General features: G+C 63.5%; 63 protein-coding genes, 1 tRNA gene and 2 pseudogenes (1 of these 66 cut by a window edge). 43 read left to right on the top strand and 23 right to left on the bottom strand.

Translation table 11 applies throughout. The features are described 5' to 3' along the window. Positions 1-607, bottom strand: the 5' end (the start) of a protein-coding gene (locus tag IH615_RS01420; protein WP_291359211.1) for a 3-phosphoshikimate 1-carboxyvinyltransferase. It extends 761 nt beyond the left edge of the window; only the first 607 of its 1,368 coding nucleotides appear in the window; it begins with the start codon at positions 605-607; its stop codon lies off the left edge, out of view. Between the two features lie 164 nt (positions 608-771). Here IH615_RS01420 and IH615_RS01415 point away from each other — a divergent pair, with 164 nt between their 5' ends. Both IH615_RS01415 and IH615_RS01410 read left to right on the top strand, forming a co-directional pair. Next, positions 772-1,173, top strand: a complete 402-nt coding sequence (locus IH615_RS01415) for a TIGR02300 family protein (RefSeq protein WP_291359210.1) — start codon at positions 772-774, stop codon at positions 1,171-1,173. A 141-nt stretch (positions 1,174-1,314) separates the two neighbouring features. Then, positions 1,315-1,390: transfer RNA gene (locus tag IH615_RS01410), tRNA-Ala, on the top strand. A gap of 50 nt (positions 1,391-1,440) precedes the next feature. On the opposite strand, the gene IH615_RS01405 is transcribed toward IH615_RS01410, so the two are convergent. Then, the gene (locus tag IH615_RS01405; RefSeq protein ID WP_291359209.1) at positions 1,441-2,187 is read right to left on the bottom strand and encodes a hypothetical protein; all 747 of its coding nucleotides are present in this window, start codon (positions 2,185-2,187) and stop codon (positions 1,441-1,443) included. A 1-nt stretch (position 2,188) separates the two neighbouring features. Between IH615_RS01405 and IH615_RS01400 the strand changes: the two genes are divergently transcribed. Both IH615_RS01400 and IH615_RS01395 read left to right on the top strand, forming a co-directional pair. After that, positions 2,189-2,728 carry a hypothetical protein gene (locus tag IH615_RS01400; protein WP_291359207.1) on the top strand — a complete coding sequence of 180 codons (540 nt, stop codon included), beginning with the start codon at positions 2,189-2,191 and terminating at the stop codon, positions 2,726-2,728. Between the two features lie 78 nt (positions 2,729-2,806). Further along, complete coding sequence (locus IH615_RS01395; RefSeq protein WP_291359206.1) at positions 2,807-3,952, top strand: crosslink repair DNA glycosylase YcaQ family protein; 1,146 nt, start codon at positions 2,807-2,809, stop codon at positions 3,950-3,952. A 6-nt stretch (positions 3,953-3,958) separates the two neighbouring features. Here IH615_RS01395 and IH615_RS01390 read toward each other — a convergent pair whose 3' ends face one another. Beyond that, the gene (locus tag IH615_RS01390) at positions 3,959-4,723 is read right to left on the bottom strand and encodes an SDR family oxidoreductase (RefSeq protein WP_291359204.1); all 765 of its coding nucleotides are present in this window, start codon (positions 4,721-4,723) and stop codon (positions 3,959-3,961) included. Positions 4,724-4,879: 156 nt separating this feature from the next. Here IH615_RS01390 and pncB point away from each other — a divergent pair, with 156 nt between their 5' ends. Together pncB and IH615_RS01380 are read left to right on the top strand one after the other, a co-directional pair. Then, positions 4,880-6,187, top strand: coding sequence for a nicotinate phosphoribosyltransferase (pncB, locus tag IH615_RS01385; RefSeq protein WP_291359203.1), 1,308 nt, complete (start codon positions 4,880-4,882; stop codon positions 6,185-6,187). A 127-nt stretch (positions 6,188-6,314) separates the two neighbouring features. Continuing rightward, entirely contained in the window at positions 6,315-6,569 is a 255-nt protein-coding gene (locus tag IH615_RS01380) for a hypothetical protein (RefSeq protein WP_291359202.1), read from the top strand. Positions 6,570-6,593: 24 nt separating this feature from the next. On the opposite strand, the gene IH615_RS01375 is transcribed toward IH615_RS01380, so the two are convergent. From IH615_RS01375 to tsaB, 4 genes are all read right to left on the bottom strand, one after another. Continuing rightward, entirely contained in the window at positions 6,594-7,397 is an 804-nt protein-coding gene (locus tag IH615_RS01375) for a lysophospholipid acyltransferase family protein (protein WP_291359200.1), read from the bottom strand. Further along, a complete protein-coding gene (locus IH615_RS01370; protein ID WP_291359306.1) occupies positions 7,394-7,783 on the bottom strand; it encodes a Fur family transcriptional regulator in 390 nt (129 codons plus the stop codon). Before IH615_RS01370 ends, IH615_RS01375 begins: the two co-directional genes overlap by 4 nt. 88 nt (positions 7,784-7,871) lie before the next feature. Then, entirely contained in the window at positions 7,872-8,351 is a 480-nt protein-coding gene (rimI, locus tag IH615_RS01365; RefSeq protein WP_291359198.1) for a ribosomal protein S18-alanine N-acetyltransferase, read from the bottom strand. After that, a complete protein-coding gene (gene tsaB, locus IH615_RS01360; RefSeq protein WP_291359197.1) occupies positions 8,348-8,950 on the bottom strand; it encodes a tRNA (adenosine(37)-N6)-threonylcarbamoyltransferase complex dimerization subunit type 1 TsaB in 603 nt (200 codons plus the stop codon). Before tsaB ends, rimI begins: the two co-directional genes overlap by 4 nt. A 160-nt stretch (positions 8,951-9,110) precedes the next feature. Here tsaB and lnt point away from each other — a divergent pair, with 160 nt between their 5' ends. The 8 genes from lnt (at position 9,111) to IH615_RS01320 (ending at position 16,519) form a co-directional block, all read left to right on the top strand. Then, positions 9,111-10,721: an apolipoprotein N-acyltransferase gene (lnt, locus tag IH615_RS01355; protein WP_291359196.1), complete on the top strand. Its 1,611-nt coding sequence runs from the start codon at positions 9,111-9,113 to the stop codon at positions 10,719-10,721. Between the two features lie 63 nt (positions 10,722-10,784). Further along, positions 10,785-11,399 carry a ribonuclease D gene (locus tag IH615_RS01350; protein WP_291359194.1) on the top strand — a complete coding sequence of 205 codons (615 nt, stop codon included), beginning with the start codon at positions 10,785-10,787 and terminating at the stop codon, positions 11,397-11,399. A gap of 13 nt (positions 11,400-11,412) precedes the next feature. Next, positions 11,413-12,066, top strand: a complete 654-nt coding sequence (locus tag IH615_RS01345; protein ID WP_291359193.1) for a hypothetical protein — start codon at positions 11,413-11,415, stop codon at positions 12,064-12,066. Beyond that, positions 12,063-12,518: an LptA/OstA family protein gene (locus IH615_RS01340; RefSeq protein WP_291359192.1), complete on the top strand. Its 456-nt coding sequence runs from the start codon at positions 12,063-12,065 to the stop codon at positions 12,516-12,518. The genes IH615_RS01345 and IH615_RS01340 overlap by 4 nt, the downstream gene beginning before the upstream one ends. After that, positions 12,515-13,273: an LPS export ABC transporter ATP-binding protein gene (gene lptB, locus IH615_RS01335; protein WP_291359191.1), complete on the top strand. Its 759-nt coding sequence runs from the start codon at positions 12,515-12,517 to the stop codon at positions 13,271-13,273. The genes IH615_RS01340 and lptB overlap by 4 nt, the downstream gene beginning before the upstream one ends. A gap of 242 nt (positions 13,274-13,515) precedes the next feature. Next, positions 13,516-15,024, top strand: coding sequence for an RNA polymerase factor sigma-54 (gene rpoN / locus IH615_RS01330; protein WP_291359189.1), 1,509 nt, complete (start codon positions 13,516-13,518; stop codon positions 15,022-15,024). A gap of 403 nt (positions 15,025-15,427) precedes the next feature. Next, on the top strand, positions 15,428-16,003 hold the full coding sequence (locus IH615_RS01325; protein ID WP_291359188.1) for an HPF/RaiA family ribosome-associated protein: 576 nt from the start codon (positions 15,428-15,430) through the stop codon (positions 16,001-16,003). A 48-nt stretch (positions 16,004-16,051) separates the two neighbouring features. Further along, positions 16,052-16,519 (top strand): PTS sugar transporter subunit IIA, encoded by a 468-nt coding sequence (locus IH615_RS01320; protein ID WP_291359187.1) that lies wholly within the window; start codon positions 16,052-16,054, stop codon positions 16,517-16,519. 153 nt (positions 16,520-16,672) lie between these two features. Here IH615_RS01320 and IH615_RS01315 read toward each other — a convergent pair whose 3' ends face one another. Both IH615_RS01315 and IH615_RS01310 read right to left on the bottom strand, forming a co-directional pair. Further along, entirely contained in the window at positions 16,673-16,960 is a 288-nt protein-coding gene (locus IH615_RS01315; protein WP_291359185.1) for a DUF1150 family protein, read from the bottom strand. Between the two features lie 15 nt (positions 16,961-16,975). Further along, positions 16,976-17,395, bottom strand: coding sequence for an Hsp20 family protein (locus tag IH615_RS01310; protein ID WP_291359184.1), 420 nt, complete (start codon positions 17,393-17,395; stop codon positions 16,976-16,978). A gap of 123 nt (positions 17,396-17,518) precedes the next feature. Here IH615_RS01310 and IH615_RS01305 point away from each other — a divergent pair, with 123 nt between their 5' ends. Continuing rightward, complete coding sequence (locus IH615_RS01305) at positions 17,519-18,406, top strand: glycosyltransferase family A protein (protein ID WP_291359183.1); 888 nt, start codon at positions 17,519-17,521, stop codon at positions 18,404-18,406. Here IH615_RS01305 and IH615_RS01300 read toward each other — a convergent pair. Beyond that, positions 18,403-18,711 (bottom strand): hypothetical protein, encoded by a 309-nt coding sequence (locus IH615_RS01300; protein ID WP_291359181.1) that lies wholly within the window; start codon positions 18,709-18,711, stop codon positions 18,403-18,405. The two genes, IH615_RS01305 and IH615_RS01300, sit on opposite strands and share 4 nt — an antisense overlap. A gap of 314 nt (positions 18,712-19,025) precedes the next feature. On the opposite strand from IH615_RS01300, the gene rpmI reads away from it, so the two are divergent. From rpmI to pheT, 5 genes are all read left to right on the top strand, one after another. Then, positions 19,026-19,226 (top strand): 50S ribosomal protein L35, encoded by a 201-nt coding sequence (gene rpmI, locus IH615_RS01295; protein ID WP_035099236.1) that lies wholly within the window; start codon positions 19,026-19,028, stop codon positions 19,224-19,226. 20 nt (positions 19,227-19,246) lie between these two features. Then, a complete protein-coding gene (rplT, locus tag IH615_RS01290; protein WP_236894770.1) occupies positions 19,247-19,648 on the top strand; it encodes a 50S ribosomal protein L20 in 402 nt (133 codons plus the stop codon). Positions 19,649-19,759: 111 nt separating this feature from the next. Further along, the gene (gene pheS / locus IH615_RS01285; RefSeq protein WP_291359176.1) at positions 19,760-20,890 is read left to right on the top strand and encodes a phenylalanine--tRNA ligase subunit alpha; all 1,131 of its coding nucleotides are present in this window, start codon (positions 19,760-19,762) and stop codon (positions 20,888-20,890) included. Between the two features lie 3 nt (positions 20,891-20,893). Beyond that, entirely contained in the window at positions 20,894-21,937 is a 1,044-nt protein-coding gene (locus tag IH615_RS22215; protein ID WP_366484660.1) for an ASCH domain-containing protein, read from the top strand. Between the two features lie 11 nt (positions 21,938-21,948). Further along, complete coding sequence (gene pheT, locus IH615_RS01270; protein WP_291359175.1) at positions 21,949-24,366, top strand: phenylalanine--tRNA ligase subunit beta; 2,418 nt, start codon at positions 21,949-21,951, stop codon at positions 24,364-24,366. Between the two features lie 18 nt (positions 24,367-24,384). On the opposite strand, the gene murB is transcribed toward pheT, so the two are convergent. Continuing rightward, positions 24,385-25,389, bottom strand: a complete 1,005-nt coding sequence (gene murB / locus IH615_RS01265; RefSeq protein WP_291359174.1) for a UDP-N-acetylmuramate dehydrogenase — start codon at positions 25,387-25,389, stop codon at positions 24,385-24,387. A gap of 190 nt (positions 25,390-25,579) precedes the next feature. Between murB and IH615_RS01260 the strand changes: the two genes are divergently transcribed. From IH615_RS01260 to IH615_RS01240, 5 genes are all read left to right on the top strand, one after another. Further along, positions 25,580-26,470 carry a metal ABC transporter substrate-binding protein gene (locus IH615_RS01260; protein ID WP_291359172.1) on the top strand — a complete coding sequence of 297 codons (891 nt, stop codon included), beginning with the start codon at positions 25,580-25,582 and terminating at the stop codon, positions 26,468-26,470. Further along, positions 26,467-27,348: a manganese/iron ABC transporter ATP-binding protein gene (locus IH615_RS01255; RefSeq protein WP_291359170.1), complete on the top strand. Its 882-nt coding sequence runs from the start codon at positions 26,467-26,469 to the stop codon at positions 27,346-27,348. The genes IH615_RS01260 and IH615_RS01255 overlap by 4 nt, the downstream gene beginning before the upstream one ends. Beyond that, on the top strand, positions 27,345-28,199 hold the full coding sequence (locus tag IH615_RS01250; protein WP_291359169.1) for a metal ABC transporter permease: 855 nt from the start codon (positions 27,345-27,347) through the stop codon (positions 28,197-28,199). Before IH615_RS01255 ends, IH615_RS01250 begins: the two co-directional genes overlap by 4 nt. Then, positions 28,196-29,035 carry a metal ABC transporter permease gene (locus tag IH615_RS01245; RefSeq protein ID WP_291359167.1) on the top strand — a complete coding sequence of 280 codons (840 nt, stop codon included), beginning with the start codon at positions 28,196-28,198 and terminating at the stop codon, positions 29,033-29,035. Before IH615_RS01250 ends, IH615_RS01245 begins: the two co-directional genes overlap by 4 nt. 84 nt (positions 29,036-29,119) lie before the next feature. Continuing rightward, positions 29,120-30,049 (top strand): LysR family transcriptional regulator, encoded by a 930-nt coding sequence (locus tag IH615_RS01240; RefSeq protein ID WP_291359166.1) that lies wholly within the window; start codon positions 29,120-29,122, stop codon positions 30,047-30,049. A 23-nt stretch (positions 30,050-30,072) separates the two neighbouring features. Here the strand turns inward: IH615_RS01240 and IH615_RS01235 are convergent, their stop codons facing one another. Next, complete coding sequence (locus IH615_RS01235; protein WP_291359165.1) at positions 30,073-30,645, bottom strand: TetR/AcrR family transcriptional regulator; 573 nt, start codon at positions 30,643-30,645, stop codon at positions 30,073-30,075. A 110-nt stretch (positions 30,646-30,755) separates the two neighbouring features. Here IH615_RS01235 and IH615_RS01230 point away from each other — a divergent pair, with 110 nt between their 5' ends. Next, positions 30,756-31,181 (top strand): hypothetical protein, encoded by a 426-nt coding sequence (locus tag IH615_RS01230; RefSeq protein WP_291359164.1) that lies wholly within the window; start codon positions 30,756-30,758, stop codon positions 31,179-31,181. A 21-nt stretch (positions 31,182-31,202) separates the two neighbouring features. Here IH615_RS01230 and mbfA read toward each other — a convergent pair whose 3' ends face one another. The 3 genes from mbfA to IH615_RS01215 all read right to left on the bottom strand — a co-directional run bounded on the left by mbfA (position 31,203) and on the right by IH615_RS01215 (position 33,714). Then, a complete protein-coding gene (mbfA, locus tag IH615_RS01225) occupies positions 31,203-32,183 on the bottom strand; it encodes an iron exporter MbfA (RefSeq protein WP_291359163.1) in 981 nt (326 codons plus the stop codon). A gap of 195 nt (positions 32,184-32,378) precedes the next feature. Then, positions 32,379-33,269 (bottom strand): NAD(P)/FAD-dependent oxidoreductase, encoded by an 891-nt coding sequence (locus tag IH615_RS01220; RefSeq protein ID WP_291359162.1) that lies wholly within the window; start codon positions 33,267-33,269, stop codon positions 32,379-32,381. Continuing rightward, complete coding sequence (locus tag IH615_RS01215) at positions 33,262-33,714, bottom strand: Rrf2 family transcriptional regulator (RefSeq protein WP_291359161.1); 453 nt, start codon at positions 33,712-33,714, stop codon at positions 33,262-33,264. Before IH615_RS01215 ends, IH615_RS01220 begins: the two co-directional genes overlap by 8 nt. A gap of 114 nt (positions 33,715-33,828) precedes the next feature. On the opposite strand from IH615_RS01215, the gene IH615_RS01210 reads away from it, so the two are divergent. Further along, positions 33,829-34,431 (top strand): hypothetical protein, encoded by a 603-nt coding sequence (locus IH615_RS01210; protein WP_291359160.1) that lies wholly within the window; start codon positions 33,829-33,831, stop codon positions 34,429-34,431. Positions 34,432-34,574: 143 nt separating this feature from the next. Here the strand turns inward: IH615_RS01210 and IH615_RS01205 are convergent, their stop codons facing one another. Both IH615_RS01205 and IH615_RS01200 read right to left on the bottom strand, forming a co-directional pair. Next, the gene (locus IH615_RS01205; protein WP_291359158.1) at positions 34,575-35,699 is read right to left on the bottom strand and encodes a Gfo/Idh/MocA family oxidoreductase; all 1,125 of its coding nucleotides are present in this window, start codon (positions 35,697-35,699) and stop codon (positions 34,575-34,577) included. Positions 35,700-35,782: 83 nt separating this feature from the next. Next, positions 35,783-36,196, bottom strand: a complete 414-nt coding sequence (locus tag IH615_RS01200; protein WP_316357897.1) for a VOC family protein — start codon at positions 36,194-36,196, stop codon at positions 35,783-35,785. Between the two features lie 78 nt (positions 36,197-36,274). Here IH615_RS01200 and IH615_RS01195 point away from each other — a divergent pair, with 78 nt between their 5' ends. After that, on the top strand, positions 36,275-36,859 hold the full coding sequence (locus IH615_RS01195) for a TetR/AcrR family transcriptional regulator (protein ID WP_291359157.1): 585 nt from the start codon (positions 36,275-36,277) through the stop codon (positions 36,857-36,859). Here the strand turns inward: IH615_RS01195 and IH615_RS01190 are convergent. Continuing rightward, entirely contained in the window at positions 36,828-37,901 is a 1,074-nt protein-coding gene (locus IH615_RS01190) for a DUF2793 domain-containing protein (protein WP_291359156.1), read from the bottom strand. The two genes, IH615_RS01195 and IH615_RS01190, sit on opposite strands and share 32 nt — an antisense overlap. 236 nt (positions 37,902-38,137) lie before the next feature. Between IH615_RS01190 and IH615_RS01185 the strand changes: the two genes are divergently transcribed. The 12 genes and pseudogenes from IH615_RS01185 to IH615_RS01135 all read left to right on the top strand — a co-directional run bounded on the left by IH615_RS01185 (position 38,138) and on the right by IH615_RS01135 (position 44,517). Beyond that, on the top strand, positions 38,138-38,338 hold the full coding sequence (locus IH615_RS01185) for a hypothetical protein (protein WP_291359154.1): 201 nt from the start codon (positions 38,138-38,140) through the stop codon (positions 38,336-38,338). A gap of 7 nt (positions 38,339-38,345) precedes the next feature. Further along, positions 38,346-38,831 (top strand): glutathione peroxidase, encoded by a 486-nt coding sequence (locus IH615_RS01180; protein WP_291359153.1) that lies wholly within the window; start codon positions 38,346-38,348, stop codon positions 38,829-38,831. A 137-nt stretch (positions 38,832-38,968) separates the two neighbouring features. Then, complete coding sequence (locus IH615_RS01175) at positions 38,969-39,616, top strand: DUF1236 domain-containing protein (protein WP_291359152.1); 648 nt, start codon at positions 38,969-38,971, stop codon at positions 39,614-39,616. A 155-nt stretch (positions 39,617-39,771) separates the two neighbouring features. Beyond that, the gene (locus IH615_RS01170) at positions 39,772-40,236 is read left to right on the top strand and encodes a cyclic nucleotide-binding domain-containing protein (RefSeq protein ID WP_291359151.1); all 465 of its coding nucleotides are present in this window, start codon (positions 39,772-39,774) and stop codon (positions 40,234-40,236) included. 3 nt (positions 40,237-40,239) lie between these two features. Beyond that, entirely contained in the window at positions 40,240-40,539 is a 300-nt protein-coding gene (locus IH615_RS01165) for a SelT/SelW/SelH family protein (RefSeq protein WP_291359149.1), read from the top strand. Positions 40,540-40,624: 85 nt separating this feature from the next. After that, positions 40,625-40,807, top strand: a pseudogene (locus IH615_RS22210) (DUF1508 domain-containing protein); the annotation flags it as partial. Beyond that, on the top strand, positions 40,784-40,996 hold the full coding sequence (locus IH615_RS22205; protein WP_366484665.1) for a YegP family protein: 213 nt from the start codon (positions 40,784-40,786) through the stop codon (positions 40,994-40,996). The pseudogene IH615_RS22210 and the gene IH615_RS22205, both read left to right, overlap by 24 nt. Positions 40,997-41,064: 68 nt before the next feature. After that, positions 41,065-41,868, top strand: coding sequence for a transporter substrate-binding domain-containing protein (locus IH615_RS01155; RefSeq protein WP_291359146.1), 804 nt, complete (start codon positions 41,065-41,067; stop codon positions 41,866-41,868). Between the two features lie 42 nt (positions 41,869-41,910). Beyond that, positions 41,911-42,711, top strand: a complete 801-nt coding sequence (locus IH615_RS01150) for an amino acid ABC transporter permease (RefSeq protein ID WP_291359145.1) — start codon at positions 41,911-41,913, stop codon at positions 42,709-42,711. Between the two features lie 216 nt (positions 42,712-42,927). Continuing rightward, positions 42,928-43,428, top strand: coding sequence for a CreA family protein (locus IH615_RS01145; protein ID WP_291359144.1), 501 nt, complete (start codon positions 42,928-42,930; stop codon positions 43,426-43,428). Positions 43,429-43,532: 104 nt separating this feature from the next. Continuing rightward, positions 43,533-43,724 carry a hypothetical protein gene (locus IH615_RS01140; protein WP_291359143.1) on the top strand — a complete coding sequence of 64 codons (192 nt, stop codon included), beginning with the start codon at positions 43,533-43,535 and terminating at the stop codon, positions 43,722-43,724. 157 nt (positions 43,725-43,881) lie between these two features. Continuing rightward, complete coding sequence (locus IH615_RS01135) at positions 43,882-44,517, top strand: peroxiredoxin (protein ID WP_291359141.1); 636 nt, start codon at positions 43,882-43,884, stop codon at positions 44,515-44,517. Positions 44,518-44,609: 92 nt separating this feature from the next. Here IH615_RS01135 and IH615_RS01130 read toward each other — a convergent pair whose 3' ends face one another. Continuing rightward, complete coding sequence (locus IH615_RS01130; protein ID WP_291359139.1) at positions 44,610-45,647, bottom strand: aldo/keto reductase; 1,038 nt, start codon at positions 45,645-45,647, stop codon at positions 44,610-44,612. Positions 45,648-45,709: 62 nt separating this feature from the next. Between IH615_RS01130 and IH615_RS01125 the strand changes: the two genes are divergently transcribed. The 3 genes from IH615_RS01125 (at position 45,710) to IH615_RS01115 (ending at position 48,951) form a co-directional block, all read left to right on the top strand. Further along, on the top strand, positions 45,710-46,750 hold the full coding sequence (locus IH615_RS01125) for a rhodanese-related sulfurtransferase (RefSeq protein ID WP_291359138.1): 1,041 nt from the start codon (positions 45,710-45,712) through the stop codon (positions 46,748-46,750). Between the two features lie 215 nt (positions 46,751-46,965). After that, the gene (locus tag IH615_RS01120) at positions 46,966-47,391 is read left to right on the top strand and encodes an OsmC family protein (RefSeq protein WP_291359135.1); all 426 of its coding nucleotides are present in this window, start codon (positions 46,966-46,968) and stop codon (positions 47,389-47,391) included. An 873-nt stretch (positions 47,392-48,264) separates the two neighbouring features. Next, on the top strand, positions 48,265-48,951 hold the full coding sequence (locus IH615_RS01115) for a reverse transcriptase domain-containing protein (RefSeq protein WP_291359133.1): 687 nt from the start codon (positions 48,265-48,267) through the stop codon (positions 48,949-48,951). A 10-nt stretch (positions 48,952-48,961) separates the two neighbouring features. On the opposite strand, the gene IH615_RS01110 is transcribed toward IH615_RS01115, so the two are convergent. From IH615_RS01110 to lepA, 4 genes and pseudogenes are all read right to left on the bottom strand, one after another. Then, positions 48,962-51,064 (bottom strand): hypothetical protein, encoded by a 2,103-nt coding sequence (locus IH615_RS01110; protein ID WP_291359131.1) that lies wholly within the window; start codon positions 51,062-51,064, stop codon positions 48,962-48,964. Positions 51,065-51,131: 67 nt separating this feature from the next. After that, positions 51,132-51,350, bottom strand: a pseudogene (locus IH615_RS01105) (elongation factor 4); the annotation flags it as partial. Further along, positions 51,350-51,667 carry a hypothetical protein gene (locus tag IH615_RS01100; protein WP_291359129.1) on the bottom strand — a complete coding sequence of 106 codons (318 nt, stop codon included), beginning with the start codon at positions 51,665-51,667 and terminating at the stop codon, positions 51,350-51,352. The gene IH615_RS01100 and the pseudogene IH615_RS01105, both read right to left, overlap by 1 nt. A 37-nt stretch (positions 51,668-51,704) precedes the next feature. Continuing rightward, positions 51,705-53,510: a translation elongation factor 4 gene (gene lepA / locus IH615_RS01095; protein WP_291359128.1), complete on the bottom strand. Its 1,806-nt coding sequence runs from the start codon at positions 53,508-53,510 to the stop codon at positions 51,705-51,707. Positions 53,511-53,710: the final 200 nt, after the last annotated feature.

Here is a 53,710-nt window from a genome sequence, read left to right as displayed (position 1 = left end):
CCATCGGTTCGACGATCGTGGTGGTTCCTTCGATCTGGGTGCCAGCCAGCAGCAGCGCCGACTTGATCGCCTCGGACGGCGCGGCCATCACATGAGTCAGCGGCAAGGGCAGGCGCGGGCCCTTGAGCGTCAGCGGCAGGCCACCATCCGGCGCCGCGCTCACCGTGGCGCCGATCCGTGCCAGCGCCTCGCGCAGCGCCGGCAGCCAATGGCCTATCGACGCAGATGTGCCGGTGAAGCGCGTTGCGAAGGGATAGGGCGCCACAAGCCCTATCAGCAGCGGCGCGCCGGCGCCCGCTTGCCCCAGTTCCAGCGGCCCTTGTGGCTCCAGCAGTCCACCCACGCCCAGCCCATGCACATGCCAGGCCCCGTCGCGCTGCTCGATGCGGATCCCGAGCTGGCGCAAAGCCGCCGCGGTCGCCAGTACGTCCCCGGTCTCGCTCAGGCCCTCGATGCTGCTGTGCCCGACGGCCAGTGCCGCCAGGATCAGCGCCCGATGGGAAATGGCCGTGTCGCCCGGCGTGGTGAATCGCCCCGTCAACGGGCTGGCGCCGTGACTGGCAAGCGGCGCGCTGGTGGCTGGAATCGGGGGGGCGATCTCGGTCATGGGCGAGCCGGCTTTAGCACGGCCTGGCGCGGCAAGGCCACCACCCCCGGCAGCCGGGAACCCGCTCTCCACATTTTCGGTTTGACAGGGGCCGGGTTTGCCCATAACCGGACTGACCAAACCGGGGCCTGGCGCCCTGCAAAACCTTACGACGAGGAACATCGATGGCCAGTTCCGAACGCGGCACAAAACGCACCGATCCCGAAACGGGCAAGAAGTTCTACGACCTCAACCTCGACCCGATCGTCTCCCCCTATACCGGCAAGAGCTATCCGCGCTCCTATTTCGAAGCCGTCCTGACCGGCAAGGCGGCTGTCGCTGCCCGCGCCAAGGTGGACGAGGACGAAGAGGAGATCGAAGAAGAAGTCGAGGACGTCGCGGCGCCCGAGATCGTTTCGCTCGAAGACGCTGATGCCGAGGAAGCCGGCGACGAGGAAATCCCCGAGACCGACGATGTCGAGGTCGATGAAGAGCTCGGCGACGACGACGCGGACGTCTTCCTCGAAGAGGACGAAGACGAAGACGACGAACTCGGATTCGACGTTGGCGGCGACGAAGATCGTTGATTTGAAACAAGATTTTGGCCGGCTGACCCTGTCAGCCGGTTGAACAAAAAAGTGTCATTTAGGCACTTGCGCGGGCAGGGATCATCCAATAGGTTCCGCCTCGCTTCGGACGGGTTAGCCCTTCCCTAGACCCAATGGAATGGGGCCATAGCTCAGCTGGGAGAGCGCTTGCATGGCATGCAAGAGGTCAGCGGTTCGATCCCGCTTGGCTCCACCATTTCACCGGCCAAATCGGTTTTCTTGTGGCAGGCGCCCATCGCCGCGCCGCTACGCCGTCACATTGACGGTGACGTTCCGCCCGTCCATCGGCGCAATGGCTGTCCAGAGCTTGAGCATTTCGGCGCGGTCGATGACGATGCAGCCATCCGACCAGGTGGCATCGCGACCCTCGTGGATGAAGATTGTCCGGTTTCCGGTGCCGGGCACCACGGCCTGCGGCAGGTAGATGGCCGGGCGCTTTTCGCCGGTCACCGTGTCGGTCTTGCTGTCCATGCGGGTCTTTGAGCAACCGGCATAGTTGGCGGCGCCAATCCTGACCTCCGGGTCCCACCAGCAGGTCGTGTCCACCGATACGCTGCCGCTGGTGAATTTGAGCCGCCCACTGTCCGGGCCGTTTCGGTCTACCGAGATCGTGTAGCTGCTGGCCGGCAGCGGTGTCGTCACCGATGCCAGCGACGCGCCCGACGTCACCGGTCCGCCGGCATTGCCCTTGCCGGCGGGCGACACGCGCTTGTTGATCGAGCGGACGCCACCGACCAGGGTCTCGACGATTTCGTGCATGAACACGGCGCCGCCCGCCAGCAGGGCGCCCGAGATCAGGACATCGACGCCGTTCCACAGCGTGGCCGCCAGCCAGCCGTCGCTGGCAAAGGCAATGAACGAATCCATCACGCGGACCCCGAGCAGCGCCGAGAGAATGCCGACCACGAGCGCCACGAAGGTTGCGGTCTGCGTCGCCGACGGCTGTGCCGTGAAGACGTCACCCAGACCGGCCATGCCCGCATGGGGCAACACAGTGCGGCTCCATCTGCGCTTCGTGGGCTCGACGGACTATCTCGCCCGCTTTACCGGCCTTGGTCTCGCGCTCGACTACTGGCAGCTCGACGCCGACGGCGTCAGGCAGCAGGCCCAGCTCGACCTCGGCCTTACCCCGCTCGACAAAGCCGTCGGCGCCGAGATCGAGATCAGCGCCAAAAGGGCGAGCGTCGTGGTGATGGGAGCCGACGGCACACGCCGACCGATGGCCGGCGGCGCCCTGACGCCGCTGGACGATCCCGGCTTCATGCTGCGCATCAGCTCGGCAACCGGTCCCGGGGAATTCTGGAGCGACGTCTCGATGCTGCATTCCCGCTCATCCCACAACCCCGACAAGCCGGCGCCGATTGATGGTTCCGCGCCAGTTCCGCCAGTGGCGTTCGACTTCGATTGGCTGTTCTCCGAAGCCGCCGCCGACCCGGCAGCGGCGGTGAAACCGGCCGCACTGGCCCGGATGACCGAGGCACAGGCGAGGATCGTCTCCATCTCGCCTGTCATCCGCATCGAGGGCACGGCCTGAACCGCGCGGGCTGCTGCCATCAATTGACGCTGCGATAGGGCAGAGGTCTTCTGGTCTTGTCAGAGATTCGGAAGTCCCGTGCCCAAAGCCCCGCTCACCCTCAGTCAGAATCGCGCCCGCCACCTGTGGATAGCGGCGCAACGCCTCGATACGGCAGCGCCGTTCGGCGCCGGCCCGGCCGCGACGCTGTCGGCCATCAGCCACCTGGGCTATGTGCAGATCGACACCATCAACGTCGTCGAGCGCTGCCACCACCACATCCTGTGGTCGCGCATTCCCGGCTATCGACGCAGCGACCTGGCGCAGAACCAGTCATCAGACAAATCGATCTTCGAATACTGGACGCACGCGCTGAGCTATGTGCCGGTCGCCGACCTGCCCTATTTCGTGCCGACGATGAAACGCCATCGGGAAGAGCCCAATCGCTGGTTCGGCTCGGTGACGCCGGACGAAGTCAAAAAGATGCTGCAGCGCCTGCGCAAGGAAGGTCCGCTCTCCATCCGCGACATCGACGATGATGACCTGGTCGACAAGACCCATCTGTGGGCCAGCCGCAAGCCGAGCAAGCGGGTACTCGAGATCATGTTCTACCAGGGGCTGGTGGCCGTCGGCACGCGCCAGGGCATGCTCAAGACCTACGACCTGATGGCGCGCCATTTCGGCTGGACCGGCCAGCCCAGAGCCGCCACCGAGCGCCAGGTCACTGCCTACAAGCTTGATCGCGCCCTGCGCAGCCAGGGCGTGGTGAGCCTTGATTCGATCTGTCATCTCGATGCGCCGAGCAAGAAGGCGGTCAAGGAACTGATCGATAGCCGGGTCCGCCGCAAGCTGCTGGTGCCGGTCACCATCGAAGGCGCCGAAAAAGTCGCGCACTGGGCCGAAGCTGCGACACTCGAAAGCGCGGCGAGCGAGCCGCCGACGCTGGTTCACATCCTCTCGCCCTTCGATCCACTGATCATCCAGCGCAAGCGGCTCAAGCTCCTGTTCGGCTACGACCACATCTTCGAAGCCTATGTGCCGGCAGCCAAACGCCAGCTGGGCTATTTCGCTCTGCCGATCCTGATAGGCGACCGCATTGTCGCCGCCTTCGATCTCAAGACCGACCGAACGGCGAAAAAGCTGCTGATCCAGCAGGAGACCTGGCTCGAGGATGTCGGCGCCGAGGGCAGGGCGGCCATAGACCAAGCCCTGGGGCGCTTCGAGGCCTTCCAATTGGGCGACTGACGGCTGCTATTGCGCCGTCCAGCCGCCATCCACCATCAGCACCGCGCCATTGACCATGCCGCCGGCCGGCGAGGCGAGATAGATCACCGCCCCCGCTACGTCGGCAATCGTGCCCACGCGACCGATCGGCAGGCGATCCAGCACGCTTTTGAGATAGGCCGGCTGATCGAGCCGCTCGGCCGTGCCCGGCGTATATATGAAAGTCGGCGCCACGGCATTGGCGGTGACGCCGCGATGGCCCCATTCCAGCGCCAGCACGCGGGTGTATTGGTCGACCCCGCCCTTGGTGGCGCAATAGACGGCATGGTCGCGGATACCAACGCTGCCGGCCTGCGAGCTGATATTGACGATGCGGCCCGCACCCTGTTCGAGCATGATCCGCCCGGCCGCCTGCGCCACAAAGAAGCTGCCCTTGAGGTTGACGGCCATCATGCTGTCCCAGTCGGCCTCAGTCACCGCCTCGGCCGGATGATTGTCGCCCAGCCCGGCATTGTTGACCAGGATATCGACCGAGCCGTAATGCGTCCTTATCGCCGCAAAGGTCTCGCCGATCGAGTTCACATCGCGCACATCGAGTGCAAAGGCCGCTGCCTGCCCGCCCTCGGCCTCGATTTCGCTGACCAGCTGGCCGAGCCGCACCTGGTCGCGCGAGGCGACCGCCACCCGCGCACCGGCGGCCGCCACCGCCTTGGCCAGGCCATAACCGATGCCCATGCTGGCGCCGGTGACCACGGCAACCTTGCCGGAAAGGCGGAAATCGGGATGGCTCATGGCGCCCTCGCAGTTCGCTCTGGTACGCACAGACTAATGCGGACCGGCTCGACCCAAAAGGGCCATGCGCGAGGGTCGCCGAACGGCTTGGGCCATCGCCGCCTTTCCATCGCGCCGGCCCCGCGCTAAAAGCCTTGCCGCGAAGCGGAGACACCCATGGCGACTTATACCGACATTGCCCGGCGGGTGTATGACCACACCTGGAAGCTCGATCCCATCGTGCGGAGCCTGCTCGATACGGACTTCTACAAGCTGCTGATGCTGCAGATGATCTGGGGGCTCTATCCCAAGGTCACGGCCACCTTCTCGCTGATCAATCGGACCAAGTCGGTCAGGCTCGCCGACGAGATCGATATCGAGGAATTGCGGGCCCAGCTCGATCATGTCCGCACGCTGCGCTTCACCAAGAAGGAGATGATCTGGCTGGCCGGTAACAGCTTCTATGGCAGCAAGCAGATTTTCGAGCCGGCGTTCCTCAAATGGCTGGAAGACTTCCGCCTGCCCGAATATCGGCTGGAGCGGCGCGATGGCCAGTTCGAGCTGGAATTTCCCGGCCCCTGGCTGCAAACCTCGATGTGGGAAATTCCCGCCCTTGCCATCATCAACGAGCTGCGCTCGCGCGCCGCGATGAAGCATTACGGCCCTTTCACCCTCGACGTGCTCTATGCCCGCGCCAAGGCCAAGATGTGGGAAAAGGTCGAGCGCCTGCAGAAGCTCCCCGACCTCAGGATTTCCGATTTTGGTACCCGCCGCCGCCACTCTTTCCTCTGGCAGCGCTGGTGCGTCGAGGCGCTCAAGGAAGGCATTGGCGAGGCCTTTACCGGCACCTCCAATGTCAAGCTGGCCATGGACAACGACCTCGAGGCCCTGGGCACCAATGCCCATGAATTGCCCATGGTACTGGCGGCCCTGGCCCGGACCGACGAGGCTCTGAGGGCCGCGCCCTATCAGGTGCTGACCGATTGGGAGAGCTATTATGGTGGCAATCTCAAGATCGTCCTCCCCGATGCCTTCGGCACCGACAGCTTCCTGCGCAATGCCCCCGACTGGGTGGCCGACTGGACCGGCTTCCGCCCCGACAGCGCGCCGGCCATCGAAGGCGGCGAACGCATCATCGCCTGGTGGAAAGAGCGCGGCCGTGACCCGCGCGAAAAGCTGCTGATTTTCTCGGACGGTCTCGACGTCGACATGATCGAGGAGGCGTATCTCCATTTCGACGGCAAGGTGCGCATGGCCTTTGGCTGGGGCACCAACCTCACCAATGATTTCGAGGGCTGCGCGCCCGAGCCCAATCCGGGCCTTTCGCCCATTTCCATCGTCGCCAAGGTCAGCGAAGCCAATGGCCGCCCGGCGGTCAAACTGTCAGACAATCCAGCCAAGGCTACCGGTACGCCGGAGGAAATCGCGCGCTATGTCAGTATTTTTGGCGATGCCGGCCGCGTGACCCATCCGGTCAAGGTCTGACGGAACCCATCATTTGTTCTCCGCATTAGCATTTGTGGAGAACCTCGCACACCGCGCCGTCGTTAACGCCTTGGGAACCATGCCGCACTAGCTTTTCGGCGGGGGCTCCATCAGGGGCCATATGGAATTGCAGCTTATTGATATCACCGTGCGCGACAAGCAGGCGCATCCGCGCCTTGCCGGACGCATGACCGGGCACGTCCGGGCCGTGCTCCAGGAGACGATCGGCACACAGGAACAGACGCACGAACTGGCCATCCCGGTCTGGGCCGACATCCCGGATGGCACCAGCGACGCCGATATCGACATGGCCCTGATGCTCAAGGCTGCCGACATCATCGCCCGGCTCAAGGCCAACCTGGACCCGTCTGCATCGACATAGTTGTCCGCTGCAGCCCGTTCCCGCTCAGGCCGCGGCAACCGGCAGCTTCTGGCCACGATTGAGCGCCACCAGCGCGGCGCGGACATCGTCCTCGGCCGCCTTGGTCACCAGCTTGCGGTTATCGGTTTCGCGCAGCGGCCGCGGCCGGCCAAACGCCACCGTGGCCTCCTTGGTCGGCCCGCCAAGGATCTCGCGAATGTTCTGGCCTACCGATTTGGATTTGATCCAGGCGATCAGCGACCGCTCCGTGCGACCGACCGGCAGTCCCTGCAGCCTCGTATAGGCGATGGTCAGCGGCTGGATCATGACTTCGCTGGCCCCGGCCTCGATCATGGCGTGCTGTGCCGCGCCCACCAGCGCCGAGCGGAACGGCAGTACATGGGTGCCAATATCCGATTGCCCCTCGGCAAACAGCAGCACCGCATTGCCGCCAGCCATATGCGCACCCATTTCCGAGGCGGTGCGACCCGCATCGCTGCGGCGCGTGCGATCGACGAAAATGGTCTTCTGCAGCCGGGCCATCATGCCCACGAAGAACCAGTCTGCCACTTCGCGCTTGGCGACAAAGGTCACGTCGGCGACCGAGCCCACCGCGATGATGTCGGTCCAGGAAATGTGGTTGGACACCAGCAGTGTCGGCCGCCCGGTCGCCGGCTCACCGATCACGGTGACCCGGAGCCCCAGGAAGATGCAGCCGACCCGGTGGAACAGGCGCGGCAGCACGTTCCAGAACGGCAGCTTGAGCGCATTGATCAGCGCCTGCGCCGGAATGATCAGGATCATCACCGGGATGAACACGAAGATGAAGAACAGGACGCGGAAGATCATTTCTTTTGGCGGTCGGCGCCTTCGATGGGAACGGCATAGAGTTCGAGCCGGTGATCGACCAGCCGATAACCCAGTCGCTTGGCAATGACGTCCTGGATCGCCTCGATTTCCTCGTTGCGGAACTCGATGACGTCACCGCTGCGGATGTCGATCAGGTGGTCGTGATGCTCGTCCGGGATCAGCTCGAACCGGGCGCGGCCATCCTTGAAATCGTGCTTGGTCACCAGGCCCGCCTCCTCGAAGAGGTTGACGGTGCGATAGACGGTCGACAGCGAGATGCGATCATCGATCGTGGAGGCGCGGCGATAGAGCTCCTCCACGTCAGGATGGTCAGAAGCAGCCTCGATCACCCGCGCGATCACGCGCCGTTGGTCGGTCATGCGCATGCCCTTGGAGACACACGCCTCCTCCAGCGTCGGGTCTGTCTGGCTTCTGCTCACGCTTGGGCTCCCAGCCGGTCCATACCCGACCGGGTTACCCAAGATCGCGCGCCATGACAAGCGCGGTGGCCTGCGACCCATCGGCTTTGGGGTAATAGCCCTTGCGGCTGGAAATGGTGGCAAAGCCCTCACGTTGATAGAGCTTGATGGCCGGCACATTCTCTTCGCTCACTTCAAGGAACATGCGCCGCGCCGGGGTGGTCAGCAGATCGTCGAACACTGCCTTGAGCAGCGCCTGCCCGATGCGTTTGCCGCGCCATTTGGGGTCCACCGCAATGGTCAGCAATTCCGCCTCGTCCTCGACCACCCGGATCAGCGCGAAGCCGGCAATGCGGCGCCGCGCATCGCAGGCCACATAGACCGGCGTATTGGGGTCGCTCAGAAAGCTCTCGAACTCGCCCGAGGGCCAGCCACGGTAGAAGCCCAAGGCATGAATGCGCGCCAATTCCTTGGCGTCCGCCAGCTTGCCCGGCTCGATATGGAGCCCCGCCGGGGCCATCCACAGCTTGATCATGCCCCAGTCCTTTCGATCCGCGCCGCCGTCTGCGGCTTGGCATCGGCATCGCGGATATAGTTCGGCTCCGGCGGATGGCCCGTGGGATCGAGGGTCGCGCCGTGACGGGCAAGGGCCGCGATGTCGACAAAGGGCGAGGATATCAGCGCCGTCCCAGGCACGATGGCCGCCTGCGCGATCGCCATCGGCAACAGGTCGCCGTCCATTGTCGGCTGCCCCGGCCCGACAAAGGTCTGGAAATAGGCCTCGCCCCGCCGCGCATCCAGCAGCACCGTCGCCGGCCCGGTCGCGCTCAGCGACAAGGCCACCAGGCTCGACACCCCCACAACCGGTATCCCGCGCGCCAGCCCGATGCCGCGCGCGGCGCTGAGCCCGATCCGCAACCCGGTAAACGAGCCCGGCCCCGTCGTCGTCACCACCCGCTGTAGGTCGGCATAACCGAGCCCGTTGCGCTCCAGCAGCTCGGCAATCCGCCCGAAGATCAGCTCGGCATGGCCGGTAGCGATATCGTCCACCGAGACATCGGTCCGCCCGTCGCCCAGCAACAACCCCAGTTGCAGGCGCGGCGCGGCAGTGTCGATGGCAAGGGTAATAGTCATGTCATGGCTCTAGCGCCGCGGTCTGCGGAAGTCGAGTGGCCCGGAAGCATCCAAGACCACGCGGGTGGGTGTGAGGGATCACAACCGGTCCAGCGCCTTGACGCCCCCAGCCCCGACAGCGACCTTGCGGCATGCGCCCTGATTCGCCCAAAGCCCCACGATGACCTGGCTGGCCGAGACCGCCATGCTGAGCCATGGCTGGCGGCGCTTCCTGCTGCTGGTGCTGGCAGGGGCCATAGCGGGCCTCTCCGTCCCCCCGCTCTTTGTCGTCCCGGCTGTGTTCGTCGCCTTTCCCGTCTGGGTCTGGTGCCTGGATGGCGCCGAGCAGGCGCGCGGCTGGCGGCGCCTGCTCGGCCCCGCCTTCACCATCGGCTTTGCCTTCGGCTGGGGCTATTTCACCGTCGCCTTCCACTGGCTGGGCGCCGCCTTCTTCGTCGACGGCGGCCTCATGCTGGTCCTCATGCCCTTTGCCATCCTGGCGCTGGCGGCGCTGATTGCCTGCTTCTGGGGCGTGGCCAGCGCCCTGGCCCACCTGCTCTGGAGCAACGGAGCCTGGCGCATCATCACGCTCGCCACCTTCCTGACCATGGCCGAATGGGCCCGTGGCCATGTGCTGACCGGCTTCCCCTTCGACCTGCTCGGCTATGCGCTGACCCCCACCGACGAGATGATGCAGATCACCTCCGTGATCGGCATCTATGGCCTCACGCTCGTCGCGGCGCTGCTGGCCATGACCCCGGCATTGATCTGGCCCGCCGATACCAGAAGCCTCAGCCGCCGGCTGCTGCCCTTGTTCCTGGCGCTGCTCGTCATCGCCGGGCAGCTGGCCTATGGCTATAATCGCCTGACCGGCACCACGTCCACCGAGCGCACGGATATCGCCCTGCGTCTGGTGCAGCCGCTGGTTTACGAGCACAGCGATTTCGGCAATGTCGACCCCGTTGCCCTCATCGATCGCCTGCTGATGCTATCAGACATGCGCATGGACCCGACCGATCAGGGCCTTGCCGATATCACCCATCTGGTCTGGCCCGAATCGAGCTTGCCCTTCTTCCTCGCCACCTATCCCGAGGCCCTGGCCCGCATCGCCCGGCTGCTGCCCGATACGACCACCTTGCTGACCGGCGCGCCGCGCCAGCAATACGAGCCCGGTGCCACCCAGGCTTCCGGCCCGCCCTTCAACTCGGTGCTGGCCATCGACACCAGCGGCGAGGTCATCGCCAGCTATGACAAGTCCCATCTGGTGCCGTTCGGCGAATTCCTGCCCTACGGTCCGTTCTTCGCCAGCCTGGGCATCAAGCAATTCGTTCCTGGCGCCGAAGGCTGGGCCCATGGCGATGCGCGCCGGCGCCTGATGAGCCTGCCGGCAACCCCGCCCTTCCTTGCCCTCATCTGCTACGAAATCCTGTTCTCGGGCGACCTGGGCGATACAGCAGGCGCGCAGTTTCTCTTCAACATCACCAACGATGCCTGGTTCGATGGCTCCATCGGCCCGGCCCAGCATGCCCATCACGCGCGTATTCGCGCCGTCGAGGAGGGCATGAGCCTGGTGCGTTCCGCCAATTCCGGCCTCACCTTCGCCACCGATCCGCTGGGCCGCATCACGGCAGAGATTGCACCCCGGCAGATGGCCGCCCTCGACGTTCGTCCGCATGAGCGACTATCCGGCACGGTCTTTTCCCGCCTCCGTCACTGGCCGCTGCTCGTTGCGCTCCTCGCGGGCCTGCTCATTTCGCTGTTCGCCGCCCGTGGCCGCCGCAGACCGCTCTAGCCTTCGCCTTCCCATCGCCCCGTTGCTGTGTCATCACGGAACAAATCCAATTGCGAGTGACCCATGACCATCCGACTGCACCGCGGCGACCTGCCGGATCTCAGCCGCTACGGCCGCGAAGTGGCTGTTGATACCGAGACCATGGGCCTTGATCCGCACCGGGACCGGCTCTGCGTCATCCAGCTTTCACCTGGCGATGGCAGCGCCGATGTCGTGCAGATCCCCCAGGGCGCCACCGAAGCGCCCAATCTGGTGAAACTGCTCGCCGATCCTGGTGTCACCAAGATTTTTCACTATGCCCGGTTCGACGTGGCCGCCCTCAAGCAACGCTTCGGCGTGGTCACCGGCCCGGTCTATTGCACCAAGATCGCCTCCCGGCTCGTCCGCACCTATACCGATCGGCATGGCCTCAAGGACCTGGTGCGTGAACTGCTCAATGTCGACCTCAGTAAGCAGCAGCAGAGCTCGGACTGGGGCGCCGACAAGCTCAGCGATGCCCAACTGGATTATGCCGCCTCCGACGTGCTCTACCTGCATGATCTCAAGCGCCATCTCGATCGCATGCTCAAGCGCGAGGGCCGCATGGACCTGGCGCAGCAATGTTTCGATTTCCTCAAGACCCGCTGCGAGCTCGATCTGCTCGGCTGGCAGGAAACCGACATCTTCGCCCATACCTGAAGGCCGCGAGCCCATGAACCTGCATGCCGATGCAGCGCAGCGTCTGGCGATCTACCGCCGCCTCCAAGCGCGCAACCGCATCGTGGCGATCCTGCGGGTCGGCGTACCCGTGCTCGGGGCCGTGGCGCTGTCGGCGCTGCTGCTGCAGATCTACACGTCGAGCCAGACGGCTCGCTTCGGCATCAGCCAGATCGTGGTCTCACCCGATAGCGTCACCGTCGAGACCCCCGAATATTCCGGCGTGCTCGACGATGGCACCGCCTATCGCGTCTCGGCCACCGCGGCCCGGGCTGCGGTCGATGCCACCGATCGCATCGGTCTCAGCGACGCGGCCCTGACCATGGCCAAATCAGATGGCGTGACCATCCTGGTCGAAACGCCCGCCGCCATACTTGATACCACGGGTCAGATCGTGGAAATCGCTGGCGTGGCAAGGGTCAGCAACTCCGTGGGCACGTCGGGCGTTCTGCGCAATACCGTGTTCGATTACGCGGCGCAGCGTCTCACCGGCAACGGCCCCGTCGACATCGACTATGCCGATGGCACCCAGCTAGAGGCCGAGGGCTTCACCTATGATGCCGCCGCGCTGGTCTGGACATTCACGCGTGCCACCGTCACTTTGCCCGATACGCCCGGAGCCAAACAACCCGCGATGTCCACACCATGATCATGCGCTTCATGCTGGCTGCCGCTTTGCTCGTGCTGGCGCAGCCCGCCTTCGCCCAGCAGCAGGTACAGATAACCTCCGACCTTTTCACCGTTGACGAGAAGAGCCAGGAGGCTGTGTTCACCGGCAACGTCGTGGTCATCCACCCCACGGTCAAGGTCTGGGCCAACAAGGTCATCGCCATTTATGGCGACGCCGGACCAAGCGATATCGAGAGCTTTGTCGCCTCCGGCTCGGTGCGCCTTGAGACTGACGAGCAGGATGCCACCGGCGATCAGGCCGTGTTCACCCCGGGTGACCAGCTGCTGCGCCTGACCGGCAATGTCCAGGTCATCAATGCCGGCGGCACCATCAAGGCCGGCGAGCTGGTGGTGAACCTGGCCACCAACGTCTCCACCTTCACCAGCTCCGGCAGCGGCGGGCGCGTCACCGGCGTGTTCACCTCGCAATGACCGACGCCCAGGGCAAGCCGCGCATCGACCAGACCGGGTGGCTCGTCGCCCATAGCCTGGCCAAGAGCTTCGGCAAGCGCGTCGTGGTGCGCGATGTTTCCATCGCCGTGCGCCGCGGCGAGGCCGTTGGCCTGCTCGGCCCGAACGGCGCCGGCAAGACCACGGTTTTCACCATGATCATGGGCCTGGTGAAGCCCGATGCCGGCTCCATCAGCCTCGATGGCCGCGAGGTCACCCGCCTGCCCTTGTTCCAGCGCGGCCAGCTCGGCATCGGCTACCTGCCGCAGGAGCCGTCCATCTTCCGTGGCCTCAGCGTGCGCGGCAATATTCTCGCCGTGCTCGAAAACCACGTCAAAAACAGGGACGAGCGCCACGCCCGGCTCGAAGCGCTGCTCGATGAATTCTCCATCCGGCACCTGGCCAAGGCCAATGCGCTGGCTCTGTCGGGCGGCGAACGCCGCCGCGTCGAGATCGCCCGGGCGCTGGCCGCCGATCCGGTCTTCATGCTGCTCGACGAACCCTTTGCCGGCGTCGATCCTATCGCGGTCAACGAGGTCAAGGGCCTGGTGCGCCAGCTCACCCGCCGCGGCATCGGCGTGCTGATCACCGACCATGCAGTGCGCGAAACCCTGGGCTTGGTCGATCGCGCCTATGTCATCCATGGCGGCAAGGTGATGATCCAGGGCCGCCCCGAAACCATCAGCGCCGACCCCGACGCGCGCCGGGTCTATCTGGGCGAGGGTTTTGAGCTCTAGCGCCGCCTTGCCAACGGCGTCATTCCCGCGCAGGCGGGAATCCATGCCTCCCCGAGCGCGAAACCCAGGGGTAGATTCCCGCCTGCGCGGGAATGACGCCGTGAGTGGTTAGGCGTTCTGCGTCCACGTTAGTGCCGCGCCACCACTTGGCACAGAACTTGCCCTGTGCCTCAAATTGAGTCATGGTCCCGCCGGGAAGCCGCCGGAAACGGCAATGTATCCGCGCCAGGGATAACGATTTAATGTCACTTTCGCCGCGTCTGGAATTTCGTCAGGCGCAAAGCCTGACACTGACGCCGCAACTGATGCAGTCGATCCGGCTGCTGCAGCTGAGCCATCTCGAACTCAACGATTTCGTCGATGCCGAACTGCTGCGCAATCCGCTGCTCGAGCGCGAGGATGGCGGCGAGCCGGGCGAGACAGAGCCGGCGGAAATCCCCGAGCGCTCCACCGAAATCAATGCCTATGAGGACACGGTCGATCGCGGCGATCGCATCCAGGACGCCGATTCCATTGCCGCCGGCTACGACACCGCAGTCGAGAATGTCTTTCCCGACCAGACGGCGCAGGACCAGCTCAATCCGCAAAGCCGGCTCGACCGCAACGGCTCGAGCGAAGCCGGCGAAGCGCCCGACATCGATCAGTTCGTCGCCAGCCGCCCGCTGTTGAGCGAGCACCTCGAAAACCAGTCCAACATGATCCTGCGCACACCAGCGGATCGCCTGATCGCCCGACACCTGATCGATGGCCTCAACGAAGCCGGCTATCTGACCACGGATCTCGATGCCCTGGCCGAACAGCTGGGGGCGGAGCGCGCCGATATCGATGCTGTGCTCGAGGCGCTGCAGGGCTGCGACCCGGTCGGCGTCTTTGCCCGTTCGGTGCCCGAATGCCTCGCCATCCAGCTGCGGGACCGTGATCGCCTCGATCCGATGATGCTGGCTCTGCTCGACAATATCGGCATGCTGGCCGAGCACAACATGGCCGGCCTGATGAAGGCCGTGGGCTGCGACCGCGAGGACCTGGTCGATATGCTGGCCGAAATCCGCCAGCTCGATCCCAAGCCGGGTCTGGCTTTCGACAGCGGTCCGGTCGAATCGGTGGTGCCCGATGTCTTCGTCCGCCGCGGTCCTGATGGCGCCTGGCAGATCGAACTCAATACCGAGACCCTGCCACGCGTGCTGGTCAACCGCGTCTACTATGCCACGGTCACCAAAAAGACCCGCAATCCGGCCGAGAAGGCCTTCCTCTCCGATTGCCTGGCCACCGCCAACTGGCTCACCAAGAGCCTCGACCAGCGGGCGCAGACCATTCTCAAGGTGGCTGCTGAAATCGTGCGCCAGCAGGATGGTTTCCTCACCCACGGCATCGCCCATCTCAAGCCCATGACGCTCAAGATGGTGGCCGAGACCATCGACATGCACGAATCTACCGTCAGCCGCGTCACCTCCAACAAATATATGGCGACGCCGCGCGGCCTCTACGAAATGAAGTATTTCTTCACCACCGCCATCGCGTCGAGTGATGGCGGCGGCGATCACTCCGCCGAGGCGGTGCGCCACCGCATCCGCCAGCTCATCGACGCCGAGGCGCTCAGCGATATCCTCTCCGACGACACCATCGCCGACATGCTCAAGAAAGAGCAGGGCATCGACGTCGCCCGCCGCACCGTCGCCAAATACCGCGAGGGCATGAACATCCCCTCCTCGGTCATCCGGCGGCGGCAGAAGAAGAATCTGGAAAAGGTCTGACGGGCTACAGCCCACCGTGGGTCCGTCTACCCACCGGCCGTCACCCCTCGGGCCTTACCCGAGGGCTCTTCACTTGCAGCACGATCCGCAAGCGCAACACCCTCGGGTCAAGCCCGGGGGTGACGATCGAGTATGTGGCGGGGGTCATTCACGGGCGCTACCCACCGCAAATCACCATGCCCGCCTTAACCGCCCGCGAAGGCTAAGGCCATTGTGTGGCGATGTCCAAGGCATAAACGAACCCGATAAGGGTCTTGCGCATTGCGTCACCGGCGTGGGCGGGTCTAGCATCGCCCCTGTTGGCTACCCACATGCAAAGGGTAGGCAGCAGACGTGATCCCGAAACCGGGAACCGGCTTTCGAGATCCTCGCGTCACACAAACGACAGAAGGAAGAGGAAGCCATGACTTTACGCGTTTCGGGAAAGAACATGGATGTTGGCGACGCCCTGCGTGGCAAGGCGGAGGATCATTTCGCGGCCGTGGTCGGCAAATATTTCGACGGCGGCTATGACGGACATCTCACCCTCACCCCCGATGGCATCGGCTTCCGGGCCGATTGCGTGGTTCACCTGGATTCCGGCGCCACCCTGCAGGCCAGTGCCCAGGGCGGCGACGCCACCAGTGCCTATGAAGTCATGGCGCTCAATATCGAAAAGCGCCTGCGCCGCTACAATCGCCGGCTCAAGCAGCGCCCGCGCGGCGCCAATGGCAGCGCCGATGACTTGACCGCCCAGTACACCGTTTTCGGCGCCTCCGATGATCTGGAAGAGCTCGATGACGATTACGCGCCGCCCGTGATTGCCGAAACCACCAAGAATCTGCGCCAGTTGAGCGTTGAGGAAGCGGTGATGGAACTGGACCTGACCGGTAGCCAGGTTGTGATGTTCCGCCACGCTGGACATGGTGGGCTGAATGTGGTCTATCGCCGCTCCGATGGCAATATAGGCTGGATTGACCCGGCCCTCGGGACCAATTGAGCGGCTCCCGCGCCAAACATCAGCTGAGTTTATCCTAGGGCAGACTTAATGGAATTGGCCGATATCCTGGCTAAGCGCGCGGTGCTTTGTTGCACTGGCGTAAAAACAAAACGCCAGCTATTTGAAGACCTTGCCGAGCGGGCAGCCGAGATCACCGGGCACGATGCGGCGGAAATCCGCGAGGCGATCACCAACCGTGAAGCGCTGGGCTCGACCGGGTTGGGCAATGGCATCGCCATCCCGCATGGCAAGATCGCCGGCCTCAACGATGTCACCGCGCTGGTCGCGCGGCTGGATCAGCCGATCGACTTCGATTCGGTCGATGACCAGCCGGTCGATATCGTGGTGATGCTGCTGGCGCCCACGGGCGCCGGCGCCGATCACCTCAAGGCCCTGTCGCGCGTTGCCCGCCTGCTGCGTACCGAGACGGTGGTCGAGGACCTGCGGGCGGCCACCGACCCGGCGCAACTGCACGCCATCTTCACCGCCCCGGTCGCCACCCACTACGCCGCCTGACTGGCATCGGGCAAACAACGAGGCCCGCGCCTCCAGGCGCGGGCCTTTCGTATTGCCATAGTCATTGCCCGGCTTGTCCGGGCAATCCATCTTGCTTGGGCCTAATGGACCACCCGGAAAAGCCGGGTGATGACGTTCGGTATTGGACCCACGCTAATGCAGCGTCGCCAGCCCCAGATTCTTGTCGCCCAGCCACTCGGCCACGGCATCCTCGGTGTCGGTCACCAGCAACGGCGTGCCGTCGGCGCTCATCACCAGTTGGTATTCGGTGGTGGCATCGAATTCGGCATCGTGGATCATCATCGAGAGAACAGCGCCGCGCACTGGACGGACATAGGCCACCGCATCGCCACCCAGGGCAGCGAACTGCGCCCGCGTCAGCGACTTGAGGGGATGGATCAGCGCCTCGGCTGCGGCCTCGTCATTGCGTTTTTCAAACATTTGTCGGCCCTTTCCTCATAGTGAGCGAATCTCGATACGTCGGGCGATCTTGGGCGTCCGGGGACGCTCTACAGCAACAACGAGCATACCATGCCCTAAAGTTGCATCCCGCACTATCATGCCATCAGCCAATATGAACGAACGCTGAAACTGCCGCGCGGCGATGCCGCGATGCAGGAACTCGCGTCCCGGCTCATCCTTCTGCTTGCCGCGGACCACGATCTGGTTGTCCTCGGCCAGCACCTCGAGTTCGCTGGCGCCAAAGCCGGCAACGGCGATGGAGACCAGGAACCGCTCGGTTCCTTCGGCATCGATGGTGCGCTCGATATTGTAGGGCGGGTAGCCGTCAGCGGACTTGGCCAGCCGATCGACACGCTCCTCGAAGCTGTCGAAGCCGAGGAGAAAGGGAGCCGAAAACACTGAAATACGCGACATTCACGCCGTCCTTGAGTATCAAGCAACGTATCGGCGCGGACCCGTCAAACCTTGGCATCACGCGCTTGCCGAAGATATGGGACAAGCCATCGTTCCATTCAAGAGTGCCCGGGGAACCACTTCATGGATCAGACCGTTGCTGTCATCACGCCCGCCTGGAAGGCGCAGGCGACCATCGTCAACACGGTGCAGAGCCTGCTGGCCCAGACCTATCCCGATTGGCAGCTCTGGCTCGTCGCCGATGACGGTTTCGATTACCAGGCCTACCTCGCTGCGGCCGGTATCAGCGATCCCCGCTTCCGCTTCCTTTCCAGCGGCGGCAGCGGCCGCGGCGCCTCCATTGCCCGCAATGTGGCGCTTGAGCAGATCACCGGGCCCTGTGCCGCTATCCTTGATGCCGATGACCGGCTGAAGCCCCGCAAGCTTGAGCTGGCTGTCGCCGCCCTGGCTGAACACGCCATCGTCTCGACCGCCCTCGATGTGATGACCGACGACTTCCGTCACCTCCGCAATGTCGGCGATGGCCCTGACCTTGTCTTGTCGGCCGGCACGCACAAATGGGTCAGCCTCTCCATGGATTCCATGATCGTCTGGGATCGGCGCCGCGCCGACGGGCGCTACGATCCCACCATGAGCAACATGACCGATCTCGAATTCCTGCTGCAGCTCTACCGCACCGCGCCGACCTCCATGCATCTGGGCACGCCGCTGCATGATTACGTCAAGCGCTCCAGCTCAATGAGCAACGGCAAGAACGTCGCCGCGGGCATGATCGCGTCAAAGACCGAGATCCTGCGCCGCCTCGCAACCGGTCACTACGGATTACCCGCACAGCAGGTCGATGGCATCGCCGAGTTCCTGCGCATCTCGCTGCGGGCCGAAGCGCTCTATCAAGCAGCACTGGCGGCACGACCTGGCCTGCTGTTCGAAGACCATATCGAATCCATGCTCAACGAAAAGCGGCCGACCCATCTGGGCCGGCCGCCTGGTACAGGCACGAACGATGCCTAGAGCGCGAAGAGCGTCAGGTCGTTCTCGCCACCGCTGGCGCCAACGATCTGGTCGACGCTGAAGCCCTGGCGCTGGATGGCCTCGACGAGCCAGCGATTGCCCTGGATGCGGGCACGGATGGAATTGACGTCATTGTCATAGGCCAGCAACTGGGCTTCGGTTTCGTTCACCGTCAACACGCTGGCGCCCTGCGCCGAGGAGATGTCGCCGAAGCTGGTCAGGTTGCCGTTGAGTGTGCTGGCATTGGCAGCCGAAACGCCGGCAACAAGAGTAGCGGCGACAGCAATGATCTTTACGAATTTCATAATGAATTCCTTGGGTTAACGCTGGCTCTGTATCGTCTTGAGCTCGGTAGGAAATACGGTTTTGCGCAAAAAAGGTTTCACTGATTGGCTCAAAAGCTCGAACACCCAGCCGTGATTGGGCTGGATCGGCAGGCAATTCCGGCCTTGCCAGCATCAGCGATCATGACCTGCCGGCGCTTCCACGGGGCTTGCCTCTGCGCCGCTTTCCCCCTATAGAGCCCACTTCTCCGGACCGCCCGGCCAAAAGGCATGCCGTGGCGGTTCTTGAATGCGATGGGCCCAAATCCATCCAATCTCTTATAAGGACCCGCAAAATGCCCAAGATGAAGACGAAGTCTGGCGCCAAAAAGCGCTTCAGCTTCACAGCGACCGGTCGTGTCAAGGCAGGCGTCGCCGGCAAGCGCCACCGCCTGATCAACCACAACGCCAAGTACATCCGCACCAACCGCGGCACCAAGATCCTGTCCAAGGGCGACGAGGGTCTGGTCAAGTGGTACATGCCGTACAACCGCTAACGCTGAAAGGAAGCTGACACATGTCACGCGTTAAAAGAGGCGTTACCAACCACGCCCGTCACAAGAAGGTCTTGAAGGCTGCGGAGGGCTATTATGGCCGCCGCAAGTCGACGATCCGTATCGCCAAGCAGGCCGTCGAAAAGGCCGGCCAGTACGCTTACCGCGATCGTCGCGTCAAGAAGCGCAATTTCCGCGCACTCTGGATCCAGCGTATCAACGCTGCCGTGCGTGATTACGGACTGACCTATGGTCGATTTATCGACGGCCTCAGCAAGGCTGAGGTTGCCGTTGACCGCAAGGTGCTGAGCGATCTCGCGATCACCCAGCCCGAAGCGTTCGGCGTGCTGGTCGCCAAGGCCAAGGCCGCTCTCGCGTATCTCGAAAGCGTCGACAAGACGACCCACGAGCGCGTCACCGCCTAACTCTCCCCAGCCTGGCTGAGGTCAAATTAGCGCCTTGCGCCGCCTGAGAAGGCTGGCGCGGGGCGTTTTTGTTTGCTCTAACCGCCCGCAATATTGCCCAATGAGACCGCCATGTCCCTCGATAGCCAGATCGATACCCTCCGCGCCGAGCTTTCGGCAGCCATTACCGCCGCTGGTGACGACGCCGCACTCGACGCCGTGCGCGTAGCGGCTCTGGGCAAGAAGGGCAGCGTCTCGGCGCTCCTCGCTTCGCTCGGCTCCATGGCCCCCGAAGAGCGCAAGAGCGCCGGTCCTGCCATCAACGGCCTCAAGGCCGAAATATCAGGCCTGATCGAAGCCAAGAGCACGCAGCTCAAATCCGCCGCCCTCGACGCCCGCCTCAAGGCCGAAACCGTCGATATCACGCTGCCGCTGCAGCCAGCCCCCACCGCGCGCGGCCGCATCCATCCGATCAGCCAGACCATCGACGAGATCACCGCCATCTTCTCGGATATGGGCTTTTCCATCGCCGAAGGCCCCGATATCGAGACCGACTATTTCAATTTCACCGCGCTGAACTTCCCCGAAGGTCACCCCGCGCGCGAAATGCACGACACCTTCTTCATGAAGGCAGGTGCCGATGGCGTGAAGAAGGTGCTGCGCACCCACACCTCGCCGGTGCAGATGCGTGTCATGCAGAAGACCAACGAGAAGCCGGCCGCCGGTTACATCACTCCGGCCATGGACCCGCCGATCCGCGTGGTCATGCCCGGCCGCACCTATCGCAATGACAGTGACCAAACCCATACCCCGATGTTCCATCAGGTCGAGGGCCTCGTCATCGACAAGTCCAGCCATATCGGCCAGCTGCGCTGGGTGCTCGAGGAATTCCTCAAGGCCTATTTCGAGGTGCCCAACGTCACCCTGCGCTTCCGCCCCAGCTTCTTCCCCTTCACCGAGCCCTCGATGGAAGTCGACGTGCAATGCGATCGCTCCGGCAATGAGGTCAAGATCGGCGAAGGCAGCGACTGGCTCGAAATCCTCGGCTGCGGCATGGTCCACCCCAATGTGATCCGCAATGCCGGCCTCGACCCCGATATCTACCAGGGCTTCGCCTGGGGCATGGGTATCGATCGCATCGCCATGCTCAAATACGGCATGCCCGACCTCCGTGCCTTCTTCGACGCCGACCAGCGCTGGCTCGACCACTACGGCTTCCGCCCGCTGGATCTGCCGACGCTCTTCGGTGGGCTGTCGAGCTAGCCCATGGCCGACCTCCCGCCCCAATACGCCAGTGCCATCCAGTTCAGCTTCGGCGACTCGCCGGAGCTGGCCGAGCAATTGCTGGCGCTGGTGCTATCAGGCAAGAAGACGGCCACCTGCGGCGCCCTGCGCGATTACGGCCCCGGCAAGGAGCCGCTGCCCCAGGTCGGCCGTCGCGATGTGGTGCGCAACGGCACCGGCGAGCCGGCCTGTGTGATCGAAACCCGCGGCGTCGAGATCAAGTGTTTCGACGACATCGATCCAGAATTCACCGACCGGGAAGGCGAGGGCGACTATGCCGCCTGGCGCGCTGCGCACGAGGCTTTCTTTGCCCGCAATGGTGGCTTCTCGCCCGATATGGAAGTGGTCTGCGAGAGCTTCCGCCTGCTCGAAGTCCTGCCCGCCGGTCGCGCGCTCTACAACCAGGTCGCCTCGCCCATCTATATCGTCACCGACATAGAGTCCGATGGTCCGACACCGCTGCACAATTCCATGCTGAGCTTCGCCTCGGTCGCCATCGAGGCCGATGGTACGCTGCATGGCGAGTTCGAAGCGCAGATGCATGCGCGTCCCGATCGCACCACCAACGAAACCACCATGGCCTGGTGGGATACCCAGCCTGAAGCCTGGGCCGCCACCACCACCGATCCCGAAGAGCCCTCGGTCGTGATGCCGCGCTATGCCGACTGGGTTGAGAGCTTTCCTGGCCACAAGGTGTTCGTCGCCGCACCGATGATTTTCGACGGGTTATGGATGGACCACTATCTCGACGAATTCGCCGGCACCCGCGTGCTGTCAGGCCCGTTCAAGGGCCGGCAGATCTTTCGCGGCGGCGGCATCTGCCTTTACACCATGGCCGGTACCCTGCGCGGCGCGCCCTATCTCGATTGGGGCATGAGCAAGCTGCCGGCCGAATTCTACGGCCATATCGCCCACACCCACAAAGCCATCGACGATGCCCGCGGTTTTGCCAATGTGCTTGTCGAACTGATCAAAATCTCCCGTGCTTTGCCGGCTATTACCGGCTCTGCCAGCGACTTCCGCTAAAGGCCCAAACGATGAAATTCACCCTTGATTGGCTCAACGAGCACCTCGATACCGATGCCTCCGCCAATGAGATCGGCGAGACGCTGACCAAGATCGGCCTCGAACTGGAAAGCATGGAAGACCAGGGCAAGGCGCTCTCCGCCTTCGTCACCGCCCATGTGGTCTCGGCCGAACAGCATCCCAACGCTGACAAGCTCCGCGTCTGCAAGGTCGATGCCGGCACGGGCGAGCTGATCGATGTCGTCTGCGGCGCCCCCAATGCGCGCACGGGTCTCAAGTCGGTATTTGCCTTCCCCGGCACCTATATCCCTGGCAAGGACATGACCATCGGCAAAGGCAATATCCGCGGGCAGGTGAGCAACGGCATGCTCTGCTCCAATGCCGAGCTGGAACTCTCCAACGACCACGACGGCATCATCGAGCTGCCTGAGGATGCCCCCATCGGCGTCAAGTATACCGACTATGCCGGTATCAATGGCGTGGTCTTCGATATCTCGATCACCCCCAACAGGGGCGACGCCACGGGCGTCTACGGCATTGCGCGCGACCTGGCGGCCTATGGCCTGGGTACGCTCAAGCCCACCGACATGTCCCCGGTTCCATCCAGGGGCAAAAGCCCCATCGCGCCCTTGCCGCACCTTTTCGGCGCCGATGAGCCCAAGACCATCCGCAAATTCGCCGGCCGCTATCTCAAAGGCATCAAGAACGGCCCGTCCCCGGCCTGGCTGCAGCAGCGCCTGCGCGCCGTGGGCCTGCGGCCTATCAATACCATTGTCGATATCACCAACCTGGTGTCGCTGGGCTGGGGCCGCCCGCTCCATGCCTATGATGCCGACAAGCTCAATGGCCAGCCGGTGCTGCGCAATGCTCGCAACGAGGCCTTCGACGCGCTCGACAACAAGGTCTATACCCTCGACGAGACCATGACCGTCATTGCCGACGATACGGGCCCCCTGTGCCTCGGCGGCATTATGGGCGGCATCCGCTCCGGCGTCACCGACGACACCGTCAACGTCTTCATGGAATGTGCCAGCTGGGATCCCGAACTCCTGGCCCGCACCGGGCGCAAGACCGGCATTGTCTCGGACGCGCGCTATCGCCTCGAACGCCATGTCGATCCGGCGCTGACTGAACCCGGCCTCGAACTGGCCACCCGCCTCGTGCTCGAACTCTGTGGCGGCGAGCCGATGGAGCCGGCGATTTCGGGCGAGGACGTGTTTCCCAACACATCAGTCGAATTCCCACTTTCCGAGGTTCGCCGCCTCACCGGGCTCGACGTCGAGCCGATGGTGGCCACCGCCATCCTCTCCCGCCTCGGCTTCGAGATGACGGGCAAGGGCGACACCTTCACCGTCAAGGTGCCAAGCTGGCGCCCCGACGTGACGCAGAAGGCCGATCTTGTCGAGGAGGTCATGCGCATGGTGGGCGTCGACAACGTCCCGGTCGAGCCGCTGCCGCGCCTCAATCACGTCGCGCCGCGCATGCTGACCAATATCCAGAACCGCCGCCGCATCGCCCGCCGGGCCCTGGCCGCCCGGGGGCTGGACGAGGCCGTCACCTGGTCCTTCATCAGCCATGACGAAGCCGCTCGCTTTGGCGGCGGCCAGGAAGGCCTGCAGCTGGCCAATGCCATCGCCTCCGACATGACCGACATGCGCCCTTCGCTGCTGCCGGGCCTGCTTGCCGCTGCCCGTCGCAACGCGAACAGGGGCACCGCCGACCTCGCCCTGTTCGAAGTCGGCCAGGTCTTCCTCTCGGACGCACCCGAGGGCCAGCACACCTATGCGTCGGGCATTCGCACCGGCACGGCCAGGCTCGAAGGGTCAGGCCGCCACTGGTCCGGCAAGCCCCAGCCCGTCACCGTCTTCGACGCCAAGGCCGACCTCGCCGCCGTGCTCGACGCCCTGGGCTATGACATCGACAAGGTCCAGCTCTTCGCCGAACCCGCGCCCTGGAGCCATCCCGGCCGCGGCGGCCGCATCGCCCAGGGTCCCAAGACCCTCGGCTGGTTCGGCGAACTCCACCCCGCCTGGGCCACCGAGCTCGATCTCGACTTCCCCGTCGCCGCCTTCGAACTCGACCTCGATGCCCTGCCCGAGCCGCGCAAGAAGCCGACCAAGACCAAGCCGGCGCTCGATCTCTCGGCGCTGATGCCGCTGACCCGCGACTTCGCCTTTATCGTCGACAAGGCGGTCACGGCCGGCGCCATCCTCAAGGCCGCCCGCGGCGCCGACAAGGCCCTGATCAAGGACGTCAACGTCTTCGACGTCTTCGAAGGCAGCCATGTCGGCGAGGGCAAGAAGTCCGTCGCCATCGCGGTGACCATCCAGCCATCGGACAAGACGCTGACCGAGGAAGAGATCGACAAGGTTTCCGCCAGCATTATTGCAGCAGTCACCAAGCAATCTGGCGGCGTGCTGCGGGCTTGAACTCAAGCCGGTGGCTGCCTAGAGCAGCTCCGGCTCCCGCTTCAGGCGGATGCCGAAGCGCTCTTCGACGGTTGCCACCACGTGGTCGGCGAGCCCCATCAGCTCGGTCCGCGTGGCCCCGCCATAGTTCACCAGCACCAGTGCATGCCGGTCCGAAACCCCCACCGGACCGGCCCGGTAGCCCTTGAGCCCGGCCTGTTCGATCAGCCATCCGGCGGAGAGCTTGATCGCCCCATCGGCCTGCGGATAGGCCGGGGCGGCGGGGTTGGTGGCCATGAAGGCCGCACCGACCGCGGCGGACACAACCGGATTGTGGAAGAACGAACCAGCATTGCCCAGCACCCGCCAGTCGGGCAGCTTGGAGGTCCGCAACTTGATCACGGCGTCCATCACCGTAGCGGGGTGGTCGACGGGACCGAGCCCGGAAAGTTCCCGATATCCCAGCTCCGGCTTGCCGTTGCGCGCCAGGTTGAGCCGCACGCGCGTGACCACGTAGCGGCCCGGCTGTTCCTTGAACACGCTGTGCCGATAGGCAAAGCGGCATTCCGCGGGGCCGAGCGTCACCACGCTGCCGGTGGTCCGGTCATAGGCATCGAGCGCGTGGAAGCGGTCGCACAGCTCCACCCCATAGGCGCCGATATTCTGGATGGGCGCCGCACCCACGGTGCCGGGAATGAGGGCCAGGTTCTCCAGCCCCCACAGACCCTGCGCCACGGTCCAGCCGACCAGGTCATGCCATGTCTCCCCGGCCCTGGCCTCCACCAGCACAGCGCCGCCTGCGCCCCCACTCAGTGCCCGGCCACGCGTCGCCATCAGCGCCGTAATGCCCTCGTACTGCTCGCCCAGGATGACATTGCTGCCGCCGCCGAGCAGGCGCACCGGCAGTCCGTCCCGTGCCGCGTCCGCGAACAGGTCCGGCAGCTCTGCCTCATCCTCGATGCGCCGCGCATAATGCGAGCTCGCCCTGAGCCCCAGGGTGTTGTGGCCGGTCAGGTCATAGTTCAGCGGCATTGGAGGGGTCATCGGCGATCAGCTGGCAAGGAACGTTGCAGCACTTAGCGCTGTTGCACCTGCGGCCGCAAGCGCATCGGCCCCTGCTATGTCGCGGCCCTGCCGGGGCGGCTCGCCTCGCATTCCCATCGACCTCTCGTTTTGCTATTGCGAATGATTTGCAACTGAACTATTGAATTCTCGTCCTGATTTGGAGTGATCGATGCATCGTCGCGTATTTTCCGCCCTCGCACTGTCCGCGGCCCTTGCTGCGGCCCTGCCCGTCGCCGCTCAGGATCGTCTCAAGGCCGTTACCACCTTCACCATCATTGCCGACATGGCGCAGAATGTGGCGGGCGATGCCGCCGATGTGGTGTCGATCACCAAGCCGGGCGCCGAAATCCACAATTACCAGCCCACGCCCGGCGACCTCATCGCCGCCCAGGATGCCGACCTGATCCTATGGAACGGGCTCAATCTCGAGCAATGGTTCGAGCAGTTCCTGTCCAACCTGGGCGATGTGCCCTCCGTCGTCGTCACCGAAGGCATCGAGCCGATGGGCATTGGCGAGGGGCCCTATGAGGGCAAGCCCAATCCGCATGCCTGGATGTCGCCGTCAGACGCGCTGATCTATGTCGACAATATCCGCAAGGCCTTCGTCGCCGCCGACCCGGCCAACGAGGCGACCTATAATGCCAATGCCGCCGCCTACTCAGCCCAGATCACCGCGACGGTCGAGCCCATTCGCGCCGCTATTACTGCCATCCCCGAGGAGCGCCGGTGGCTGGCATCCTCGGAAGGCGCCTTCAGCTATCTGACGCGCGATTTCGGGCTCAGGGAACTCTATCTCTGGCCGATCAATGCCGACCAGCAGGGCACCCCCCAGCAGGTGCGCCATGTCATCGACGAGGTCCGCGCCAACAACGTCCCGGCCATCTTCTCGGAATCCACCATTTCGTCCAAGCCCGCCGAACAGGTCGCCCGCGAGACGGGCATCAAGTATGGTGGCGTGCTTTATGTGGATTCCCTGTCCGAACCCGACGGCCCGGTGCCGACCTATCTGGACCTGCTGTCGGTTACCACGAACACCATTGTGCAAGGCCTGACCCAGTGAACGACGCCCAACAGTCCGGCCTGGCCGTCAGCGACATCACCGTCGCCTATCGCAACGGCACCACCGCCATCAAGCATGCCAGCTTCACCATCCCGCGCGGCTCCATTACCGCGCTGGTGGGGGTCAACGGCTCGGGCAAGTCGACCCTGTTCAAGGCCATCATGGGCTTCGTGCCGCTGGCCGGCGGCTCGGTCGATATCCTGGGCATATCAGGCAGGCAGGCGCTCAAGCGCAACCTCGTCGCCTATGTGCCGCAGTCCGAAGATGTCGACTGGAACTTCCCGGTGCTGGTGGAAGACGTGGTGATGATGGGCCGCTATGGCCACATGAACCTGCTGCGCCGGCCGCGCAAGGTAGACCACGACATGGTCACCCAGGCGCTGGAACGGGTGAACCTGGTCGAATTCCGCCACCGCCAGATCGGCGAACTCTCGGGCGGCCAGAAAAAGCGCGTCTTTCTCGCCCGGGCGCTGGCCCAGGAAGGGCAGGTCATCCTGCTCGACGAGCCCTTTACCGGCGTCGATGTGGGCACCGAGGATGCCATTGTCGCCCTGCTGCGCGACCTGCGCGACGAGGGCAAGGTCATGCTGGTTTCGACCCACAATCTGGGATCGGTCCCCGAATTCTGCGATCGCACCGTGCTGGTCAAGGGCACCGTCCTGGCCTCCGGCCCCACCAGCGAGATCTTCACCCGCGAATGGCTGGAACTCACCTTCGGCGGTGCCCTGCGTCACTTCGTGCTCGCCGGAGCGGGCCTGCATGACGATGACGACCCGCGCCACATCTCGGTGCTGACCGACGATGAGCGGCCGCTGGTCATGTATGGCGAGAAGGGCAAGATGACCACCAAGCATTCCGACCCGGTCGACAGCAAATGATCGAGACCCTGCTGCAGCCTTTCTCCTACGGCTACATGATCAACGCCATCTGGGTTTCGGCCCTGGTCGGCGGCGTCTGTGCCTTTCTCTCGGCCTATCTCATGCTCAAGGGCTGGTCGCTGATCGGCGATGCCCTCAGCCACTCCATCGTCCCCGGCGTCGCCGGCGCCTATATGCTGGGCCTGCCCTTTTCCATCGGCGCCTTCTTCTCGGGCGGCCTCGCCGCCGGCGCCATGCTGTTCCTCACCCAGCGCACCAAGCTCAAGGAAGACGCGGTCATCGGGCTCATCTTCACGGCCTTCTTTGGCCTGGGCCTGTTCATGATCTCGCTGTCGCCGACCTCGGTGAACATCCAGACCATCGTCATGGGTAATATCCTGGCCGTGACGCCCGAGGATACGCTGCAGTTGGTCATCATCGCGGTAGTGACGCTGGCCGTCATGCTGGTGATCTGGAAGGATCTCCTGGTCACCTTCTTCGACGAGAGTCATGCCCGTTCCATCGGCCTCAATCCGCCCTTGCTGCGGTTGATCTTCTTTACCCTGCTCTCCGCCTGCACTGTCGCCGCCATGCAGACCGTCGGCGCCTTCCTGGTCATCGCCATGGTGGTGACGCCAGGTGCAACCGCCTATCTGCTCACTGATCGCTTCCCGCGTCTCATCCTCATCGCCATCGCGGTGGGCGCGCTGTCGAGCCTTGTCGGCGCCTACATTTCCTTCTTCCTCGATGGCGCCACCGGCGGCGTTATCGTCGTGCTGCAGACCGCGGTCTTCCTCCTCGCTTTCGTCTTTGCCCCCAAGCATGGCCTCCTCGCCAATCGCCGCCGCGCCGCTGCGGAGATCGCCAGATGAGCGAGTTCCTCACCTACGCCCTCTGGCCGTTCCAGTTTCCATTCATGACCAATGCCATGATCATCGCGGTCATGGTGGCAGTGCCCACGGCGCTCCTGAGCTGCTTCCTCGTGCTCAAGGGCTGGTCGCTGATGGGCGACGCCATTTCCCATGCCGTGCTTCCCGGCGTGGTGCTGGCCTATATCGTGGGTCTACCCTTGGGCATCGGCGCCTTCGCCGCCGGCATGACCTGTGCTCTCTCGGTCGGTTATCTCAAGGAAAACAGCCGCATCAAGGAAGACACGGTCATGGGCGTGGTCTTTGCTGGCCTGTTCGGGCTGGGCATCGTGCTCTACACCTCTATCCAGACCGATGTGCATCTCGACCACATCCTGTTCGGCGACATTCTGGGCGTCAGCGCTGCCGACCTGATCCAGACTGGCCTCATCGCGCTGGTCGTGACAGCAATCGTCCTCGCCAAATGGCGTGATCTGCTGCTCTTCACCTTCGATCCGCAGCAGGCCGGCGCCATCGGCCTGCCGGTGCGCTGGCTGCACTATGGCCTTCTGGCCCTGCTCTCGCTGACCATCGTCGCGGCGCTGACCGCCGTCGGCATCGTGCTGGTCATTGCCCTGCTCGTCGCCCCCGGGGCCATCGCCTTTCTCATCAGCAAGCGCTTTGCGCCGATGATGCTGATTGCGGCGACCGTCTCGGTGCTGAGTTCGCTTGTTGGCATCTATCTCAGCTTCTTCATCGACTCCGCTCCTGCCCCCACCATCGTTCTGCTGATGAGCGCGACCTTCATCGTGGCCTTCCTGGTGACCACCATGCGGCGCCCCGCACCGGTGCCGGCCTAGCCCGACACATCCTCTTCCCCATCGCAATTGCCGATGCTAGGCTTGGATTCTCCTTTGAATTTCCAAGCAGCATAAGCAAAACCGATGGACCTCGATCAGCTTCGCACCTTTGACCGTATCGTGCGGGAGCAGAGTTTTACCCGGGCGGCCGCCTATCTCAACATTACCCAGGCGACGGCCTCAATGCGCATCCGTGCGCTGGAAGGCCTGCTTGGCGTCACCCTGTTCCAGCGTGGGCGGACCGTGACGCTGACCGATCAGGGCATGACCTTCCTGCCCTTTGCGCGCCGCATCATTGGCACCGCGCAGGAGGGGCGCGAGGCGTTGCGGCGCGTTGAACGCGGCCGTATCGCCATCGCCTCGCTGCGCAGCCTGGTCACGCCCCTGGTCACCGAGCCGCTGCTGCGCTTCCAGGAGAAATATCCCGGCGTCGATGTGGTGGTGAATGAAGGCCGCCAGGCGCAGATCGCCGCCATGCTGCATGAGCGCGATGTCGAGATGGGCATCCTCTGCTGGCCCAATATCGATCCGCTGGTGGTGGACCTGGTGCCCCTGCTGATCATGCGCGAGCGCGTGCCGCTGGTGGTGGCGCCCGAAATCGCGGCGCGGCTGTCGAGTCAGCCCACCATCGAGGAGGTCCTGGCTCTGGTGCCGCGCGTCATTTCGCTGCGCTGGTGGCAGGCCGAGCCCGAAACCGCCGCGGCCCTAGTGCGCATGGCCCAGACCAGCGTCGAATTGCCCACCGGCCCCGCGCGGCGACTGGCAATCAAGGGGCAGGGCCTTGGCTTCTTCGTCAATTCGGCGGTGGCCGAGGACATCAAGGCGGGGCGGCTGGTCGAAATCGCCCCCGCCAATTTCGAGCCGCTGCATCGGGACACCGCCATGGTGGTGCGTTCGACCGCGGCGCTGGAGCGCGACATGCTGGCCGATTTCGTGCGCGAGATCGCGCTGGAATGCGAAAGCGTCGGGGTTATCCTCGACAACCGGCTGGAGGCGCTGCGCGGCGCCGCGTGATCACATCGATTGCCGGCGATGCCTCAGCGGGGCGCTGCGGCGATCATCTGTTCCAGCACAGCCATTAGCGCCCCATCATCTGCCAGCTCGCTGGCATAGCGGCGCGCCGCATAGAGCCCGATCAGCGTGAGGTAGAGCGCCTTGCCAAGCCGCTGCGCCTCGGCCGGTGCATAGCCGAGGGCGGCCAGTTCTCCCGACAGGAAGGCGATACGGGCCTGCTCGACGCGGACGAACCGTGCCGCCACGGTCGCGTCCTGTGCCGCCCAGCTGCGCAGGGCGGCTTCGGCATGGGCAACGTCGATGCCGCGCGTTCTGGCCTCCAGGGCTTCCATCGTCACGCGGAGCAGGCGCTCGGCCGGATCGGCGATATCTGCGACCTGGGCGATGACATCCGCGGTGCCTTCGCGCTCCCATAGCGCGAGCATGGCGTCCAGTAGGCTCCGCCGGTCGGCAAAGTGCCAGTAAAACGAGCCCTTGGAGGCGCCAAGCTGCTTGGCCAGGCGCTCGACGCGCACGGCATCGATGCCGCCTTCGGCCAGCGCGGCAATGCCGGCAATGGTCCAGTCCAGGGGTGTCAGGTTCGGCTTTTCGGTCACAGGGCAATTCCGGATAGCGACATGCAGCCGCATCCATACGCTAGCGTATGGACTCAGGGCAAGCGATCGCACTACATACGCTACCGTATGGTGAGCGAATGGAGATCGAAATGACGACAGACATGGGCACTGCGCAGGATGCGAGCCCCGGGCGAAACTGGTTTCTCGCCGCGGCGGCGCTGGGCCTGGCCGGCACGGCCATTCATGTGTTTGCCGGCGGCCCTGAGATCATGACCCCGCTCTATGCCTCGGCCCTGCCTCTGGCATCGGTCGCCGTGCTCGATGTGGTCTGGCAGCAGGTCACGGCCATGCTGCTCGGTGGCGGCCTCGTCGCCGCGCTGGCCGCGTTCCGGCCCTCCTGGCGCCGGCCGGTGGCCTGGCTGCTGGGCGGCCACTATCTGGTCGTCGCCGTCATCTTCCTGGTTTGGGGCGCTCTCTGGTTCAGCAGTCCCTGGCCCATGCCGCAATGGGTGCTTTTCGCGGTGATGGCCGCGCTGATGTTCGTCGGCCTTCGCTTCACCGCCAGAGCGCCGTGATGCCCGGCGGCGGGGTTCTGGTCACGCGTTGCCGATCAGGATGCCTGCCGCAAACACCAGCGAGCCACCCAGCACCACCTGCAGCACCGCCCGCCAGAATGGCGTCTGCATGTAGCGGTTCTGGATGAAGGCGATGGCCCAGAGTTCAACCAGCACCACGACAATCGCAATCGCGGTGGCAAGGAAGAAATCGTGGATCAGGTAGGGCAGGGCATGGCCGAGCCCGCCCACGGCAGTCATGATACCCGCAGCAAGGCCCCGCTTGATGGGTGAGCCGCGCCCGGTGAGCTTGCCATCGTCCGAGGCCGCTTCGGTAAAGCCCATGGAAATGCCGGCGCCGATGGCGGCGGCGAGACCGACGAGGAACGTCTGGTGCGTGTCGCCCGTGGCAAAGGCTGCGGCAAAGACCGGGGCGAGGGTGGAGACCGAGCCATCCATCAGCCCGGCCAGGCCAGGCTGCACATAGGTCAGCACGAACTGGCGGTGGTTCTCGTCCTTCTCGCTGTCGCGGCCCTCCGCGCCCAGCACATCGGCATCGAGCTGGTTGGCGGCCTCGGCATGCTGGCGCTCCTGCGCCGCCAGATCACCAAGCAGCTTGCGGATGGCGGCGTCGGTCGTCTGCTTGGCGGCTTCCAGGTAGAAGCGATAGGCGCCCTCTTCCATCTCCCAGACCTGCTGGCGCACGGCCTCGAGCGTCAGCGACTTCATCAGCCAGAGCGGCTTGCGGGCCAGGAAGCCTTTGACATGCTCGCGGCGGATGGGGACGAGGCGGGTGCCGAAACGCTCGACATAAAGATCGAGCAGGCGCCGGCGATGCTCATCCTCTTCGGCCGCCATGCCTTCGAACAGAGCCGCCGAGCCGGGATAGGCCTCGGCCAGCCGCGTGGCGAATTCGGAATAGATGCGGCCATCCTCCTCCTCGGCCGCGATGGCGAGCGACAGGATCTCCCGTTCGGAGAGGGAGGAAAAGGCGCGGCGGTTGTCGGGCAGGAGCGAGAGCATGAACACAAACTTGGAATGATTCTAAACAATGACTAGAATCATTCTAAGGTGATGGCAAGATGTTGCGAGGGTGACAGGACGGTGCGGTCGTTCTCCTCCCCTTGTGGCGAGGGATCGCGGGTGGGGGATGGTCACGCGCGCAGGGCGCGGAACACACTCCCCACCCACCTCTCACCGGAGCAATGAGGTGGGCCGCTAAACCAGCATCGATTGCTGGGCGTTCACGCCCGCCATGGCGCCGGTATAGATGGCGATGGTCAGCGAGTGCATGGGCGATACCAGGTCGCCCGCGGCATAGATGCCGTTGCGCGACGTCTTCTGCTTGTCATCCACCTGAACGGCGATCCCGAACGGCGTTTCGACGGTTTCGAGGCCCAGCTGCGTATGCAGGTCCGCGGACGGCCTGATGCGCGGATGGGCGAACAGCGCGTCCAGCATGGTGACCGCGCCATCGGCCGTCGTGACCGAAGACAGCTGGCCACCCTCATGCTGGATCGAGATGACCTTGCCCTCCACCAGCTTCACCCCGCGCTTGTCGAGCTTGCTGCGCTCGGCCTCGGGAATGTCGTTGCCATCGGTGAACAGCGTCACCTTGTCGGTCCAGTCGCTGTAGAGCAGGGGCGCATGCAGCGACATGGGCGTCGAATAGACCAGGCCCCAGCTTTGCCCCGCATATTCGAAGCCGTGGCAATAGGGACAGTGGATCACCGACTTGCCCCAGCATTCGGCAAAGCCCTCGATGTCGGGGAACTGGTCGGCAATGCCATAGCTCAGCAGCAGCCGGCGCGCCCTGAGCGTCTCGCCATCGTCGGTGAGGATGGCAAAATCGTCGGCCCCGCCGCTGGCGCTTGCCGCACGGGCCTTGAGGAAGCGGACCGTCTCATAGGGCGCCAACTGCGCGCGGGCCTCTGCCAGGATCTCGCTTGGCGGTTTGCCGTCGTGGCCGAGCAGGCCATGAGCGTTGCTCGCATAGCGGTTGCGCGGCAGGCCGGTGTCGACAATGGTGACCTGGCGGCGGGCGCGGCCGAGATTGAGCGCGGCGGCGAGGCCGGCAAAGCTGCCGCCCACGATGATGACGTCATCCATGATTGATGGCTCCGTGAGGATGGAGAGGATTGGGACTGGCCTGCCGCGCAATGTCGGCGATCGATACCCGCTCGAGCCGCGCCGCAAGCAGGGCCTCGGCATCGGCAAGGAAGTCGCCCATCACCGAATTGACCGTGCGGACGATGCCGCATTCGATATCGCCTGGATCGCTTTCGGTGCGGATGAGGAGGCTCTCGCCCATCGCTGCATAGACCTGGCGCAGGCTGATCTCGCCTGCTGGGCACAGCAGCCGCCAGCCGCCTTCATGGCCCTTGCTGGCGGTGACGATGCCGGCCTCGCGCAATTCGCCGAGCACCCGGCGCACCACGACCGGATTGGTCATCAGGCATTGGGCCAGCGTGGCCGAGGTAATGGCCTCGTCCGGCTGCTTGTGCAGGTGGACGAGAGCGTGGAGGGCGAGCGAGAGGCGGCTGGATCGTTTCATGTAACTTTTATTGTTACATCATTGGCGCTTGTCAACCCTGTCCCGTCATCCTGCTTTCGCCGTAATGGCAGAATGCTATGGTCAGCGGTCTGCGGAGATCGGAGAGACATTCCCATGAAGATGCTGCTTGCCGCCATGGCGATCACGCTGACCACAGGCTCGGCTGCACTGGCCTTCGACACCGAAACCCAGGCGGTTATCGATCGCCACAAGGCCAACAAGCCCGTCTCAATGACAGATGTGGCGACCCTGATGCGGTCGAGCGAACAATGGTGCTACATCAACCAGGATCACAGCTGCGCCTGGACCGATATCTACCTGGAGGTGACCAACCTGGGCGTCACCTACGAAATCGGCAATGCCTGGGACGCCGAGACCGATATCGCCTTCACCGACAAGGGCGTGTTCCGCGACGACCGCTACATCTGCGAGACTGGGGCCGATTGGGTGCCCTCGGTCCGCGCCACGCGTCGCAGCGACGACAGCGTGATCGCCGGCCGTCAACTCTGGGAGCTCAAGCAGGCCATCTACGCCACTCGCGACGGCGACACCCAGGACTGCTTCGATTACCTCTATCTGCGGTCCGACGCCGACCAGCAGACCATCACCCTGCTGCAGCGGCAATATACCGACGACCAGCATGTCGAGGGCAACGACGTCGAAGTGTCCCTGCACTTTAACGCGGAGGATGCCGCAGGCCTGACCTGGCGCTGGTGAGGGAAGGGTACCCCTCCTAACCTCCCCCTGAAAAAGGGGGAGGGATCCGTCCGGTGGGTTGGGCGGGATCCTGCCACGAACCCGATCAGTCCCTCCCCCTGTCAGGGGGAGGCTAGGAGGGGGTATCCCCTGACAAGCGAACCCTAAATCCGCCCGCCCTTCAGCGATGCCGCCAGCGGCTCCGGCCGCTGCACCGGCGTCTTGATGTCGACAGTCCGCCCCTCGGCCGAGGCCGTGGCAAAGGCCTCCATGACTTCCAATACATGCAGCGCCAGGTCGCCATTGGCGCGATGCGGACGATTGTCGAGAATGCCCTGCGCCATGTCGGCCGCGCCGAGCGAGCGGTAATTGCCATCGGCATAGGGCTGGGTCACCTCAACCTTGGTCCAGGCCTCGTCGCGCCCCCGCTTGCGGATTTCCACGTCGCCGCCGAAGAAATTGGGATCGGGCACGATCAGGCTGGCCTCGGTGCCATAGAGTTCGAGCGGCACGTGGCGGTGCGCGGCCACGTCGAAGCTGAGGCCCACCTGCACGATGGCACCATTGGCAAAGCCCAGCGAGGCGGTGGCATGGGTGTCGATCTTGACGTCCATGACCTGCCCCTTCTTGGGCTCGGACAACACCGTGCGCTGGTCGCGCAGGCGCGAGGCCATGGCCGAAACGCGGGCGACGGGGCCCAGCAGATTGACCAGGTCGGTGATGTAATAAGGGCCCATGTCGAGCACCGGACCGCCGCCAATGTCGTAGTAGAAGGCCGGGTCGGGATGCCACGCCTCATGACCGGGGCACATGAAGAAGCCCGTGCCGCCCACCATCTGGCCAAGCGCGCCGCTATCGACAATGGCGCGTGCCTGCTGGTGCGAGCCGCCCAGGAATGTGTCGGGCGCCGAGCCGATGCGCAGGCCCGCTCTGGTGGCCGCGTCCAGCAGCTTGCGACCCTCGGCATAGTTGATGCCCAGCGGCTTTTCCGAATAGACGTGCTTGCCAGCCGCGAGCGCGCGCAGGCCCACATCGACATGGGCGCGCGGAATGGTCAGGTTGATGATGAGCTGGATATCCGAGCTGCCAAGCATCTCGTCGATGCTCATCGACTGAAGGCCGAACTCGGCGGCGCGCGCCTGCGACGCCTCGGGCCGCATATCGGCGAGCCCCTTGATATCGAGGACCGGAAAGCCCGCCATGTTTTCATGGCCGGTAATGGCCCGCAGATAGGCTGATGAAATATTGCCGGTGCCGATGATGCCGACACCCATGCGCCCAGTGGTCATTGGCGCGATCCTCCCTGAAATGTTAGCGGCAAACTAACGGGGAGAATCGCGCCGCGCCAGACGGTTCGGTGAATTTATTTGGATCACGGAGAATTTGCCGCGAGCCATTCCGGATCAGGCTCGATGGGGGTGATGATGTCGAGCAGGATGCCGTTGGGATCAACCGCGATGAAGTGCCGCTGGCCGAAAACCTCGTCCCGTAGCGGCTGCACGACCTCGACGCCTTCAGCCAGCAGGCGGGCGTGTTCGGCCGCGGCGTCCTCCACCTCAAAACTGAGCAGCAGGCCTGATGTCGGCTTGCGACCGGCCTGGGGGATGGTGTCATGATCATGGGCGATGATGGCCAGTTCATAGACCTGGGCGGCTGGCGAGCGCAGATGCACATACCAGTCGCTGGAAAAGACGCGGGTGAAGCCGAGATGGCGTTCGTAGAATTGCGCGGTGCCCTCAACATCGGTCACCAGCAGCAGCGGATAGAGTGCGAGCATCTTCAGCATAGCGGAATACTCCTTGCCATGGGGGTAACGTAAATACATACTGCCTGTATCAATAACATAAACATACAGGACGCATGTATGCAAGTGCGAAAAACCCAGGAGGAGCGGCGAACCCACACCAGGCGCGCACTCATCGCGGCGGCGCGGCGGCTCTTCGCCGAAAAAGGCTATGCTGGCACCGGCACGCCCGAGATCGTTGCCGCTGCCGGGGTGACGCGTGGCGCGCTATACCACCACTTCGCCGACAAGGAGGCGCTGTTTGCAGCCGTGGTGGAAGAGGAACATCTGCTGATGGCCATGACCATCAATGCCGCCACGGCGGACGGCGATGAGGAACCTGGACCCATCAGGGCGTTGATATCGGGCGGCGACGCCTTTCTCGATGCCATGCAGGATCCCGGCCGCCGCCAGATTCTGCTGATCGACGCGCCGGCCGTGCTGGGCCGCGCGGCGGTCGACGCCATCGATGCCCGCCACGGCCTTCAAACCCTGGTCACTGGCCTGCGCGACGCCATGGAGGCGGGTGCGATGAAGAAGCTGCCGGTGGAAACCCTGGCCCGGGTCTTCGGCGCTATGTTCGACCGCGCCGCCCTGGCGGCACCCGAGGAACTGGCCGACTACCGCAAGGCCATCAAGGCGCTGATCCGCGGGCTGAAGACTTAGCTTCCAACGCCTCCACCCGCCCTGCCAATTCCTGCACCGCCTTGATCAACGGCGCGATGAAGGCGTCGTAGCGCAGGCCCTGTTCGCTCTGCGGGTCGGTGGGATCAGCGAGGATGTGGCCGGCAAAATCGCGGTCGCCGAGCACTTCCTGCACCTGCTGGGCGAGCAGGCCATAATGCGTGCGCTGCCCCGGTCGCTTCTCGCCCGCCTCGTGGCCGCCCACGGCCCAGCGATAGCGGACCGGGTTTAGTGCCAGAATGAAGTCAAGCCCGAGGTCGCTGGGGGCAATGTCGGCCTTCTGCCTGGCATCGGAGGTCTGGATCGTGCCGGTAGCGGCCCAGACTGCGGACCAGCGGGCGCCCGAACCGCCCAGCGTCACTGCATTGTCGGTGGCGGGCCGCAGGCTGGCGGCGACGGTGGCCGCGCCGGTCGCGGCGTCGATGGTAAGCGCATTGATCCAGCTTGAGCCATCGGGGCTGACCTTGAGCCGCCAATGGTCGTCGCCGGCAAGGCCCATTTCGGCCCGCCCGGACCAGTTGGTCTGGTAGAGCAGGCTCGCCGTATCGCCTGCCGCATTCTTGTTGAGTTTGAGCTGGTGGCCATTGCCCGCATGGGTGAGCAGCGTCGCCGCCCCGGCCACGGCCAGCCGGTTGGTGGTGTCGGCGCTGGTATTGATGCCCAGCCGTGGCAAGGCGGCGCCCAGCGAGGCCAGCGGCGTCCAGCCCCCCGCCTCGAAGACCAGCTGGGTCATGTCGGACCGGTCATAGACCTGCCAGCCCGGCGCCGGATCGAAGTAGCTCCAGGCCCCGGACTGGAAGGCAGCGATCTCCCCGCCATGGCCGGACCAGGCGCCGCTCGCCCCCTCGGGCACGATCCAGGCTTCCCCGGCCAGCGGCGACGTGGGCGGCACCCCCAGTACACGGCTCTCCACTGTTGGCTGCACCAACGCGTCGAGCGCCGCGATGGCCTCGTTGTGGGTAATGTGCTTCTGCGCCTGGCTGGGCATGATGAAGGGCAGGGTGAGGCGAGCTGTATGGTCCATGACGGGTCTCCTTTGTCGAAGACTCTAGGGCCGATGCATCCGGCGGGGATAAGTGGCGGCGGGCGGGCGTTCTCGGGGCCCCCGCGGGAGCGTTTGACGCCTCAACGCCACCGGCGCACGCGCTGTCCGGAAACCGGTCGCGCCGATTAAATCCCCGCTCAGGGCCAAAATGGTATAGCGTCATCGCAATAAGGGCCGGGTTGTCTCGTCCTTCGCGTGGAACGGAGCCTCCCCAGATGCACAAATACAAAATCGGCCAGACACTCGATCTGCTGCCCAATCGCGGCAGTTCCAGCCGCAAGGCCGGCCAGTGCGAGATCATGGCCTTGCTGCCCTATGAGGGCCATGCCGTGCAATATCGCGTCCAGGCCAAGGCCGAAACGCATCTGCGCATCGTCGCCGAATCCGACCTGCGCCCGCTGGCTGTCTCGGCCTGATCCTGCCGTGACGCGTCTGGGCGATTTTACCCTGCCATTGCTCGATGGCACGCTGCAGCCGCTTGCCGCCTATGCCGGCAAGGTGGTGCTGGTGGTCAATACCGCCAGCAAATGTGGCCTCACCCCGCAATATGAAGGGCTCGAGGCGCTGTGGCGCACGCATGGCGGCGCTGGCCTGGTCGTGTTGGGCATGCCTTGCAACCAGTTCGGCGGCCAGGAGCCGGGGACGGAAGCCGAGATCGCCGATTTCTGTGAGCTCAATTTCGGCGTCAGCTTCCCGCTCTTTGCCAAGCTCGATGTCAACGGCCCCCACGAGCATCCGCTCTACACCTGGCTCAAGGCCTCGGCCCCCGGCATTTTTGGCTCGGAGGCGATCAAGTGGAATTTCACCAAATTCCTCATCGGCCGCGATGGCCGTGTGGTGGCGCGCTTCGCGCCGGATACGCAGCCGGCCGACCTGGCCGATGCCATTGTGCAACAGCTCAAATCGTAAGCCTCCGGTCGGCGGAACGAACCATCCAGGCGCCCGTTGAGGCAGCACGGGGCGGTTAACTGCGCCAGGCTTCCGGCCCCGGCGCTTCCGCAAAACGAGCGGGCCACGGCCCGCTCCGATACGAAGGAAAACCAAAAATGAAGAAGATCCTCATGGCCTCCGTGGCCACGCTTTCGCTCGCCCTCGCCATCCCCACCTTTGCTCAGGACAAGGTCGTCGGCGTTGAATCGGGCTCCAATGCCGAAGCCGGCGCCGTCATCGGCGCGACTGGCGGCGCCACCACCGGTGCCGTCATCGGCGGCCTGCTCGGCGGGCCCATCGGCGCCGTTATCGGCGGGTTTGCCGGCGCCACCATCGGCGCTGAAGCGGGCATCGAAACGGCGTCGATCGACTATGTCGTGGCCAATCCGGTCGAGCCCATCTATGTCGATGGCAGCGTCGATATCGGCTTCGTCGTCCCGGCCGAGGTGACCATCCATCCGATCCAGAACGATCCGGCCCATGGCTATCTCTATGCCAATGACCGCGTCTGGATCGTGGATCTCGAAACCCGCGCCCTGGTCTATTCGCCGGGTTACCTCGTGCCGCAGACCGCGGCTGACTACGCCCTGTCCAACCCCACGGTTTCGATCCAGGCCCAGGGTGACGTGGTAGTCGGCTATGTGCTGCCCGACGGCACCGAGATCGCGACCATTCCGGATTCGCCGCGCTACGGCTATGTCTATCTCAACGATCGCCCGGCTCTGGTCGATTCGACCAACCGCACGGTTGTCTGGATCAACTGACCCAGGCGCCTCAATACCAGCCGCCCGGTTCACCCCGGGCGGCTTTGCTTTGACCGCCCAGCGGGGGCTTGGGCCGCCGTTTGCACCAACCGCCTTTGCTTTGACCAGCCAGCGGGTTACGCGATATAGAGTGTCCCGGTAGGGCGGAGGGACACATGGCCGACATTCTCGAATATTGCCAGGGGCTCAAGCAGGTGAGCTTCAAGCCGGGCGCGGTGATGCTGCCCGAAGGGGAGCGGCTCGGTCGGCTCTATGTGCTGATCGAGGGCCAGGTGGAAGTCATCCGCGAACGCACCCAGGTCACCCATGTCGACGAGCCCGGCTCGATTTTCGGTGAAATGGCGGTGCTGCTCGACATGCCCCATTCGGCCACCGTCAAGGCGCTCTCGGCGGTCACTGCCTACGAAATCCCCGATGCGCTGACCTTCCTCGACAGCCGCCCCGAATTCTCCCTGCATATCGCCACCATGCTGGCGCGGCGCCTCTACTACACCACCTCCTATCTGGTCGATCTGCAGCAGCAGGCGGCCGGCAAGCGGCAGGATCTGGACCTGGTCGACCAGATCCTGGCGAGCCTGGTCGATCCGGCAGACATCACCAAAAAGCGCAAGAAGAGCTGACGGATGGCCGGCACCATCAGGCCGAGCCTCACCATCACCTATTGCACGCAGTGCAACTGGCTGCTGCGTTCGGCCTGGATGGCGTCCGAACTGCTGTCCACCTTCAGCCTCGAGCTCGGCGCGGTGACGCTGGTCCCGGGCACCGGCGGCATTTTCGAGATCAGCCTTGATGGGGAACTGATCTGGGAGCGCAAGCGCGATGGCGGCTTCCCCGACGTCAGGCAGCTCAAGCAGATGGTGCGCGACCGCATCGATCCGGACCGCGATCTGGGTCACATCGATGGCCACAAGGCGGCAACCTGACGGGGCTTTCTTTCTGCCCACACCCGGCTAAGCTGTCCGGGCAAAGCGGCCCCCCGCGGTCGCTCCTGAGGAGGGCTTCTGCGTCATGCCGCATCGTTTCAAGATCACTGCTGCCAAGAATGGCGAGTTCATCGCCAAGTTTGTCTACAATGCCGAAACCATGGTCTGGTCGGAAAACTACAAGTCCAAGGCCAGCGCCACCAACTGCATCGAATCGATCAAGAAGAATGCGCCTGGCGCCGCCGTGGTCGATCTGACCAAGGGCGAAGAAGGCAAGGGCTATCGCTTCGAACTCGTGGCCAGCAAGGACGGCCAGACCTATGTCCGCTTCGTCGCCGCCAATGGCGAGCCGATGGTGCGGTCCGAGACCTACAAGTCCCGCTCCAGCGCCAAGAATTGCATCAAGTCGATCAAGGAACGAGCCGCCAAGGCCGAGACTGTCGACGAGGCGCAATAGCCCATTCCCAAGCCCTTCCCGCTTGGTCTAGTCTCCCGGCAAACCACTGTCCGGGAGATCGCCGCCTCATGCCAAACCTGACCAAGCTGCTCGCCGCTGCCGCGGCAATTCTCGCCGTCGGCCTGAGCGCCGTCCAGGCGCAGGACGCGCTGCCCGATCTGGGCGGTCGCAGCATCATTGCCGTCACCGAAAATGCCTATGTGCCGCTCAATTTCGCCGATCCGGCGACCGGTGAAGGCATTGGTCTCGAATACGATCTCTTCAATGAGATCGCCAAGCGCCTCAACGCCAAGGTGGATTGGCAACTCTCGAGCTGGGATGTGATGATCCAGGCGGTGCGCGACGGCCAGTTCGATGTCGGCATGGACGGCATCACCATCAATGACGAGCGCAAGAGCCAGATTGACTTCTCCGACAGCTACCTCACCAGCCAGCAGCTAATGCTCGTCCGCGCCGATGAAAGCCGCTTCACCGATGCGGCCAGCTTTGCCGCCGATCCGGCCAATCTCGTCGGCGCGCAGGCCGGCACCACCAACTTCTACGTCGCCGTCTACAACGTGCTCGACGGCGACGAAGCCAATCCGCGCATCAAGCTGTTCGATACCTTCGGGGCCTCGGTCTCGGCCCTGCAGTCGGGCGACGTCGACACCGTGCTGATGGATCAGACCTCGGCCAATGGCTATATCGGCGCCAATCCGGGCGCCTTCAAAGTCATCGGCGAGCCCCTTGGCACCGAGGATTTCGGCTTCATCTTCACGCCCGGCTCCGATCTGGTCGCTCCGGTCAACGCCGCCCTGGCCCAGATCAAGGCCGATGGCACCATGGAGGCGCTGCAGCAGAAGTGGTTCTACGAGTATAACGCAGCGCAGTAGGCGGAGTTTCGGGATCGCGGCCCCGCCGCGGTCCCACTAACGATGACCTATATCCCCCGCAAACCTTCCATCCTCTCCCGCATGCCATGGTGGCTTCTCGCCATTGGGCTGCTCTTCGTCGTCGGCCTCTGGGCCATCAGCAATGATGCCGGTTACTCGCAGATCTTCCGCGCCCTGTCGGGCGGCGTGCTCACCACCGTTTGGGTCACCCTCATTGCCTTCTTTGCCGCCACCCTGATCGGCCTGCTTGTCGCCCTGGCCCGCACCTCAGGCAACCGTATCCTCTGCGAAACAGCCACCTTCTACGTGGAAATCATTCGCGGCATTCCGGTGCTGGTCTTCCTGTTCTACGTCGCCTTTGTCGGGGCTCCGTTCATGGTGGGGGCAGTCAATTGGCTGCTGCAGCCGTTCGACACGCTCGTCACCATCAGGCAGTTCGATTTCGTCTGGCGCGCCATCGTCGCGCTCACGATCTGCTATTCTGCCTTTATCGCCGAGATTTTCCGCGCGGGAATAGAATCGGTGGATCGCGGCCAGCTCGAAGCGGCGCGTTCACTGGGCCTTTCACGCTGGAAATGCTTCCGCCTCGTCACCTTCCCGCAGGCCCTGCGCACCATATTGCCGCCGCTGGCCAACGATTTCGTCTCGATGATCAAGGATTCCGCGCTCGTTTCGGCCCTGGGCGTCCAGGACATCACCCAGCTCGGCAAGGTCTATTCATCGGGCACCTTCCTGTTCTTTGAAACCTATAATGTGGTGGCCTTCCTCTACCTCACCATGACCATCTCGCTGTCGCTGCTGGTGCGCCTGCTGGAGCGGTATCTGCGCGAGAATACGCGCTGAAGCCTCTGAGCTCTGTGCGCCTGCCCTCCCTCCCCCGTTGAGGGGAGGGTAGCGCAGCTGGGCCCGAAGGGTCCTGGCAGAGCTGGGGTGGGGGTCGTCTGGAGGCCAACCCATCGCCCACACCCTCAGTCCTTCCCCTCAAGTGGGGGCAGGCGATCGCCCTTGCGGTAGCGGCTGGGAAGGGCCATCTATTCCCCGAACCAAGGGAGCCCCCCAATGAACCGTCTCGCCGCCCTCGCCATGACTGCCGCCGTCGCCGTGACGCTCGCCGCCTGTGGCGATAGCCGCGAAGTGGGCAATGTCGGGGTCGACTGGACCGGCAACGACATTTCCATCGATGCCGTGGCCGATCCCGAAGTCGATGGCGTCGTCTGCCACCTGGCCTATTTCAACCGCTCCTTCATCGACCGCCTGCAGCAGGGTAACTGGTTCGAGGATCCGTCCTATTCGGCGCTCGATTGCTCGGTCACCGGGCCCATTACCATCGGGGATGTATCGACACGTGCCGGTGGAGAGGAAATCTTCAGGGAAGGGCGGTCCCTGATCTGGAAGTCGCTCCGGGTCACGCGTGTCTATGATAGCGCCAACAATGCCTTGATCTATCTGGCCCATGCCCGAGAAATCCAGCAAGGATCCGGCAAGATGAGCCTGTCGGTCATTCCCCTGGCTGGGGAGCAGGTCACCTGGAGCAATGGAGCGCCGGCACCGGCCCAATAGAAACTTTAGCAAAATGCGAATTCATTCTGCCACCGAATGAAAATGTCCCACGCCCAGTGTGCCCCTGCTAGGGCGCATCTGGGAGGGTCGCTGTGGGACGGTTGATGGCGTTGATTGCCGACAATGCGGCCGACCTCTTGTTCACGTTCGCCGCCTTTCTGATCGTCTATCTCATCGCGAGGTTGCTTAAGGCTTCGCCGCCTGCAGCCATGTGCTTCGGCGTGCTGCCGCCTTTGGTGGCCTATATCCTCCAGCATCCGGGCAGCACGACCAGCCTCCTTGGCCTGCTGAACTAGCCGCGTTCTCATCCGGCTGCGCCCCTTGGAACGCCATGGCGCCCTATCCCTTCACAACATAAAAGGATTTCGCCGCACGCCGCTTCATTGCGCGTGTCGGAAGGCGATATTCTACGCAGGCGAGCAGGGGCCGTTGCGGCCCGCAAGGACAAGACTCATGGCAATTCTGATTGGCGATACCGCCCCCGATTTTACCGTCGACAGCACCGAAGGCCCGATCCATTTCCACGACTATATCGATGGCTCATGGGCCGTGCTGTTCAGCCACCCCAAGAATTTCACCCCGGTCTGCACCACCGAGCTGGGCTACACCGCCAAGCTGAAGCCGGAATTCGACAAGCGCGGCGTCAAGGTGCTGGGGCTTTCGGTCGACAGGCTCGAGGATCATGGCAGCTGGGCCAAGGACATCGAGGAAACCCAGGGCACGGCCCTCAATTTCCCGCTCCTGGCCGATACGAAGGGCGAGGTCGCCCGCCTCTACGACATGATCCATCCCAATGCCGACAATACGCTGACGGTGCGGTCGGTCTTCGTCATCGGCCCGGACAAGAAGGTGAAGCTCAAGATCGAGTATCCGGCTTCCACCGGCCGCAATTTCGATGAGGTCATCCGCGTCATCGACAGCCTCCAGCTCACCGCAAAGCACTCGGTTGCCACCCCGGTCAACTGGAAGAACGGCGAGGATGTGATCATCGCCAGCTCCGTCTCGGCCGAAGTAGCCAAGGAGAAGTTCCCCAATGGCTGGAAGGAACCCAAGCCCTATCTTCGCATTGTTCCCCAACCCCGCGGCTAAGGCCGCATTGCGTTTTTCTCCCTGACAAACTGGGCGGTGGTTCATCCCACCGCCCTTTTTCTTCTTCCCTCGCAGGTCCGGATAGTGACGCCTCAGCGCAGCCAGCCGCTGGGGCGGGGATGGAGCTCCATCTGGCCGTCTTTGGTCGCCTCGTCGATGGCGGCGATCTCTTCGGGCGAGAGGCTGAGATTGTTGAGCACGCCCAGATTGTCCTTGAGCTGGTCGAGATTGCGCACGCCGATCAGCGCCGAGGTCATTTCAGGGCGCCGCAGCACCCAGGATAGAGCCAGCTGCACCATGGACTGGCCGCGGCTGCGGGCAATGTCGCCCAGCTTGTCGACCGCGGCGAGGACGCGGGGCTCGATATGGCTGGCGCGCAGCGTGCCATTGGGATTGGCGCCGCGTGTACCCTCGGTGCCGCCGGCATTGTATTTGCCCGACAGCACGCCCTGGGCGAGCGGGGAGAAGGCAATCATGCCGATGCCCAGTTCGCCACAGGCGTCGATCGTGTGGTCGTTCTCGATCCAGCGGTTGATCATGGAATAGCTGGGCTGATGAATGGTGGTGGCGACGCCCATATCCTTGAGGATGCGGTGGGCCTCGCGCGTCTCCTTTTCCGGGTAGCTCGAAATGCCGACATAGAGCGCCTTGCCCGCGCGCACCGCATGGGCCAGGGCGCCCATGGTTTCCTCGAGCGGTGTTTCGGGGTCGAAGCGGTGGGAATAGAAGATATCGACATAGTCGAGCCCCATGCGCTTGAGCGATTGGTCCAGGCTCGCCAGCACATATTTCCGGCTGCCGAACTCGCCATAGGGCCCCGGCCACATATTGTAGCCGGCCTTGGTGGAGATGATCAGTTCATCGCGATAGGGGCGGAAATCGCGGGCCATGACCTGGCCGAACAGCTCCTCGGACGAGCCGGCCGGCGGTCCGTAATTGTTGGCGAGATCGAAATGGGTGATGCCATTGTCGAAGGCATAGCCGAGAATTTCCATGGCACTGGGATAGTCGCGCGTGCCGCCGAAATTCTGCCAGAGGCCGAGGCTGACCACCGGGAGCTTGAGGCCTGACCTGCCCGAGCGGCGGTATTGCATGGTGTCATAGCGTGCCGTATCGGCCCGATAGGTCATGGATGGTCTCCTGTTGATTTCTCGATTTGGTCCGCGGGGCGGGCAGTGATATGAGCGGGCCGATGAACCGGCCGCAAATCGATATGAACGCTAATCTGCCCCAGACACATCAGCCATACAAGGTGATGGCGATCTATAAATTCGCCGACCTGCCCGATGCCGAAGCCATCCGGCCGGAACTGGCCGCATTCTGCTGCGCGCGGGGCATCAAGGGCACGCTGATCCTGGCACCCGAAGGCATTAATGGGACCGTGGCGGGGACCGAGGCTGATATCGACGCGCTGGCGCAGTGGCTGTTTGCCGGCCCGGCATTCGGCACCCGGCTCGATGGCGCCGAGGTCAAATATTCGACCGCCGCCGAGATGCCCTTCCTGCGCATGAAGGTGCGGCTCAAGCCCGAAATCGTGACGCTGCGGGCGCCCGAGGCCAATCCGGCCAAGGCCGTCGGTACCTATGTCGAGCCCGCGGACTGGAACGGGCTGATCGAGCGCAATGACGTGGTGCTGGTCGATACGCGCAACGATTATGAGGTGGGGCTGGGCACGTTCCAGCGGGCACTGGACCCGGCGACGAAGAACTTCACCGAGTTCAAGGACTATGTCGCGAGCCATCTCGATCCGAAGCGGGACAAGAAGGTGGCGATGTTCTGCACGGGCGGCATTCGCTGCGAAAAGGCATCGAGCTACCTGCTGAGCCAGGGCTTTGAGGAAGTGTTCCACCTCAAGGGCGGGATCCTCAAATATCTCGAAGTGGTGCCGCAGGAGCAGAGCCGGTTTGCCGGGGAGTGCTTCGTCTTCGACGAACGCGTCTCGGTTGGCCATGGCCTGGTCGTGGGCGATGCGACCCTGTGCCGGGCCTGCCGGCATCCGCTGACGGCGGCGGACCGGGCGGCGTCAGACTATGTCGAGGGCGTCAGCTGTCCCCATTGTGCCGGCGAGGCCGACAAGCATGCAGCGGCAGCCGAACGGCAGCGCCAGATGGAACTGGGTCGCCAGCGCGGCGTGGCCCACCTGGGCGACGCCGCAGCAAGCGCGGCAGCGGAACGCAAGGCCGCCAAACAGGCACTGGCCGAGGCGTCGAGGGCCCGCAATAAGCTGGTCTAGCTGTAGGCTGCGCCAACCGGCGCCGGGGCGGGTCGCTTGCGCGACGCTGCACGCTGAAGAGTAACATCGACCCACAGGGCCGGCACCATGTCCGTCTCCTCCATCATCAGGACGCAATGGCGTGTTGGGTTGGGCGAATTGGGCGCCCGGGCCCTTGCATCCTCGCGGGCGCGGCGGCAGCATCGACATCTTTTTCCAACCAAGGGATTTGCACCATGAAGCGCAGCGCGACGGCCAATTGGCAGGGCACACTGACGGAGGGGACTGGCACCCTGGATAGCCAGAGCGGGGCGCTGAAGGCCCTGCCCTATACGTTCAAGGGGCGGTTTGTCGACGAGAGCGGGCAATCGGGCACCAATCCGGAAGAACTGATCGCAGCGGCGCATGCCGGGTGTTTTGCCATGCAGCTCTCGCACTTTTTGGCCGAGAACGGCACGCCGGCGGACAATCTCAAGGTTTCGGCGGCGGTCGAACTCATCCCCGGCACCGGGATTACCGGCAGTGCGCTGACGCTCGAGGGCAAGGTGCCCGGGATCGATGCGGCCAAATTTGCCGAACTGGCCGAAAAGGCCAAGAGTGCCTGCCCGGTTTCCAATGCGCTGGGCGCGATCACGATCACGCTCGACGCCAAGCTGGCCTGATCGGCGGCTGACGGGCGCGCCGAAGCGCCCGGCGGGCCGATGGACCGCCGGCGCATACTGCCGGATGGCGAGGCCTTCGCCTCAGTGCGGGTCGTCCGCAAACAAATGAGGCAAGGGCCTCGCCATCGCGCCGGGATTTGGGACGGGTTCGGGCCAGGTACGCTGTGTCGCAAGCGCAGCTGCCGGGTTTCCCCCGCCGGGCTGGACGACTCCAACCCCACCGACATCCCCGCACACGACCGTTCGTCGCGACCGCGCAGTTTATGTGCGGGAACGGGGTGATTATGCGGGCGGCGCCGGCGGGCGGGGATAAGTTTTCGCGCGATGGCCGGCGTGTGGGCGCAGCCTGCCCGGAGGCTGGCCTTGAGCGCCGGGCGCGAAAGGCGGGCGGCTGGTTTGTGTGGGTGTGGTTCTTTCCTGTGCGGCGGGATGCCGGACAGGAGAGGGTAAGGCGGGGTGGAGGGGCGGGGATTAGTTTTTCACATGAAGTATTGCAAACTAACCAAGCGTTCACCATCTCCCCTCTGCTGGCAAAAGGTACCTGGAGCGCGCGACGTGTGATGCGTGCTTTGCTACCTTGTGTTGTCGCTTGTAGCTGATTGGCTATGGTTGATTAGTGAGAGCTCGCGTCCGCGAGTGAGAGGTTGCCGGCACAAACAGAGGAGGCGCTCATGCGTTTTCTTAATCGTTTGACTCGCTCCGTTCGCAGATACGGCCCGGCACTCTTGATACTAATCAAGATTTGTAACGCCGTGGTGCACTTGCTGCACGCTGTGAACGGAGCTCTCAACTACTATGCGACACACGTACAAGCATCGATACCAGCGTGCGCCCGGCAAATGGGTTTACGTACCCAACGAGGCGTCAATTGCCTTGGGGGCCAAGATCGTTGATCTCGTTACTAAGCGCTACCACCCCCATAGTGTTTTTTATCACCTGGGCAAAAGGGGCGGGCATGTGGAGGCGCTGAGACTTCATACCCAATCCAGCTTCTTCAGTCGCTTCGATCTAGAGAACTTCTACGGCAACGTAATCCGATCAAAGGTTACTCGCTCACTGAGAAGCCTCGGATTTGGCAGCAGGCAGGCCTTTGATTGGGCCACCGAATCAGTAGTGGTGCAGGGATCGCGGAAGGCTCTGCCTCAGGGCTTTGTGCAATCACCGATCCTTGCGACTCTAGCCCTTGAGCGTTCTGCCCTAGGGCTAGCCCTTATCGGGCTCAGCAACGCCGTCAGGGTTTCAGTCTATATGGACGATATCATCCTCTCAGCGGGTACCAAGGAGGAGGTATTGGAGGCATCTTCAAAGCTGATGCAGGCGGCGAATGAAGCGGAATACCCCCTTGCAAGCTCAAAGAAGGCGTTGGCCGAATACGGAATTCAGGCATTCAATTGCAACCTTCAGTTTGGGCATATGGCACTAACAGAGGGCCGAATGGCGGACTTTGCAAATCAGTGGCTTGAGGGAAGCCCATATGCAAAATCGGCCATTGATAGATACGTTTCGATCATCAACCCGGCCGATCTGGAACGGCTGCGCAATGTTCTCCGGATCACCTGACGAGAGGCTTTCAACGATCGAAGTCAAATAATTGATCGCCCGTGTTCTGAGCGATTTGCCCCTTTGCGATCATGTCCAGTGAATAGATCGGGCTCCCGCTGACCAATTCCATAGTCCCGTCCTCGCTGATGACAGGATCGATCACTACCCCAACTTCATTGGCAATGGCCTCTTCAATTAGGTTGTCGACCTGGGCATCTGCCAGCAGGATTTCAATTTCGTAAGGGGGGATTTCAAATCCCGCGTTGCGCCAGTTGTTCATATGGCGCCCCAGTGACATCGGGTCACTAATTGCGGCGACCATGTTTGTGAATATTAGCGGCAACATACTGGTAGCGTCTCTTAACACCAACAGTGGAGCATACCAGCTCTTGGGGCCCGGAAATCTGGCTGCCTCCCGTGCCTCATACGCGCGAACTTCTACTTTTGCTATGGGACTAATCTTCTCACTGGTACCTAGTTGACGTAGTAGTACGGACCTCGCGGCGAAGGCGCGGCTTTGATCGGAGTAGCAGAGCGGGTCACCCTGTGCCTCCGCTTTGGTGATGCCGGCACTAAGGCTAGACGCGAATTCCTCAGCATGCTCACGCGTAAAGCGCTGCACCTTCCCTCGGTTTGAAGCAAGTTGTTCAGTACCGTCATCGAGAATCGAAACGACCATATACTTACCGATTGAAGCTTCGATCGACGGTGTCCCGCCCCAAATTATGGGGGCAACGGCCTGCTTGCTCGCCCGAACGGCACCCGAGAAACCCTGCCCTCCATGGGCCGCATCAAACCAAGCATTTATGTCGAAGTCTTTGAGTTCGGGGTTCTCGACAAACAACTTGTGATCGGCTCGCCCCATCACTCGATCGGATGGCAAAACACACGAAGGATGCGCCATGCCAAAAATCAAGGTGGGCCCATCACCAAGCTCCACTATTGGGGACATGGTGGTAGTAACAGGCCGTTCACAATGGACGCATCTTGTGCCGTCACGACTCTTTGCGGCAAGTTCTAGCGCTTTCCTATGGGTTTTCGCGCACAGGCCCGCCTCAAGGTCTTCCTCCACATTCATAGGGATTACCAGGATATCAAGGTCCGCAAATCGCTCGGTGTTTTCCTCAATGAAGCGGTTCGCCCCCAACCAGGTGGAAAAACGTCCCCACAGTTCGAATTGCTCACCGTTGCCAAAGGTAATTCTGTCGTTCTGAAAACTCAGCCGAGGGCGGCAGTCACTATCAAAACGATAGAACTCGACGACACCTACCTGTCCCTTCTCTAGAAAGGACAGGTCCTTGTCTGCCCTCATAATCGCTATTTCTCGGCCAACCTCGAACCCTTTCGTCGACATTTCGAATTCTAAGTATTGGCCTCTTCGTTGGATCGACCCCGATGTTGGCAACCTCAATCGTTCAAATTGGCGCCTCATATCCGACACGCTGACAGTTTGCCGACGCCGCGCCCACTCGAGGCAATCAACGATGAGCTTGCTCCATACTCCGGACGGCGCTGCGTAGCCGGCCGCGTGAAGCGAAAGCACCACGGCATGCTCCAGAGACGAATCGGTGTCCAGATCAAGTACGATGACGTGCATTTTGGACAACAAGCCTCTGGCTACACGCTCGTCACCGTCACCTCCTAGCTGCTTGTAAATGTCCAGGACTACCAACAGAACGTCCCGGTAGGTAGTCGTGACGGACTTTGGCTGATCTCGCAGAAAAATGTCGGGATCGCAGTTCCGGGCTACGTCTAGTGCCACCAATAGGTCACCCGTAATGCGCTTCGAAGCACTGCTGGTTGTAATCAAACAATACTGAGCATGTCCGTCGTCGCCAGTTAGGCTTTGAGAAACGAACTGCCGCAGCGCTGAAGAGAATTCTGAGTTCGTCAGCAACGAGAACGGGAGGGTGCGTTTGGCTTGAATGAGCGCTCGCACGCCGGAGTCAAAGCTAATCTGGATGTCATCGACATGGTCGCGAACTTCCAGCGAAATTTCTGTCGCTTGTCCGTACTTCGTTGCGGGCGCCGGCAAACCAGACAGCGCGCATGATAAGAAGTAAGCCGCTACTCGTGCCTGGTAGCTGGCACCGGACGCCACCGACGCACCTGCGCCAGACCTAGCGGGCATGCTTCTCTCCTTGAAACTCCGCGCTAGCCTAGGCGCCGACGTAACCGGAATCTACCAGTTCGCACCCTCAGTCGTCCCCCATCTTCAGCGCCTTGATAAACGCCTCCTGGGGTATCTCCACACTCCCGAACTGCCGCATCCTCTTCTTGCCCGCCTTCCGCTTTTCCAGCAGCTTTCGCTTGCGGGTCGCGTCGCCGCCATAGCACTTGGCCGTCACGTCCTTGCGCATGGCGGGGACGGTTTCGCGGGCGACGATCTTGCCGCCAATGGCGGACTGGATCGGGATCAGTAGCCCAGCTTTTCCAGCGCCGACTTAGCGCTTGGGTGGCCCTGATCGGCGCGTTCGCGCAGAATGCGGAGGAAGGGGTCGACGCCCATCCCGCTCCGCTCGGCCAGGTCGAAGGCCTTGACGTAGTCGATATCGACACAGGGCTTGCCCATGTGCTTGCCATGAAAATAGGTCGTGGCGGCCAGATACATGTCGGTCTTGCTGCGCTCGGCATTGGCAAGGATCGTTTCGCAGGTCATCTCGCTTTGGGCGAGCGCGGGAGTGGCAGCGGCGGCGAGCAGCACAAAGCTGAGGCAGGCAACGAGAAAGCGCATGGCAGGCTCCGGACGATGATGGGTGGCAGGCGGCTTGTCAGTCGTCGCCCATCTTGAGCGCCTTGATGAAGGCCTCCTGCGGGATCTCCACACTCCCAAACTGGCGCATGCGCTTCTTGCCCGCCTTCTGCTTTTCCAGCAGCTTGCGCTTGCGGGTGGCGTCGCCGCCATAGCACTTGGCCGTCACGTCCTTGCGCATGGCGCGGACGGTTTCGCGGGCGATGATCTTGCCGCCAATGGCCGCCTGGATCGGGATCACGAACAGATGCGGCGGGATCAGCTCCTTGAGTTTTTCGCACATGATGCGGCCGCGCGACTCGGCGACAGTGCGGTGCACCAGCATGGAGAGGGCGTCGACCGGCTCGGCATTGACCAGGATCGAGAGCTTGACCAGGTCGCCGACGCGGTGATCGGCCAGGGTATAGTCAAAGCTCGCATAGCCCTTGGAAATGGACTTCAGGCGATCGTAGAAATCGAACACCACCGCATTGAGCGGCAGGTCATATTCCACCATGGCGCGGTTGCCGACATAGGAGAGGTTGCGCTGGATGCCGCGGCGATCCTGGCAGAGTTTGAGGATGGAGCCCAGATATTCGTCCGGGGTGAGAATGGTCGCCTTGATCCAGGGCTCGCGGATTTCCTCGATCTTCATCACATCAGGCAGATCGGCCGGATTGTGCAGCAGCATGGTCTCGCCATTGGTCAGCAGCACTTCGTAGACCACCGAGGGGGCGGTTGCGATCAGGTCGAGGTTGAACTCTCGGGAGAGCCGCTCCTGGATGATTTCGAGATGCAGCAACCCCAGGAACCCGCAGCGGAAGCCGAAGCCGAGCGCGGCGCTGGTTTCCATCTCGAAGCTGAAGCTGGCATCGTTGAGCCGCAGCTTGCCCATGGCAGCGCGCAGCTCGTCGAAATCGGAGGCATCAACCGGGAACAGGCCGCAGAACACCACCGGCTGCGCCGGGCGGAAGTCCGGCAGCGGGTTGGCGGTGGGCTTGCGATCATCGGTGATCGTATCGCCGACATTGGTTTCGGCGACTTCCTTGATCGAGGCGGTGAAAACGCCCAGCTCGCCCGGGCCGAGTTCCTTGACCTCCACCAGCTTGGGCGTGTTGACGGCGACGCGATCGAGCTCATAGACGGCGCCCGAGGCCATCATGCGGATGCGCTGGCCCTTCTTCATGGTGCCGTCGATGATGCGCACGAGCACGACGACGCCCAGATAGGTGTCGTACCAGCTATCCACCAGCAGCGCCTTGAGCGGGGCGTCGATATCGCCCTTGGGGGCGGGCAGGCGGTGGACGATGGCCTCGAGCACGGTGTCGATGCCGAAGCCCGACTTGGCCGAGATTTCCAGCGCCTCGGAGGCATCGATGCCGATGACATCCTCGATCTGCTGCTTGACCCGTTCCACATCGGCGGCGGGCAGGTCGACCTTGTTGAGGACGGGGACGATTTCGTGATTGGCATCGAGCGCGTGATAGACATTGGCCAGCGTCTGCGCCTCGACGCCCTGCGACGCATCGACCACCAGCAATGAGCCCTCGACGGCCGCCATGGACCGGGAGACTTCATAGGCGAAGTCGACATGGCCGGGCGTGTCGATCAGGTTGAGCACATAATCGTGCCCGTCCTGCGCCTTGTAGTTCAGCCGGACGGTCTGCGCCTTGATGGTGATGCCGCGCTCGCGCTCGATATCCATCGAATCGAGCACCTGCTCCTTCATCTCGCGGGCCTCCAGCCCGCCGGTCATCTGGATGAGCCGGTCGGCGAGGGTGGATTTGCCATGGTCGATATGGGCGACGATGGAGAAATTGCGGATGCGGGAAAGCGGCGTTGTCATGAGGGGCTGATAGCAGAACGGGGCAGGGGGAGAAAGATGGTTTAGCGGCCGTTAACAGCAGCGAGGGCGGTGCTTTTTGCATGGCTCGCGCGTTAGGGGCAGATGCACATACTCACCAGACTAGCCATCACCCTGCCGCTGCTGCTGCCGATCCCTGTCGTGGCGCAGGATTTCCTGGGTCAGTTCGAGGACTTCGTCGA

Source organism: Devosia sp., from assembly GCF_014860165.1.
GTDB lineage: Bacteria > Pseudomonadota > Alphaproteobacteria > Rhizobiales > Devosiaceae > Devosia.
This window is presented reverse-complemented; position numbering and strand designations above follow the sequence as displayed.

What these genes read in the sequence shown, in the direction of transcription:
- lepA (WP_291359128.1), bottom strand. Translation starts at nt 53,510, where the DNA reads ATGACAACGCCGCTTTCCCGCATCCGCAATTTCTCCATCGTCGCCCAT.
- IH615_RS01415 (WP_291359210.1), top strand. Translation starts at nt 772, where the DNA reads ATGGCCAGTTCCGAACGCGGCACAAAACGCACCGATCCCGAAACGGGC.
- IH615_RS01375 (WP_291359200.1), bottom strand. Translation starts at nt 7,397, where the DNA reads ATGATCTTCCGCGTCCTGTTCTTCATCTTCGTGTTCATCCCGGTGATG.
- IH615_RS01200 (WP_316357897.1), bottom strand. Translation starts at nt 36,196, where the DNA reads ATGCTGAAGATGCTCGCACTCTATCCGCTGCTGCTGGTGACCGATGTT.
- tsaB (WP_291359197.1), bottom strand. Translation starts at nt 8,950, where the DNA reads ATGACTATTACCCTTGCCATCGACACTGCCGCGCCGCGCCTGCAACTG.
- IH615_RS01245 (WP_291359167.1), top strand. Translation starts at nt 28,196, where the DNA reads ATGAGCGAGTTCCTCACCTACGCCCTCTGGCCGTTCCAGTTTCCATTC.
- IH615_RS01140 (WP_291359143.1), top strand. Translation starts at nt 43,533, where the DNA reads ATGGCGTTGATTGCCGACAATGCGGCCGACCTCTTGTTCACGTTCGCC.
- IH615_RS01150 (WP_291359145.1), top strand. Translation starts at nt 41,911, where the DNA reads ATGACCTATATCCCCCGCAAACCTTCCATCCTCTCCCGCATGCCATGG.
- pncB (WP_291359203.1), top strand. Translation starts at nt 4,880, where the DNA reads ATGGCGACTTATACCGACATTGCCCGGCGGGTGTATGACCACACCTGG.
- pheT (WP_291359175.1), top strand. Translation starts at nt 21,949, where the DNA reads ATGAAATTCACCCTTGATTGGCTCAACGAGCACCTCGATACCGATGCC.
- IH615_RS01170 (WP_291359151.1), top strand. Translation starts at nt 39,772, where the DNA reads ATGGCCGACATTCTCGAATATTGCCAGGGGCTCAAGCAGGTGAGCTTC.
- IH615_RS01145 (WP_291359144.1), top strand. Translation starts at nt 42,928, where the DNA reads ATGAACCGTCTCGCCGCCCTCGCCATGACTGCCGCCGTCGCCGTGACG.
- rimI (WP_291359198.1), bottom strand. Translation starts at nt 8,351, where the DNA reads ATGATCAAGCTGTGGATGGCCCCGGCGGGGCTCCATATCGAGCCGGGC.
- IH615_RS01120 (WP_291359135.1), top strand. Translation starts at nt 46,966, where the DNA reads ATGAAGCGCAGCGCGACGGCCAATTGGCAGGGCACACTGACGGAGGGG.
- IH615_RS22215 (WP_366484660.1), top strand. Translation starts at nt 20,894, where the DNA reads ATGGCCGACCTCCCGCCCCAATACGCCAGTGCCATCCAGTTCAGCTTC.
- IH615_RS01305 (WP_291359183.1), top strand. Translation starts at nt 17,519, where the DNA reads ATGGATCAGACCGTTGCTGTCATCACGCCCGCCTGGAAGGCGCAGGCG.
- IH615_RS01110 (WP_291359131.1), bottom strand. Translation starts at nt 51,064, where the DNA reads ATGCCCGCTAGGTCTGGCGCAGGTGCGTCGGTGGCGTCCGGTGCCAGC.
- IH615_RS01325 (WP_291359188.1), top strand. Translation starts at nt 15,428, where the DNA reads ATGACTTTACGCGTTTCGGGAAAGAACATGGATGTTGGCGACGCCCTG.
- pheS (WP_291359176.1), top strand. Translation starts at nt 19,760, where the DNA reads ATGTCCCTCGATAGCCAGATCGATACCCTCCGCGCCGAGCTTTCGGCA.
- IH615_RS01175 (WP_291359152.1), top strand. Translation starts at nt 38,969, where the DNA reads ATGAAGAAGATCCTCATGGCCTCCGTGGCCACGCTTTCGCTCGCCCTC.
- IH615_RS01370 (WP_291359306.1), bottom strand. Translation starts at nt 7,783, where the DNA reads ATGCGCATGACCGACCAACGGCGCGTGATCGCGCGGGTGATCGAGGCT.
- rpoN (WP_291359189.1), top strand. Translation starts at nt 13,516, where the DNA reads ATGTCACTTTCGCCGCGTCTGGAATTTCGTCAGGCGCAAAGCCTGACA.
- IH615_RS01215 (WP_291359161.1), bottom strand. Translation starts at nt 33,714, where the DNA reads ATGAAACGATCCAGCCGCCTCTCGCTCGCCCTCCACGCTCTCGTCCAC.
- IH615_RS01220 (WP_291359162.1), bottom strand. Translation starts at nt 33,269, where the DNA reads ATGGATGACGTCATCATCGTGGGCGGCAGCTTTGCCGGCCTCGCCGCC.
- mbfA (WP_291359163.1), bottom strand. Translation starts at nt 32,183, where the DNA reads ATGCTCTCGCTCCTGCCCGACAACCGCCGCGCCTTTTCCTCCCTCTCC.
- IH615_RS01340 (WP_291359192.1), top strand. Translation starts at nt 12,063, where the DNA reads ATGATCATGCGCTTCATGCTGGCTGCCGCTTTGCTCGTGCTGGCGCAG.
- IH615_RS01205 (WP_291359158.1), bottom strand. Translation starts at nt 35,699, where the DNA reads ATGACCACTGGGCGCATGGGTGTCGGCATCATCGGCACCGGCAATATT.
- IH615_RS01390 (WP_291359204.1), bottom strand. Translation starts at nt 4,723, where the DNA reads ATGAGCCATCCCGATTTCCGCCTTTCCGGCAAGGTTGCCGTGGTCACC.
- IH615_RS01310 (WP_291359184.1), bottom strand. Translation starts at nt 17,395, where the DNA reads ATGTCGCGTATTTCAGTGTTTTCGGCTCCCTTTCTCCTCGGCTTCGAC.
- IH615_RS01155 (WP_291359146.1), top strand. Translation starts at nt 41,065, where the DNA reads ATGCCAAACCTGACCAAGCTGCTCGCCGCTGCCGCGGCAATTCTCGCC.
- IH615_RS01185 (WP_291359154.1), top strand. Translation starts at nt 38,138, where the DNA reads ATGCACAAATACAAAATCGGCCAGACACTCGATCTGCTGCCCAATCGC.
- IH615_RS01315 (WP_291359185.1), bottom strand. Translation starts at nt 16,960, where the DNA reads ATGTTTGAAAAACGCAATGACGAGGCCGCAGCCGAGGCGCTGATCCAT.
- IH615_RS01130 (WP_291359139.1), bottom strand. Translation starts at nt 45,647, where the DNA reads ATGACCTATCGGGCCGATACGGCACGCTATGACACCATGCAATACCGC.
- IH615_RS01250 (WP_291359169.1), top strand. Translation starts at nt 27,345, where the DNA reads ATGATCGAGACCCTGCTGCAGCCTTTCTCCTACGGCTACATGATCAAC.
- IH615_RS01195 (WP_291359157.1), top strand. Translation starts at nt 36,275, where the DNA reads ATGCAAGTGCGAAAAACCCAGGAGGAGCGGCGAACCCACACCAGGCGC.
- rplT (WP_236894770.1), top strand. Translation starts at nt 19,247, where the DNA reads ATGTCACGCGTTAAAAGAGGCGTTACCAACCACGCCCGTCACAAGAAG.
- IH615_RS01300 (WP_291359181.1), bottom strand. Translation starts at nt 18,711, where the DNA reads ATGAAATTCGTAAAGATCATTGCTGTCGCCGCTACTCTTGTTGCCGGC.
- lptB (WP_291359191.1), top strand. Translation starts at nt 12,515, where the DNA reads ATGACCGACGCCCAGGGCAAGCCGCGCATCGACCAGACCGGGTGGCTC.
- IH615_RS01100 (WP_291359129.1), bottom strand. Translation starts at nt 51,667, where the DNA reads ATGCGCTTTCTCGTTGCCTGCCTCAGCTTTGTGCTGCTCGCCGCCGCT.
- IH615_RS01320 (WP_291359187.1), top strand. Translation starts at nt 16,052, where the DNA reads ATGGAATTGGCCGATATCCTGGCTAAGCGCGCGGTGCTTTGTTGCACT.
- IH615_RS01345 (WP_291359193.1), top strand. Translation starts at nt 11,413, where the DNA reads ATGAACCTGCATGCCGATGCAGCGCAGCGTCTGGCGATCTACCGCCGC.
- IH615_RS01240 (WP_291359166.1), top strand. Translation starts at nt 29,120, where the DNA reads ATGGACCTCGATCAGCTTCGCACCTTTGACCGTATCGTGCGGGAGCAG.
- lnt (WP_291359196.1), top strand. Translation starts at nt 9,111, where the DNA reads ATGACCTGGCTGGCCGAGACCGCCATGCTGAGCCATGGCTGGCGGCGC.
- IH615_RS01135 (WP_291359141.1), top strand. Translation starts at nt 43,882, where the DNA reads ATGGCAATTCTGATTGGCGATACCGCCCCCGATTTTACCGTCGACAGC.
- murB (WP_291359174.1), bottom strand. Translation starts at nt 25,389, where the DNA reads ATGACCCCTCCAATGCCGCTGAACTATGACCTGACCGGCCACAACACC.
- IH615_RS01260 (WP_291359172.1), top strand. Translation starts at nt 25,580, where the DNA reads ATGCATCGTCGCGTATTTTCCGCCCTCGCACTGTCCGCGGCCCTTGCT.
- IH615_RS01230 (WP_291359164.1), top strand. Translation starts at nt 30,756, where the DNA reads ATGACGACAGACATGGGCACTGCGCAGGATGCGAGCCCCGGGCGAAAC.
- IH615_RS01165 (WP_291359149.1), top strand. Translation starts at nt 40,240, where the DNA reads ATGGCCGGCACCATCAGGCCGAGCCTCACCATCACCTATTGCACGCAG.
- rpmI (WP_035099236.1), top strand. Translation starts at nt 19,026, where the DNA reads ATGCCCAAGATGAAGACGAAGTCTGGCGCCAAAAAGCGCTTCAGCTTC.
- IH615_RS01125 (WP_291359138.1), top strand. Translation starts at nt 45,710, where the DNA reads ATGAACCGGCCGCAAATCGATATGAACGCTAATCTGCCCCAGACACAT.
- IH615_RS01210 (WP_291359160.1), top strand. Translation starts at nt 33,829, where the DNA reads ATGAAGATGCTGCTTGCCGCCATGGCGATCACGCTGACCACAGGCTCG.
- IH615_RS01350 (WP_291359194.1), top strand. Translation starts at nt 10,785, where the DNA reads ATGACCATCCGACTGCACCGCGGCGACCTGCCGGATCTCAGCCGCTAC.
- IH615_RS01190 (WP_291359156.1), bottom strand. Translation starts at nt 37,901, where the DNA reads ATGGACCATACAGCTCGCCTCACCCTGCCCTTCATCATGCCCAGCCAG.